The 57,671-nt window shown below is 28.4% G+C and carries 45 protein-coding genes and 1 pseudogene (1 of these 46 cut by a window edge); 38 read left to right on the top strand and 8 right to left on the bottom strand.

Features of this window, described 5'->3' with window-relative positions; all coding sequences use genetic code 11:
* Positions 1-180: 180 nt before the first annotated feature.
* Positions 181-375 (bottom strand): annotated as a pseudogene (locus BR69_RS22420) (IS3 family transposase); the annotation flags it as partial.
* A 968-nt stretch (positions 376-1,343) separates the two neighbouring features.
* Between BR69_RS22420 and BR69_RS0101225 the strand changes: the two are divergent.
* The 11 genes from BR69_RS0101225 to BR69_RS0101180 all read left to right on the top strand — a co-directional run bounded on the left by BR69_RS0101225 (position 1,344) and on the right by BR69_RS0101180 (position 15,270).
* Positions 1,344-1,529, top strand: coding sequence for a Panacea domain-containing protein (locus tag BR69_RS0101225; RefSeq protein ID WP_027631545.1), 186 nt, complete (start codon positions 1,344-1,346; stop codon positions 1,527-1,529).
* Between the two features lie 121 nt (positions 1,530-1,650).
* Positions 1,651-1,857, top strand: a complete 207-nt coding sequence (locus BR69_RS0101220; protein WP_027631544.1) for a hypothetical protein — start codon at positions 1,651-1,653, stop codon at positions 1,855-1,857.
* A gap of 976 nt (positions 1,858-2,833) precedes the next feature.
* The gene (locus BR69_RS0101215) at positions 2,834-4,801 is read left to right on the top strand and encodes a sigma-54-dependent Fis family transcriptional regulator (protein ID WP_027631543.1); all 1,968 of its coding nucleotides are present in this window, start codon (positions 2,834-2,836) and stop codon (positions 4,799-4,801) included.
* Positions 4,802-5,043: 242 nt separating this feature from the next.
* On the top strand, positions 5,044-6,117 hold the full coding sequence (locus BR69_RS0101210; RefSeq protein WP_027631542.1) for a 2,3-butanediol dehydrogenase: 1,074 nt from the start codon (positions 5,044-5,046) through the stop codon (positions 6,115-6,117).
* A 20-nt stretch (positions 6,118-6,137) separates the two neighbouring features.
* A complete protein-coding gene (locus BR69_RS0101205) occupies positions 6,138-7,025 on the top strand; it encodes a sulfide/dihydroorotate dehydrogenase-like FAD/NAD-binding protein (protein ID WP_027631541.1) in 888 nt (295 codons plus the stop codon).
* A gap of 2 nt (positions 7,026-7,027) precedes the next feature.
* Positions 7,028-8,428: an NADPH-dependent glutamate synthase gene (gene gltA / locus BR69_RS0101200; RefSeq protein ID WP_027631540.1), complete on the top strand. Its 1,401-nt coding sequence runs from the start codon at positions 7,028-7,030 to the stop codon at positions 8,426-8,428.
* A gap of 200 nt (positions 8,429-8,628) precedes the next feature.
* Positions 8,629-9,525, top strand: coding sequence for a Cof-type HAD-IIB family hydrolase (locus BR69_RS0101195; protein ID WP_027631539.1), 897 nt, complete (start codon positions 8,629-8,631; stop codon positions 9,523-9,525).
* Positions 9,526-9,725: 200 nt separating this feature from the next.
* Positions 9,726-10,418 carry an RNA polymerase sigma-I factor gene (gene sigI, locus BR69_RS0101190; RefSeq protein WP_027631538.1) on the top strand — a complete coding sequence of 231 codons (693 nt, stop codon included), beginning with the start codon at positions 9,726-9,728 and terminating at the stop codon, positions 10,416-10,418.
* A gap of 1 nt (position 10,419) precedes the next feature.
* A complete protein-coding gene (locus BR69_RS0101185; RefSeq protein WP_027631537.1) occupies positions 10,420-11,466 on the top strand; it encodes an anti-sigma-I factor RsgI family protein in 1,047 nt (348 codons plus the stop codon).
* Positions 11,467-12,029: 563 nt separating this feature from the next.
* The gene (locus BR69_RS22415) at positions 12,030-12,155 is read left to right on the top strand and encodes a DUF3791 domain-containing protein (protein ID WP_084315193.1); all 126 of its coding nucleotides are present in this window, start codon (positions 12,030-12,032) and stop codon (positions 12,153-12,155) included.
* Positions 12,156-12,372: 217 nt separating this feature from the next.
* A complete protein-coding gene (locus BR69_RS0101180) occupies positions 12,373-15,270 on the top strand; it encodes a DEAD/DEAH box helicase (RefSeq protein WP_027631536.1) in 2,898 nt (965 codons plus the stop codon).
* Positions 15,271-15,282: 12 nt separating this feature from the next.
* On the opposite strand, the gene BR69_RS0101175 is transcribed toward BR69_RS0101180, so the two are convergent.
* Complete coding sequence (locus BR69_RS0101175; RefSeq protein ID WP_027631535.1) at positions 15,283-15,693, bottom strand: (deoxy)nucleoside triphosphate pyrophosphohydrolase; 411 nt, start codon at positions 15,691-15,693, stop codon at positions 15,283-15,285.
* Positions 15,694-16,491: 798 nt separating this feature from the next.
* On the opposite strand from BR69_RS0101175, the gene BR69_RS0101165 reads away from it, so the two are divergent.
* The 3 genes from BR69_RS0101165 (at position 16,492) to BR69_RS0101155 (ending at position 19,779) form a co-directional block, all read left to right on the top strand.
* Positions 16,492-18,447, top strand: a complete 1,956-nt coding sequence (locus BR69_RS0101165) for a S9 family peptidase (RefSeq protein ID WP_027631534.1) — start codon at positions 16,492-16,494, stop codon at positions 18,445-18,447.
* A 236-nt stretch (positions 18,448-18,683) separates the two neighbouring features.
* Positions 18,684-19,121 carry an amidohydrolase family protein gene (locus BR69_RS19660; protein WP_084315165.1) on the top strand — a complete coding sequence of 146 codons (438 nt, stop codon included), beginning with the start codon at positions 18,684-18,686 and terminating at the stop codon, positions 19,119-19,121.
* 79 nt (positions 19,122-19,200) lie between these two features.
* Positions 19,201-19,779 (top strand): GNAT family N-acetyltransferase, encoded by a 579-nt coding sequence (locus BR69_RS0101155; RefSeq protein ID WP_027631533.1) that lies wholly within the window; start codon positions 19,201-19,203, stop codon positions 19,777-19,779.
* 339 nt (positions 19,780-20,118) lie between these two features.
* Here the strand turns inward: BR69_RS0101155 and pruA are convergent, their stop codons facing one another.
* On the bottom strand, positions 20,119-21,807 hold the full coding sequence (pruA, locus tag BR69_RS19655) for an L-glutamate gamma-semialdehyde dehydrogenase (RefSeq protein WP_084315163.1): 1,689 nt from the start codon (positions 21,805-21,807) through the stop codon (positions 20,119-20,121).
* A 1,267-nt stretch (positions 21,808-23,074) separates the two neighbouring features.
* Here pruA and BR69_RS0101145 point away from each other — a divergent pair.
* From BR69_RS0101145 to BR69_RS0101090, 12 genes are all read left to right on the top strand, one after another.
* The gene (locus BR69_RS0101145) at positions 23,075-25,612 is read left to right on the top strand and encodes a GH39 family glycosyl hydrolase (protein ID WP_027631532.1); all 2,538 of its coding nucleotides are present in this window, start codon (positions 23,075-23,077) and stop codon (positions 25,610-25,612) included.
* A gap of 583 nt (positions 25,613-26,195) precedes the next feature.
* Positions 26,196-27,554 carry an MFS transporter gene (locus tag BR69_RS0101140; protein WP_027631531.1) on the top strand — a complete coding sequence of 453 codons (1,359 nt, stop codon included), beginning with the start codon at positions 26,196-26,198 and terminating at the stop codon, positions 27,552-27,554.
* Positions 27,555-27,556: 2 nt separating this feature from the next.
* Entirely contained in the window at positions 27,557-29,320 is a 1,764-nt protein-coding gene (locus BR69_RS0101135; RefSeq protein ID WP_027631530.1) for a glycoside hydrolase family 3 protein, read from the top strand.
* A complete protein-coding gene (gene pgmB / locus BR69_RS0101130) occupies positions 29,311-29,958 on the top strand; it encodes a beta-phosphoglucomutase (protein ID WP_034849020.1) in 648 nt (215 codons plus the stop codon). Before BR69_RS0101135 ends, pgmB begins: the two co-directional genes overlap by 10 nt.
* 188 nt (positions 29,959-30,146) lie before the next feature.
* Entirely contained in the window at positions 30,147-31,331 is a 1,185-nt protein-coding gene (locus BR69_RS0101125; protein WP_027631528.1) for an NAD(P)-dependent malic enzyme, read from the top strand.
* Positions 31,332-31,343: 12 nt separating this feature from the next.
* Complete coding sequence (locus tag BR69_RS0101120; protein WP_027631527.1) at positions 31,344-32,315, top strand: 2-keto-3-deoxygluconate permease; 972 nt, start codon at positions 31,344-31,346, stop codon at positions 32,313-32,315.
* A gap of 178 nt (positions 32,316-32,493) precedes the next feature.
* Positions 32,494-34,080, top strand: coding sequence for an ATP-binding protein (locus BR69_RS19650; protein WP_051623438.1), 1,587 nt, complete (start codon positions 32,494-32,496; stop codon positions 34,078-34,080).
* A gap of 79 nt (positions 34,081-34,159) precedes the next feature.
* Complete coding sequence (locus BR69_RS0101110) at positions 34,160-34,834, top strand: response regulator (RefSeq protein WP_027631526.1); 675 nt, start codon at positions 34,160-34,162, stop codon at positions 34,832-34,834.
* 314 nt (positions 34,835-35,148) lie between these two features.
* On the top strand, positions 35,149-35,904 hold the full coding sequence (locus BR69_RS0101105; RefSeq protein ID WP_027631525.1) for an ABC transporter ATP-binding protein: 756 nt from the start codon (positions 35,149-35,151) through the stop codon (positions 35,902-35,904).
* Complete coding sequence (locus BR69_RS0101100; protein WP_027631524.1) at positions 35,904-37,991, top strand: ABC transporter permease; 2,088 nt, start codon at positions 35,904-35,906, stop codon at positions 37,989-37,991. Before BR69_RS0101105 ends, BR69_RS0101100 begins: the two co-directional genes overlap by 1 nt.
* Positions 37,992-38,238: 247 nt before the next feature.
* Entirely contained in the window at positions 38,239-38,445 is a 207-nt protein-coding gene (locus BR69_RS0101095) for a hypothetical protein (RefSeq protein ID WP_027631523.1), read from the top strand.
* A gap of 88 nt (positions 38,446-38,533) precedes the next feature.
* On the top strand, positions 38,534-39,025 hold the full coding sequence (locus BR69_RS0101090; protein WP_027631522.1) for a cysteine hydrolase family protein: 492 nt from the start codon (positions 38,534-38,536) through the stop codon (positions 39,023-39,025).
* A 121-nt stretch (positions 39,026-39,146) separates the two neighbouring features.
* Here BR69_RS0101090 and BR69_RS0101085 read toward each other — a convergent pair whose 3' ends face one another.
* The 3 genes from BR69_RS0101085 to BR69_RS0101075 form a co-directional block, all read right to left on the bottom strand.
* Positions 39,147-40,013 (bottom strand): PRD domain-containing protein, encoded by an 867-nt coding sequence (locus BR69_RS0101085; RefSeq protein WP_027631521.1) that lies wholly within the window; start codon positions 40,011-40,013, stop codon positions 39,147-39,149.
* A gap of 88 nt (positions 40,014-40,101) precedes the next feature.
* Positions 40,102-41,508 (bottom strand): glycoside hydrolase family 1 protein, encoded by a 1,407-nt coding sequence (locus BR69_RS0101080; RefSeq protein ID WP_027631520.1) that lies wholly within the window; start codon positions 41,506-41,508, stop codon positions 40,102-40,104.
* Positions 41,509-41,546: 38 nt separating this feature from the next.
* Complete coding sequence (locus tag BR69_RS0101075) at positions 41,547-43,424, bottom strand: beta-glucoside-specific PTS transporter subunit IIABC (protein WP_027631519.1); 1,878 nt, start codon at positions 43,422-43,424, stop codon at positions 41,547-41,549.
* 279 nt (positions 43,425-43,703) lie between these two features.
* Between BR69_RS0101075 and BR69_RS0101070 the strand changes: the two genes are divergently transcribed.
* The 3 genes from BR69_RS0101070 (at position 43,704) to BR69_RS20985 (ending at position 46,506) form a co-directional block, all read left to right on the top strand.
* Positions 43,704-44,891: an MFS transporter gene (locus tag BR69_RS0101070; protein ID WP_027631518.1), complete on the top strand. Its 1,188-nt coding sequence runs from the start codon at positions 43,704-43,706 to the stop codon at positions 44,889-44,891.
* A 70-nt stretch (positions 44,892-44,961) separates the two neighbouring features.
* Entirely contained in the window at positions 44,962-45,666 is a 705-nt protein-coding gene (locus BR69_RS0101065) for a FadR/GntR family transcriptional regulator (RefSeq protein ID WP_027631517.1), read from the top strand.
* 303 nt (positions 45,667-45,969) lie between these two features.
* The gene (locus BR69_RS20985; RefSeq protein ID WP_051623437.1) at positions 45,970-46,506 is read left to right on the top strand and encodes a GNAT family N-acetyltransferase; all 537 of its coding nucleotides are present in this window, start codon (positions 45,970-45,972) and stop codon (positions 46,504-46,506) included.
* A 159-nt stretch (positions 46,507-46,665) separates the two neighbouring features.
* On the opposite strand, the gene BR69_RS0101055 is transcribed toward BR69_RS20985, so the two are convergent.
* Positions 46,666-47,652 (bottom strand): GNAT family N-acetyltransferase, encoded by a 987-nt coding sequence (locus BR69_RS0101055; RefSeq protein ID WP_027631516.1) that lies wholly within the window; start codon positions 47,650-47,652, stop codon positions 46,666-46,668.
* A gap of 638 nt (positions 47,653-48,290) precedes the next feature.
* Between BR69_RS0101055 and BR69_RS0101045 the strand changes: the two genes are divergently transcribed.
* The 8 genes from BR69_RS0101045 (at position 48,291) to BR69_RS0101010 (ending at position 56,306) form a co-directional block, all read left to right on the top strand.
* Positions 48,291-49,178: a helix-turn-helix domain-containing protein gene (locus BR69_RS0101045; protein ID WP_051623436.1), complete on the top strand. Its 888-nt coding sequence runs from the start codon at positions 48,291-48,293 to the stop codon at positions 49,176-49,178.
* Positions 49,179-49,311: 133 nt separating this feature from the next.
* The gene (locus BR69_RS0101040; protein ID WP_027631514.1) at positions 49,312-50,730 is read left to right on the top strand and encodes a 6-phospho-beta-glucosidase; all 1,419 of its coding nucleotides are present in this window, start codon (positions 49,312-49,314) and stop codon (positions 50,728-50,730) included.
* Positions 50,731-50,755: 25 nt separating this feature from the next.
* On the top strand, positions 50,756-51,652 hold the full coding sequence (locus BR69_RS0101035) for an ROK family protein (RefSeq protein WP_027631513.1): 897 nt from the start codon (positions 50,756-50,758) through the stop codon (positions 51,650-51,652).
* A gap of 284 nt (positions 51,653-51,936) precedes the next feature.
* The gene (locus BR69_RS0101030; RefSeq protein ID WP_027631512.1) at positions 51,937-53,043 is read left to right on the top strand and encodes an alpha/beta hydrolase; all 1,107 of its coding nucleotides are present in this window, start codon (positions 51,937-51,939) and stop codon (positions 53,041-53,043) included.
* 12 nt (positions 53,044-53,055) lie between these two features.
* On the top strand, positions 53,056-53,865 hold the full coding sequence (locus tag BR69_RS19640; protein ID WP_051623435.1) for a phosphatase PAP2 family protein: 810 nt from the start codon (positions 53,056-53,058) through the stop codon (positions 53,863-53,865).
* 423 nt (positions 53,866-54,288) lie between these two features.
* The gene (locus BR69_RS0101020) at positions 54,289-54,504 is read left to right on the top strand and encodes a hypothetical protein (protein ID WP_027631511.1); all 216 of its coding nucleotides are present in this window, start codon (positions 54,289-54,291) and stop codon (positions 54,502-54,504) included.
* A 182-nt stretch (positions 54,505-54,686) separates the two neighbouring features.
* The gene (locus BR69_RS0101015) at positions 54,687-55,433 is read left to right on the top strand and encodes a nitroreductase family protein (protein WP_027631510.1); all 747 of its coding nucleotides are present in this window, start codon (positions 54,687-54,689) and stop codon (positions 55,431-55,433) included.
* A gap of 651 nt (positions 55,434-56,084) precedes the next feature.
* Positions 56,085-56,306 (top strand): cation transporter, encoded by a 222-nt coding sequence (locus tag BR69_RS0101010; RefSeq protein WP_027631509.1) that lies wholly within the window; start codon positions 56,085-56,087, stop codon positions 56,304-56,306.
* A gap of 436 nt (positions 56,307-56,742) precedes the next feature.
* On the opposite strand, the gene BR69_RS0101005 is transcribed toward BR69_RS0101010, so the two are convergent.
* Positions 56,743-56,991, bottom strand: coding sequence for a hypothetical protein (locus BR69_RS0101005; RefSeq protein ID WP_027631508.1), 249 nt, complete (start codon positions 56,989-56,991; stop codon positions 56,743-56,745).
* Between the two features lie 303 nt (positions 56,992-57,294).
* Between BR69_RS0101005 and BR69_RS0101000 the strand changes: the two genes are divergently transcribed.
* Positions 57,295-57,671: the beginning of an ABC transporter ATP-binding protein gene (locus tag BR69_RS0101000; protein ID WP_027631507.1), read on the top strand. It continues 562 nt past the right edge of the window; the window shows 377 of its 939 coding nt (coding positions 1-377); its start codon is at positions 57,295-57,297; its stop codon lies off the right edge, out of view.

Here is a 57,671-nt window from a genome sequence, read left to right as displayed (position 1 = left end):
AATAAAGTTATAAGTTTGATTCTAATAAAAGTATATATCATTACAATCATATTGTAAAATTTACTAATAATTAGATAGCGGTTTATATCAACTTATTTTTGAAAATTAAAAAAATGTATTAAATTTTATAATATGAATTGGTCTTATGTCAATATCTTGGACACAAAAAGTCAAACTTTTTTATGATGCACTTCTAGCTAGTAATTCAAATTGATCTGGATCCATGTAATTAATAGAAGAGTGTAGTCTTTTTATGTTATACCAACCTTCAATATATTTAAATATAGCTATATTAGCTTCTTCAAAGGTACGGTATGTATTTATATAGATTTCCTCCTTGTTTAGTAAATAATGAAAACATTCTATGCAGTCATTGTCATATGGAGAACTTTTTAACTAAATGATTGTATAATGTTAAACTCTTTACATAGATCTTTTAGATCATTACTAGTGTATTGAGATCCTAAGGCTGTATGGAATATTAGAGCTTTATTTTTATTAGGATTTTGGCTGTAATAGCATTTTTCAAAGCTTTAAATAAGTAAATTATTAGTTATTCTTTTACCGAAAGCGTAGCTAATTATTTTTTAGAATGTAATTCAAGAACTGAAGCTAAATATCACTAACCATCTCTAATAGTATGAATATGTGCAATATAACTACCCGTTTTTAGTTAATAGAAGTAGTTCTAAAATATCTTTTGAAAAAGTTTTCTAAACCTTCCGCTACTTTTTTATTTGAATTAGGCTTGTATTTTTTTACAGTTATTGCATAAAGGCCAAGTTCAGTCATTTTTCTTTGAAATCTCTTTAAAAATATATTAAAGGCTTATGTACCAAGTATATGATGAATTCTAGGAGTTCAATATAAACCTTTATTACCTTTATATATTATCATAATAGTTGCTTTTATTGCTATCTATAAATTCTATTAATACATTTAATTTCTTGTTGCAAATATGTCTATAGCTTTTTTAAATATTTCATTTTCATCTTTATTTCTTGACATTTCTTTTTTAAAAGATTTAACTTCTCTTAAAGTCATAACTTCATTTTCATCTATATTAATTTATTTTGCATCTTTGATCCAGACGTTAATTCCATATTCGCCACTTAGTTCTGTTGAGCTTATTCCTTATATTTATATTCTTGATCGTATCTTCTGCTCTTTTCCATAATGGACACATCCTTTCTTAAATAAAATATTATTTTATTTAGTTTGACTTAATGTGTTCAATATTTTATTATAAATACCAATATATTATTGGTATTTATAACTGTAGATTGGAGGTAGAGTTATGGCGAAAATACTATATATAGAAAGTATTGAAAAGGGGGGAGTGTATGATTGATATTTTTGATGTAAGTAATTATTTTCTATCAGTACTACCTATGACACATAAGAAGCTTCAAAAGATGTGTTATTATGCTTATGCTTGGTATTATATACAATTTGATAATGGAAGATTTGAGACATGGATTCATGACCAAGTAAATATAGAACATTATTTTTATATGTGGATGATATGACATTTTCATATACCAATCCTATATCGAAAAAATGATTTGCGAAGTTGAAATTGAGCTGAAGAAATATCACTTAAAATTAAAAAGGACAAAAACAAAGATATATAATAGAAGAGATTTTAAATTGATAACAGGAGTAGTATGTGATAGAAATGGAAAACTAAAAGTTCCTAATAAGTTAAGAGAGGAAATTATTGAAGGATTTAATGATATAAAAAATTTAAAAAATGAAGAATTACAACAGAAGAAGAGTTCTTTATTGGGGGAAATATATAGTGCAGGGCAAATTAAACCATATATATTTTCAGCAATGATAAGAAGAATAAAATAATAGATATGGTAAATAGACTATATGATAATTCGATGTTGGAAATATACAGATGATAATTTAATTCTGTTTACTTGATGAATTTTTAAGTCAATGTTTTGTATCAACAATGAAATCCACAACAGTAATGTAGTGGATTATTTAGATTTGTAATCAAAATAAGATAATATTCAAGGATAGTAGTATAGAGGTTCCAACGAAATTCATTCCATTCTTTCTTTAGAAATAGAAACTTTATAATTTGCATAGGATATAATATCATCTATAGCAATGCTCCTAGGTAGAATTAATATAATCATGCTTAGAGTGTATATCGTACAGCATTGGTTTCTGTAACTATTGACTAAGTATAATCTACAAAAAACTTAAACTTTTTCACCACTGATAAATAAATTATCTATATCTTTCATATCATCAGTTATAGGTGATACTGATAAATATTTTATAAGGGTAATAGGTTGTCATAAGTTTTGCATGTTTAGTATCTAAAAGTACTATATTTTATCAGAATTTTTTTAAGGCATATTAACATACCTTAGATTTTTAATATATATTACTTATGCTTATCTAAAAAATGGTAAAGGTTGTTATCTCATTATTATTAGTAGTACAAAGCTCTAGTTTTTCGTTATAAATCACCTTTATCTTATTAAAAAGTGTATGTTTCTTATATAATTTTTTCAACATGTTTGGAAAACATAATAAACAGATTTGAACTTCCTTACAGATTAAGTAAGTTATAAAACTCTCTTTTCTTATTATAATGTCATATATTCCAAAAACTCCAATTTAATATTGATTATATATTAACAAAGAAGTTATTATTAAATTAAGAACAATTAAAATTTTTTGTACTAATTAAATAATAACATGAAAGCATAGAGAATTTCTTTATAAGAAATAGTGATGCTTTGATATTTATATAATTAAAAAATAGTGTAAAAACTCTATATTAAATTATAGGTAATAGGGAGAAGATATGGGAGATTACATAAAATTTATCACTGAAGCATGGGAAGAATTTATTTCTACAGGAAAAGTTAATCCAGAGGTTAGAGGGGAAATTAGAGATTCATGGTTAAGATGTAGGGCATATGGTGTTGATCCCTATAATGGAAAAGGAAGGGTTAAACATCCTAATATAGATGAATTAATAAAAAGTAATAGTGACCTTATTTCAGTAGCTACACCGATTATGGAAAGTATATATAGTACAGTTATAGGTTCAGGCTTTGCCTTATTTCTATCTGATAAGGATGGATATTTATTAGAAGTAATAGGGGATAAGGATATAATGAAAAGAGTTAATGAGTTAAATTTCTTAAAAGGAGAACTATGGACTGAAAATATAGTTGGAACTAATGCCATAGGAACAGCATTATATCTTAATAAACCAGTTCAAACTATAGGGGCAGAACATTATGGAATAAATCAGCATTCATGGACTTGCTCTGCAGCACCTATATATGATGAAGAGGAAAATCTAATAGGCTGTATAAACATGTCTGGAAATTCAAGTAATGCTCATTCTCATACAATGGGGATAGTAACAGCAGCAGCTCAATCCATTCAAAAACAAATGGCGTTAACAATTTCATATAAACTATTAAATATAACCTTTGACTCTATATCTGAAGGCATGATTGTTATTAATGAAGATATGAAGATTAAGAGGATAAATGGAAAAGCATTATATATATTAAATATTTCCTTAGAGGACGCCATGACCATGGATGTTTATGAATTTTTAAATGGCTATAACTTCTGCAACATGTTAAAAGAGGAAAATAAATCTTTAAGTAATATTGAGTGGGACTTCTATGTTAAAAATAAAACAATTAAGTGTGTTATAAATGTAGTGCCTTTAAATATAAGTGATAAAAACAGTGGTATGGTAATAACTCTTACTGAGGTTAAAAAGGTTCATAAGCTAGTAAATAAATTTGTAGGTTACAAAGCAAATTATAAATTTCATGATATTATCACAACAAATAAAGAAATGGAGAGGCTTATTAAACTTTCTAAAAAAGCTGCAATAAGTGACTGTAATATATTAATTCAGGGAGAGAGTGGAACAGGTAAAGAGTTAATTTCACAATCAATACATAATTATAGTGAACGTCACAATGGACCTTTTATTGCTGTAAACTGTGCATCTATTCCAAGGGAATTAGTAGAAAGTGAATTATTTGGGTATGAAAAAGGTGCTTTTACAGGTGCTTCAAAAGAAGGACATCCAGGAAAATTTGAATTAGCAGATGGAGGGACAATATTTTTAGATGAAATAGGAGAACTACCATTAGATATTCAAAGTAAGCTTCTTAGGGTTTTAGATAATGGAAAAACCATAAGAGTTGGAGGAGTATGTGAAAAGCAATTAGATGTTAGGGTCATTGGGGCAACTAATAGAATTTTAAAAAATGAAATAACTAAACAAAACTTTAGAGAGGATTTATATTACAGATTAAGTGTAATAAATATAAAAACCATTCCTTTAAGAGAGAGAATTGATGATATAGATATATTAGTAAAATATTTTGTAGATAGATTAAATATTAAAAATAGAAATAAAATAGGAAAAATCCATAGTTCTTATATAAATGAGTTAAAAAAATATAATTGGCCTGGAAACATAAGAGAACTTAGAAATGTAGTTGAAAGAGATTATTATTTAAGTGATGATGAACTTATAAGCCTAAACAATATAAGTAATTTAGAGGATATAAATCATTTAGATAATGAAATACTTTGTGAAAATATATGCGAAAAAAATCATAAAGAAAAAGATCCTACAATAATTCCATTAGACTTATTAGAGAAAAATACAATAGAAGATGCTTTAGAAAAATGTAATGGTAATATTCAAAAGGCATCAAAACTATTAAACATAGGTAGAGCTACCTTGTATAGAAAAGTTAAAAAATATAATATAAGTGTTTCAAAATGAGAATATAAATCCTAAGTGTCTCAAAGTGATACAAATAAATGTATCACTTTGAGACATTTATCTTTTATACATAGCTTTTTATAAAAATTATTTTCAACTTTTATCCTAAGATTATATACATATACATAAGGTGTTAGGCTTAAGGATTTCAAATTTTTAAGGTTATCTAAATATTTTGGCGTGAATATTGCTTATAAATATTGTGAATAGATTAACAAAAAGATTTAAGGGGGAAATTTACTATGAAAGCAGCACTATGGTATGGAAAAAATCATGTTAGGGTGGAGGAAATTAACGAACCAAAGGTTACAAAAGGAAATATAAAAATTAAAGTAAAATGGTGTGGTATCTGTGGATCAGATTTACATGAATATTTAGGAGGTCCTATATTTATTCCAGTGGGACAACCTCATCCTTTAAGTGGAACCACTGCACCTGTAGTTTTAGGTCATGAGTTTTCAGGAGAAGTTGTTGAAGTTGGTGAAGGTGTAACTAAATTTGAAATAGGTGATAGGGTAATAGTTGAACCTATAGTTTCTTGTGGTAAATGTCCTGCATGTTTAGAAGGAAAGTATAACCTATGTTCATCACTAGGTTTCCATGGACTTTGTGGAAGTGGTGGAGGACTTGCTGAATATACAGTTTTTCCAGAAGAATTTGTACATAAAATTCCAGAAGGCATGTCTTATGAGAAAGCAGCTTTAGTTGAACCAATGGCAGTAGCATTACATTCAATTAGAATAGGTAATTTTAAAATAGGAGATACTGCTTTAGTATTAGGATCAGGTCCAATAGGCTTGGCAACTATAGAGTGTTTAAAGTCAGCAGGGGCAAAATTAGTAATAGTATTACAAAGAAAATCTATAAGACAAGAATATGCTAAAAGAGCAGGTGCTGATGTTGTCTTAGATCCTAATGAAGTTGATATAGTTGAAGAAGTTAAAAAACTTACTAATGGGGTAGGGGTTGATGTAGCATTTGAAACTACAGGAGCTCAAATAGGTTTTGATATAGGTATAAATAGCTTAAAGTTTGAAGGAACTATGGTTATAACAAGTATATGGGAAAATACAGTATCCTTTAATCCAAATACTTTAGTATTTACTGAAAAGAAGATTGTTGGAACATTAGCTTATAGACATGAATTCCCAGCAACTATAGGAGCAATTAATGATGGAAGAATAAAGGCAGAAGGATATATAACAAAGAAAATATATTTAGATAATATAGTAGAGGAAGGTTTTGGAGCATTAACAGGTCCGGAAAAGAAAAACCACGTTAAAATATTAGTAACACCAGATAAAGGTCTTTTATAATCAGCTTAGGGGGAACATAAATGTATAAAATAGTTAGTAAAAAAGAGCTTACAAATAACATATTTTTAATGGACATAGAAGCTAAAAGAGTAGCAAAATCAGCAAAACCAGGTCAATTTATTATCATTAAGAATGATGAAAAAGGTGAAAGAGTTCCATTAACTATAGCAAATTATAATAAAGAAAAAGGAACAGTTAGTATTGTATTTCAAACTGTTGGAAAAAGTACAAAGCAGCTAGAAAAATATGAAGTTGGTGATTATGTAGCAGACTTTGTAGGGCCATTAGGACAACCTAGCGAATTCATTCATGAAGATTTAGAAGTATTAAAAAAGAAAAAGATAATTTTCATTGCAGGTGGAGTTGGGACTGCACCTGTTTATCCCCAAGTTAAATGGTTTCATGAAAATGGAATAGAGGTTGATGTTATAGTTGGAGCTAGAAGTAAAGATTTAATAATTTTTGAAGAAGAAATGGAAGAGGTAGTTGGAAATCTTTATATAGCAACGGATGATGGAAGTTATGGATTTAATGGCAGGGTTACAGATTGTCTTCAAAGTCTAGTTGATAAAGGAAATGAATATGACCATGCAATTATTATAGGACCTATGATAATGATGAAATTTGCAGCACAATTAACAAAGAAACTAGAGATACCTACTACAGTAAGCTTAAATCCCTTAATGGTAGATGGTACAGGAATGTGTGGAGCTTGCAGAGTAACTGTTGGAGGAGAAGTTAAATTTGCTTGTGTTGATGGACCAGAGTTTGATGGGCATTTAATAAATTATGATGAGGCAATTAGAAGACAAGCTATGTATAAAACTGATGAAGGCAAAGCAAAATTAGCATTAGAAGAAGGTAGTACTCATAGTCATGGGGGCTGTGGTTGTAGAGGTGATAAGTAAAAATGGATATGAAGGATAGAATGATAAAAGTACCTGTTAGAGAACAGAATCCAAAGGTTAGAGCAACGAATTTTGAAGAGGTTTGTTTAGGATATAATGAAGAAGAAGCAGTTAAAGAAGCTAGAAGATGCTTAAATTGTAAAAATCCAAAATGTGTAGAAGGATGCCCTGTATCAATAAATATTCCAGGATTTATTTCACATGTTAAGGAAGGAGACTTTGAAGATGCTGCAAAGGAAATTTCAAAATATAGTTCACTTCCAGCAGTGTGTGGGAGAGTTTGTCCTCAAGAAAAGCAATGTGAAGGAAAATGTGTTCTAGGAATAAAAGGTGAATCTGTATCTATTGGTAAGTTAGAGAGATTTACAGCAGATTGGGCATCTACAAATAATGTTGATTTAAGTGAAACTGCACCTAAAAATGGTATTAAAGTTGCTGTAATAGGTTCAGGACCAGCAGGATTAACTTGTGCTGGGGACTTAGCTAAAAAGGGATATGATGTTACTATCTTTGAAGCACTTCATAAAGCAGGGGGAGTTTTAGAATATGGAATTCCAGAATTCAGACTTCCAAAAGAAAAAGTTGTTAAGAGCGAAGTAGAAAACATTAAAAAGCTTGGTGTTAAGATTGAAACTAATGTTATTATAGGAAGAACTATAACAGTAGATGAATTGTTTGAAGAAGAAGGATTTAAAGCTGTATTTATAGGATCAGGAGCAGGCCTTCCAAGGTTTATGGGAATTGAGGGAGAGAATGCAAATGGAGTATTATCTGCAAATGAATTCTTAACAAGGGTTAATTTAATGAAGGCTGCAGTAGAAGGATATAATACTCCTGTTAGAGTTGGCAGAAAGGTAGCTGTAGTTGGTGGAGGAAATGTGGCCATGGATGCAGCAAGGACTGCCTTAAGACTAGGTGCTGAAAGTCACATTGTTTATAGAAGAGGAGAATCTGAAATTCCAGCCAGAATTGAAGAAGTACATCATGCTAAGGAAGAAGGGGTAAAATTTGATGTATTAACTAATCCTAAAAAAATCTTAGTAGATGAAAAGGGATGGGTTAAAGGAATGGAGTGTATAAGAATGGAACTTGGAGAACCGGATGAATCTGGAAGAAGAAGTCCAGTTGAAGTTCCGGGATCAGAATTTGTTATGGATGTAGATACTGTAATAATGTCCCTTGGAACATCTCCAAATCCATTAATTTCTTCAACAACTAAAGGCTTGGAAGTTAATAAGAGAAGATGTATTGTAGCAGAAGAAGAAACAGGTAGTACAACCAAAGAAGGAGTTTATGCAGGAGGAGATGCAGTTACAGGAGCAGCAACAGTAATTCTAGCTATGGGAGCAGGTAAAAAAGCAGCAGTATCCATGGATAAATATTTACAATCAAATTTGTTATAAGAGAAAGTTAACATATACAAAACCTCATAAAATAAAAACACGGCAGTAGTCGTGTTTTTATTTTATATTTATAATTAAGATATACATTTCCAGTGGATTAAGAAAGTTTAGATATATTCCTTAGAGATTTTATATAATATCCATAGATATATGATATTATATAATAAACGACAAAATAGATTTTTAACGGAGGATTTCTAATGATAAAACTTATAGCATCAGATATGGATGGAACTTTATTAAATAATGATCATGACATAGATAAGGAAACTGTTGATGCAATTAGAAAGGCAGAAGAGGCTGGTATAATATTTGCAATATCTACAGGCAGAGAATATGATAGTGTTAAGGGAATATTAGAGAAGCATAATATAAAGGCTCAGTGTGTTCTTTCAAATGGAGCAGAATATAGAGATGAGGATGGAAATATCTTAGAGGTTGTAAATATAAAGAAAGAAAATGCAAAAAAGATATTAGAAATATTAGATAAAAACAAACTTTCAGCTCGTATATTTACAGATAGAGGAGTCTTTACTATATCTACAAGAGAAGAGGCATTTCAAGAAGTTATATTTAGAATTATGACATTCAATCCATCCTTAACAGAGGATGAGGCAAGAAAAGTAGCTAAGGATCAAGCATTTTTTACAGACTTGCAGTATATTGAAGATATAGATAAATTCTTTGAAAGTGGAGTAGAAGTGAGAAAGTTTGTAGCTTTTCATAAAGATATAGAATTTATAGATAAAATGAAAAAGGTTATTGGGGAAATTGAAGGATTAGCAATCTCATCATCATTTAGAGATAATATAGAAATAACTGATATAAATGCTCAAAAAGGAATTATTTTAGAAAAAGTAGCTAAGAATATGTCAATAGCAACAGAAGATGTTATGATTCTTGGAGACAGTTTTAATGACTACTCAATGTTTGAAATATTTGAGGAAACTGTTGCAATGAAGAATGCTATACCAGAAGTCAAGGCTATAGCTAAGTACATAACAGATAGCAATGATAAATTAGGAGTTGCTAAGGCTATCTATAATGTGATTAATGATGAAATGTATAAAATGATTAAGGTTAAAGAAAGTTGTTAATAGCATAAATAAGTGAAAATAAACTCATTGATAATTCTTCAATTGTATTATCAATGAGTTTATTTTGTTGTTTAGATTATTTTTTAGTATAAGCAAAAGAATAAGTTGAACTTTTCCTTTCAAGCTTTAATATGAAAAATTTTCTAAGTACCTCAAAAATGATATTTATGGATACGAATTATATTATGAAGAGGTGAGTTATGTTAGAGAATATCAATGAACAGGTTATGGTAATTAAAAATGATAATGAGCAGATAAATGTTTTCATTAATGATTATAAACAATTTATTATAGCTTATTGTAATAAATCACTAAATAGATATATAGATATAAAAAATGATGATGAATATAGTATAGCTCTTATGGCTTTTTATGAGTCTATAAAAGGCTATGACATAAGCAAAGGAAGTTTCTTTTCCTATGCTCAGAGAGTTATAAAATTTAGATTAATAGATCATTATAGAAAAAATAAATCACTATTAAATGAGAAGTTTATAGAAGAAGATGAAGATAATAAGGACAAGTTTTTCTTAAATAAAGCCATAGAAAATTATGAAAATCAGGATATTTCATATTTAAGAAAAATTGAAATAGAAAACTTAATTGGTGAATTGTCCAAATATAACATAACTTTTAAGGAGTTAATAAAGGCTTCTCCTAAATGGAAGTCCACCAGAAAACGATATAATGAAATAATTAATTACATAATAAAAAATGGGGATATTATTGAGGAAATATCTTTAAATAATAAGATTCCAATAGCAAAAATTGAGGAAAATACTAATATACCCCGGAAAACAATAGAGAGATCACGAAAGTATATAATATCAGTGCTGATAATACTCTTAGGTGATTACCAATATATAAGAGAATATATAAATTTGGAGGTTTGATATGAAAAGAGCCTTAGTTGTAGAAGTAAATGACAACCATATGATTGTTATTGATAATAAAGGTAGATTTAAAAAGGTTAAAAATAAAATGAATCTAAAAATTGGTGATGAATATGAAAGAAATGAGGGATTAATTATGAAAAAAGGTATAGCATTCGCAGTATCACTTGTTTTATTATTTGGAATAGGTGGTTTTGGATATTCTTATGCAGCTCCAAAAGATTATTTAACACTTGATATAAATCCTAGTGTAAAACTAACAACTAATAGATATAACAAAGTAATAAAAGTAGAAGCGTTAAATTCTGATGGAGAGATTATAAGCAAAGAATTAAAAATAAAGAATAAGAATGTTCATGAAGCTATAAAATTATTAGTAGAATCTTCAGTGGACAATGGTTACATAGTTAATGATGATAAAAATGCAGTTATGATTACTTCAACAAGTGATGAGCTATTAGATGAAGCAGAAATAGGTGCAGAAGAAGGTTTAAAGGAAGAAGAAATAAAAAATACTGAGGTAATAAAAGAAAATGTTAATAAAGAAAGATTTGAAGAAGCTGAAAGATTAGGAATATCCCCTGGAAAAGTAAATTTAATTCAGAAGCTTCAAAAAGTGCAACCAGAAGCAACTTTAGATGAATATGCAAACTCTTCAGTTAAGGATATTATGAAAGCAATAAAGGAGCAAAGGGTTAAAGAAAAAGAAGAAAATAAAACAGAAAATAGTAAAACAGAAACTAAGGAAAAGGAAAAACAAACTACAAATTCTAATGGCAAAGGAAGTAGTAATCAAGAAAATAAAAATAATAATGGGAACTCTGTAAATAAAAATAATAACGAGAGCTCCACAAACAAAAACAATAATTCAAATTCAAATAATAATAAAGAAAAAACAAATAATGGAGAAAAAGCAAAAGAGAATATTAAAGAATCAAATGATAATAAATCTAATAATTCCAATAAAGATAAGTCTAATAAAATAGAAAATAACAATAAATCAGAGAATGGTAAAGAGAATAGTAATAAATCCAAAAATAATAATTAATATAAAGAGAATTTATATTAAAAGTGATATATTAAGAACATTAAAGAAGATTATATGAAAGTTTTTCTGTAAATAGTTTTTTATGATAATTATTTTGTAGGGGTGGAGGTTATGAGATAGCCTCCACCTTAATTTTAATATAGTAAATAACAAAGAGAATGTGGATATACCCTATAAAAGGGTATATTTTTTAGGTTCTACACTATTAGTTATCCAATCATCTGAAGATATTCAAGAAGAATTAACTATTTTATAATTGATGAATATGGTATAACAAAATAAATATAAATTTTTTATATTTTTAAGGAGGATATATGAAAAGATTAAAGCTGATACCTGTATTAAATAGTAGTCAGCTTTTTTAAATTCAAATTAATATGGTACGTAGTTAATGGCATTAATAAAACTTGGAAAAATAAATAAGATTTATGAAGGGACAGTAGATAGATTTGTGTAAAGTCAAATCTATCTACTGTTTTTTTGTATAAATAATTGGTGATTTTAGAATAATATACCATAAGAGCTTTGGAGGAATGTGAAACTCTACTAAATAAAATCAATATATTTTCAGGCGCTGTATTTATTATATTACATCTTTCTATGATACACTTCATTCAAATGGTCAAGAGTATATTATAGAAGATATTGATACTTATATTAAGTCTAGAGAGAAATCAATTGTACAATAAGTAATTAAATTATTTTAAATGAAAAAACAACCTGCAATTAATTGATTGCAGATTGTTTTTTATAAGTAAATAAAAAAAATTTTCATCAGATAAAGGATTTATTTAAATAAAAATGATTAGGATATAATATTAATCTACATATATACTGATAGCTCAAGATTCGTATTTGATATATAATTAAAAATGACATTAATTATACAGAATAGAGGAGATTTACATGAAGGGGATATTAGAGGATATAAATGAGAGGGGTATTTCTGAAAGCTTTGACTTAGAAATAAGTCCTAAGTCAGTAATTGAAGATAAGTATGTTATTAAAAATAAGCTTATAATAAATTCTAAGCAAGGAAATCTCTTGAAGGAATTAAAGCAGAGTTTAAGTGAGTGTAAAAGTTTTTATTTTAGTGTAGCTTTTGTTAATTTTAGTGGGTTACAATTGCTTCTAGATTCTTTTAAAGAAATTGAGGATAGAGAGGTAAAGGGGAAAATAATTACTTCAACCTATTTAAATTTTACAGAACCTAAGGCATTAGATAGATTAAGGAAATTTAAAAATATAGATTTAAAGGTATTTATTGCAGATAAGGAAAGAGGATTTCATACTAAGGCATATATTTTTGAAAATGAAGAGAATTATAAAATTATTATAGGATCATCAAATATTACTCAAAGAGCTTTAAAAAGTAATGTTGAGTGGAATGTTATGGTTATATCTAAGAAGGAAACAGAGTTTGTACAAGAAGTATTAGAAGAATATCAAAATTTATGGGATACAACGGGTTTTGTAGATGAGGAATTCTTAGAGAAATATGAAAGCTTCATAAATAGTATAAGAGAGAAAGAAAATAAGAGTAGAGTAGAATTTAATGATTATAAAATAATAAAACCTAATATAATGCAAAAGGAGGCATTAGAGAATTTAGATAGATTAAGAAGAACAGGTGAAGATAAAGCTTTAGTAATCGCAGCAACAGGAACAGGTAAAACATATATGTCTGCTTTTGATGTAATGAAGTTTAATCCTAAAAGGTTACTGTTTTTAGTACATAGAGAAGATATTCTTCGTGATTCTGAAAAAACTTATAGAAGTTTATGTAAAAACAAAAATATTACAATGGGCTTTTATACAGGAAACGCAAAGGAGTTAAAAGCAGATTATCTTTTTGCTACAGTTCAAACCATGGAAAGAAATTTAGAAAATTTTAAGAAAGATAGGTTTGAATATATTGTAATAGATGAAGCTCATCATAGTACTAGTCCAACATATGAAAAGATTTTAAAATACTTTAATCCTAAGTTTCTATTAGGAATGACAGCTACTCCAGAAAGATGTGATGCTGGTAATATATTTGATGTGTTTGATAATAATATTGCATTAGAAGTAAGGCTAAATGATGCGTTAGAAAATGAATTAATAGTACCATTTCATTACTTTGGAATAACAGATATAGATGCAGTGAATTATGAAGGTATAAACTTAGATAATATATCTGAAGTATCTAAAAAACTTATGATTAATTCTAGAGTGAATTTTATAAAAGAAAAAATGGATTTCTATGGTTTTGATGGAATTAAACAAAAAGCAGTAGGTTTTTGTATAAATAAAGAACATGCATATTATATGGCAGAAGAGTTTAAAAAAATAGGTATTGATAGTATAGCACTAACAGGTGAAGATTTTATTGATAAGAGACAAGCCTTTATGAAAAGACTAGAGAATGATAATGACTCACTAAAAGTTATATTTACGGTAGATATATTTAATGAAGGAGTTGATATACCTTCAATAAACCAAGTTTTAATGTTAAGACCAACAAACTCACCAATTGTGTTTATACAACAGTTAGGAAGAGGTTTAAGAAAGCATAAAAGCAAAAGCTTTTTAACAGTGCTTGACTTTATAGGAAATCATAACAAAGCATTTTTAATTGCATTAGCATTAAAGGGTGGACGATATTATGATAAAGATAGTTTAAAGATAGCAGTTGCAACTGATTTTAGTGATATACCAGGATGTTCTAATATACAAATGGATAGAATATCACAAGAAAGAATTTTAGATCAATTAAATACAGAGAACTTTAATAGTTTAAAATATCTTAAAGAGGAATATAATGAATTCAAAAGTCTATTGGGAGGAAAAATTCCATATAATCTGATGGATTATGTTAAATATGATGGGGCACCAAATCCACTTAAGTTTATTAATTACTCTAAGACCTACCAAGGTTTCTTGAAAAAAGTTGAGGCTGGATATTATGTAGAAGAAGAGGATAATGATGAAATCAATAAAACTCTTAAAGAATTATCAAATAAATTGCCAGTAAAAAGGCCACATGAATTCGCTATAATAAAGCATTTACTTAATGTAAATGAAATAGATATTAACATAGCTAAAAGGGTAATTTTAAAATATTTAGATACTGTTGATGAGAGGACTATTATTCATGCATTTAAAAATTTAAGTCAAGAGTTTTATGATACTAGAGAAAAAGATAAGAACATTAAATTATTTCAGTATACTAATGGTAAGCTAATTAGATTAATATCATTTGAAAAAATACTAGCCGATAAAGAATCTAAAAATATATTTTTAGATTTATTAAATTATGGTCTTATAACATATGAAAAAAGATATGGAAGCAAGAACTTTGGAGTACCATTTTTAAAATTATATGAACAATATCAAATGATAGATGTAGCCTTATTATCAAATTATGAAAAGATTCATAGTTCATTTAGAGGGAGTGGACTTCATAGTAATGGAAAAGAGTATTTTCTATTTGTTGATTTACATAAGGGTGAAGATATTAAGGAAAGTATAAATTATAAAGATAAATTTATAAATAGAAGTATGTTTCAATGGCAAACACCTAATAATACAACACAAATTTCTGATAGAGGAAAAAATATAATTTTCAATAAAGAAAATCAAGTTAACCTACATTTATTTGTCAGAAAATATAAAGAAATTGATAATAAAGTTCAGCCATATATCTATATGGGAAAAGGTGATACTATAAGATTTGAAGGTGAAAAACCAATAACAGTTATTTTAAAATTACAAAACAAAGTTTTAGAAAGTTTATATACGGAGTTTATAAAAAAGGTTTAAAAGCGAGGGGGATTACCTCGCTTTTATTTCTATATTTTTAACTAATTGTTTTACAACTGGAACATCAGCAGGAGCCCAAGTTAAGCTTTCTAAGTATTCAATAGGCATCCATAATAATTTTGCATGCTCATTAGCTGTAGGTTCACCATTAACAAGTTCACATCTAACTGTTATTAAGTTAACTATTATATTTTCATATTCATGAGTATTGTCATTGAATAAAGATATAAATTCAATATCACAATTTAACTCTTCTTTAATTTCTCTAATTATAGCATTAGCTATACTTTCACCAGTCTCAATTTTTCCACCAGGAAATTCCCAAACTTTGGATATAGACATATCCTTTGAACGTAAAGCACAAAGAATTTCTGATTTATCATTTTCTATAATTGCCCCAACAACTTTTACTATTTTTTTCATGAAATCACCTCTAAAGTTTATATTAACATAATAGGTTTAATAAATTCAAATGAAAGGCAATTAAAGATTAGTTTAGAAATAGTGAAATGTTTTTTTATTTACTTAGGAATGTAGAATTAAATCATAAAACCTAAAATAGAGAAAAATACTTAAAGTCGGAAAGTTTAGCCCTGTAGACTTCTATCAACATAACAGTACCTCCCTTTCTTACAGATTGTGTTGACATTTTTATAGCTGATTTTGATCCACCTTGAAGTTCTAAGAGGCTTTATATCTTTTCTATATTAGACATTTTACCATCCATGCCCACACAATCTACAGCATCAGCTCCTCCACTAGTAAGTTCTTTTAGATATTATTCAGTATTGTCGTGATGTTCAAGATTTATTGTTTCCACTTGGTTATATTTTTTAGCATACTCTAGCTTATAATCTATACAGTCTACAGCAATTATTCTCTTTTATCCTTTATATATAGCCCACTTTTGAGTTGAAAATTTTACAGGTCCACGGATTAATACTACAAAAGTATCTCCGGGTTTAACCTCAGCCATATCTATATCTCAAAGAGAAGTAAGTAAGATAGCAGTTAAAAATAATACTTATTCATCAGTCAAGTTCTCGGGAATAACCTTTAGTCCTACATTACAATAAGGAACTCTTAGAAATTGTGCTTGACCATCATTTAAAATAGTTCAATAAATCCAAATTATACTATATAATTAAAGAAAGTGCTTAAATTACCAAATATTACTTGCTATAGCACAAATTCTATTATAGAGAAAGGATTGAAGAATTTATGAATAAGACAAGCTATACCTCAATTGATGAGTTGGTACAAATGCCATGGCTTCAATCAATAAGCATTGGTAAAGAAGGAAAAGTTATTGCATATGTTAAAAGGACTTCTGATTTATCTGAAAATGTATACAGAAATCATGTATGGGTTTATGAAGTAGAGGATCAAAAGCATTATCCAATCACAACGGGAAAATTTGAAAGTAGTAGCCCCGTATGGGCTCCAAATAAAAATTATTTAGCCTATATTGTAGAGGTAGGGGAAAAAGAAAAGGCTCGAAAGCAAATCGTTTTGAAAACCTTTGACGAGTTCAATGGAATCCAGATTACAAATTCCAAGGAAGGTGTAAATAAATTTATCTGGTCACCTGATGGAAAGGGAATATATTATACTACTAGGGAAGCTGACTCAGAGGATTTAAAAAAACGTAAAGAAACTTATGGAGAATTTGAATATGTTGATAAAGAATATAAGAATGATTATTTATGCTATGTAGGGATAGAAGAGGCAATTGAATCATTTAAAGAGCTTAGTAATAAGAAGAAAGATGACAAGGAAGAATCTAAGGATATTAAAGATTATATAACAAACCCTAAGGACTTTAGTGTGAGAGGTTTTAACCTATCACCTGATGGGAAAAAAGCTGCCCTTATATGTACTCCCACAGGAGATATAAGAGATGAAGAAACAAATATATATATATTAGATATTCTCGCTAAAAACTTAAAAAAGCTCAATATTATTGGAGTGGTTACTTCAAAGGTTGTATTCTCTCCAGATGGAAATAAGATTGCGTTTGCTAAAACTCCAAGAGAACCAGGATATTATGAATGGAATGTTTATGAAGAGATTGTTCTAGAGATATACGATGTTGAAAAAGAAGAAACTATAATGAGATTATCTGAGTTTGATAGGGGTGTTATGCCTATTAAATGGACAAGTAGAGGAATACTTGCAAACTGGCAGGATAGAGCCAGCTATAAAATAGGAATGGTTTCTGAAAAGGGTGAAGTTTCTCCAATCTATAGTAATGATGAATGTTATATAGATGATGCAGATAGTACTCCTGATGGTAAAAATATAGCCTATATTAAATCAGAAAAAAATAAGGCAGCTGAGGTTTACATAAACTCAGAAAGAATAACCAATGAAAGCAGAGTATATGAGAATAAACTGCTAAGTAAAAAAGAACTTATAACATGGGGCACTAAGGATGGTCTTCAGATAGAAGGAGTTTTATCCAAGCCATATGATTATGATTCTAATAAAAAGTATCCACTTTTGGTAGTTATACATGGTGGACCAACATGGGCATCATTCCCTATTCATAATATGAATAAAGTATATCCAATTGATCAGTTTGTAGAGAGAGGTTTTGTGGTTCTTGAGCCTAACTATAGAGGAAGTTCAGGTTATGGGGACAAGTTCTTGACCAGTAATTTTAGAATGCTTGGAGTAGGAGATTATGAAGATGTTATTTCAGGGGTAGATTTCCTAGTAGAAAAGGGAGTAATAGATAATGAAAGAGTTGGAGTCATGGGGTGGAGCCAAGGGGGATATATTTCAGCCTTTTGTACAACCTTTAGTAATAGATTCAAAGCAGTTTCTGTAGGAGCAGGAATAAGCAACTGGACTACCTATTATGTAAATACTGATATAACAACATTCACCAGGTCATACCTAGGAGCAACGCCATGGGATGATCCAGAAATATATGCAAAAACTTCTCCTATGACATATATAAAAACTGCTTGCACACCAACTCTTATACAACATGGTGAAAATGATAAGAGGGTTCCTGTTCCAAATGCATATGAGCTTTACAGAGGACTACAAGACTTAAAAGTAGAAAGTGAACTTGTAATATTTAAGGGAATGGGACATGGGCCTCATAAACCAGGACTTCATAAAGCAATAATGGAACAAAATCTACAGTGGTTTGTAGACCATGTCTAATAAGGATTTTTGTAAATGATTCATCTTCCTTTTCTAATGAGTATCAGAAAATTAATAAACTATATGCCTTGCAGTTGTGGTATTTAGTTGTTAAAGTTATGTATAAATATTAGGATATGAATGTATATTTTGTATGATGTTGAGGTGTATTGTTTTATGAAAGATTTTACTAAAGCCTTAAATAATAATTCAATAATTGAAATGCAATGCATTCCTAAAAGCGACCTGCACAGCCAATAAAAAATTTTAAGAATATATTCAGATTGGCAAAATCCAAGGGTTTACTTTTAAGGGCTCATGTTGGTGAATTTGGAACTGCCGATGATATTATGGAAGCTGTTGAAGAATTGGAACTCCAAGAAGTTCATCATGGTATTGCAGCAGCAAATTCCAAACAAATCATGAAATGGGTAGCGGATAATAAAATTCAATTAAATATTTGTCCTACAAGCAATATAATGCTTGGACTTGTGGAAAACTATGCTTCTCATCCTATTAGAAAACTATATGATGCTGGAATTCCTGTCACTATAAATACAGATGATTTGCTGATCTTCAATCAAACAATATCTCAAGAGTATTTAAATCTATTTAATGCAAATCTATTTAACGAAAATGAATTGAATTCCATTCGTGAAACAGGACTGAGGGCATTGAAAAACTCTGAAGTATAAGCACAATCTAAACTTGAGTGAGCTCACACCCTTTCACTAATATGTAAATAGTAATTTTATAGGAGGATAAATAATTCTTATGAGAAGAGATATAACAATAAGGATAGAAAATGAGAAAGATTTCGAAGAAATAAATAAACTAGTGATTCGTTCATTTTCCAAAGGAACAGATTACTCAGATGGGACAGACATCGTGGCATTAATTAAAGAAATACGTGATGGTCAATACTATATTCCAGATTTATCACTAGTGGCCGAAATTAATGGAAAAATAGTTGGACATTTTATGTTTTCACATTTTCCACTATCAACAACTGCAAAAAAGGCAGATTATGATATAAATATCAAAAAGACTGAAACAGTAATGCTTGCACCAGTATCTGTTCATGCAGATTATTTTAGACAAGGTGTGGGTTCTACTATGATTAAATTAGGAATTGAAAAAGTAAAAGAGAAGGACTATAAAGGAATTCAAGTTGAAGGTAACCCAGCATTTTATAATAAACTTGGTTTTATAATGTCATCAAAGTACAATATTTATCCAACAAGTGGATGGCCTATGCAAGCTCCTGAATGTATGATGTATCAAGAAACATATTCTGGTTCTCTTGAAGGAATTTCAGGATATATAGTTTATGATATGTATGAAAACGCTTAGTTTATCTTTAAGTAACGTACAAATTCCAATTTAGTTAAGAGGTTATGCAGAAGTTAATATGAATAAGATTCCTAAGATAATATATAAAAAGTATCATAGAAATTTGAATTTGAAATAAAAATAATTTAATGTATATGAGGGATTATAAATTCTTTACTTATAAAAGGAAAAAAGTTTATTTCTGAATTCTGGAAGTAGGATGAAAATATCTTTTGGTCTGCAAATAACAATAGAATAGGATAATGTTATAAAAACATAGAAATAATTTAAAAGAGTGACTATGCATGGGATATAAATCAATATGCATAATCACTCTTTTATTAATTATTTTTATGTGTATTATAGACTCATAAAATCAAGGCCAAGATCAGATTTACCTGATGATTTAGCTTTTTCAGCTTGATGATTTGACATATATGGATATTCGAAACTAGTAGGTGGGTATAGATTTTCCTTTATAGTTCTAGGGGATACCCATCTAAGTAGATTAAGGTGACTTCCAGCCTTATCATTAGTTCCAGATGCTCTAGCGCCACCAAATGGTTGTTGACCAACAACTGCTCCAGTTGGCTTATCATTGATATAGAAGTTACCTGCAGAGTTTCTTAGTTTATAAAGCATGTGCTCTATATTATAACGATTATTAGAGAAGATAGCTCCTGTAAGTCCATAAACAGATGTTGTATCACAAAGATCTAAGGTTTCATCAAGGGCCTCGTCCTCATAAACGTATATTGTAATTACAGGGCCAAACAGTTCTTCAGTCATAGTTTCATAGTCAGGTTTTAGAGCTTGAATTATGGTAGGTTGTACAAAGTATCCAACCTTATCTGTTCCAGAGCCACCTGCTATAACTTCTGCATCACTAGAACTATGAGCTCTATTTATATATTTCATATTTTTGGTATAGGAACTTTCATCAATAACAGCTCCCACAAAGGTGTCAAATTCGCTTACATTACCCATTTTTATTTTAGAAACAGCATCAATTAGCTTTTCACGTAAAGAAGGCCAAATTGAGTTAGGTATATAGGCTCTTGAAGCAGCAGAACATTTTTGCCCTTGATACTCAAAAGCACCACGTATAATTCCAGTAGATAATTCATCAATATTAGCAGTATTATCAGCAAATATAAAGTCCTTACCTCCAGTTTCTCCTACTAATCTTGGGTATGTTTTATAAGTTGAAATATTATCTGAAACTTTTTTCCATAGATTTTGGAATACATTTGTTGAACCAGTAAAGTGTATTCCAGCTAAATCTTTTGATTCTACACATACTTCTGATATGAGAGATCCACTTGAAGGTACAAAGTTTATAACTCCATCAGGAATTCCAGCTTCCATAAGTATTTTCATAAATATATAATTTGAATAAACAGCAGTACTAGCAGGTTTCCATACAACAGTATTACCCATCATAGCAGGCGCTGTACATAGGTTTCCACCTATAGCTGTAAAGTTAAAAGGAGATATTGCTAAAACAAACCCTTCAAGAGGTCTATATTCTAATCTGTTCCAAGCATCAACAGTTGAATCAGGTTGGACATTATAAATTTCTCCCATAAAGTGAGTGTTAAATCTAAGGAAATCAATAAGTTCGCAGGAGGAGTCTATTTCAGCTTGATAAGCAGTTTTACTTTGACCTAACATGGTAGCAGCATTTAACAGTGCTCTATATTTACCACTTATTAAGTTAGCAGCTTTATTAAATATAGCAGCTCTTTGATACCAAGAGGTTGCTTCCCATCTTTCCTTTGCCTTTAAAGAAGCATCTATAGCCATTTTAAGTTCTTTTTCTGTAGCCTTGTGATAACGAGCTAGCACATGACCTTTTTCATGGGGGATAATACATTCTTCAGTGATATTTGTGAAAATTTCCTTTCCATCTATAATTAAAGGAATATCTTTTTGAGAATGGTATAGCTTATCTAATGCGATTTTTAATTCTACTCTTTCAGGTGTACCGATAACATAACTCTTTATAGTCTCGTTTGCAGGTGGATTTATTTTGTACTTCGTATTCATATAATATAACCTCCATTTAATAAAAAATAAGTTTTTAGACATTTGGCTACAATAGGTAACTAGGTTTTGATGTAATAACTTTATAAATATGAAATAAAAATTAAAAGTCATAATGATTATATAGAGATATAAGGACAATTAGACCTTTGATTCATTAAATCATATGAAAAAAGTTAACATGTTAGAATAAAATATTCTGGACAAAGATTAAGAAAAACGCTATTTATAAAAGATTTTATGTTGGACTTTTATAAATTAAAAGTCATAATATGATAAAATGAAATTTTCATATTATCATAGGTGTTTATATATCATTCAGTGGTTTAATGAATTCTTATATTTTTGTACTCTTTAAGAAAACCTTTTCCTATAGCATAGAATTCATAAAATATGCTGAAGTTTGAACTGTAAGATCATTAGAGTAATGAATAGCTACAATATATTCTAGTGAAAAAGTAAATAGCTATTTACTTTAATTTTACATAGAATGTTAGAAAATACCCTTATTGATTTTATAAAATTAATTAAACCTAATATACATAAAGCTTGTACATCATTTTAAATTTTTATTGGATCTCTAAATTTTCTATTCACAATGCTTTACAATATGATAAGGTTTTCTTTTTGCATACTTAGGTTTCTTTATGAAAGATTACTGACCATTTCAAAATTGTATTCTTTTTTCAAATTTAGATGTACGTTTCTTTAGTTTTTTTAATTTATCATGTACAGTATGGGAAATTTTATCCTCACTAAAAGTTTTAGTCCAACCACTGATGGTAGCTTTAGAAATGTTATGTTACTTTGCAAGACCTGTTAAAGTCCTACCTTTGTCTAAATGTAATTTAGCTATTTTTTTCTTGAAAACTTTGCCATATCTTTTCTTTTTCCTATATAACACTAACTTTTTAATTTTATTATGCAAGATTATTCGGAATAGTGTTACAATTTTAGTATATCATGTCACATATTAAGAATCAATGAGATAATAATCAGAAGAAATTTAACTTTCTAAATTAAAAAAATCCAAGAAATAATTTCTGGTATGAAGATGTAGAGGATGACAAAGAGTGTAATTAAGAATAGTGGATAATATATTTACAGAGGAGTATGAAAAAAGCTAAAAAATATTATAGAAATAGTTAATGAGATTGACTATTTTTGTGTGAATATAAGCATTCTTAGTAAGTTGATAATATTATTGATATTTGTTAGTATTAACTAACATAATATTTAAAAGTTATTTAAATAAGTTGAGGGAATAACAATGCAATATAAATATGAGAATATATATCATAATTCAAACACACAAATTAAAATATTTACCCAAACACTAGAAGCATTTCCTTATCATTGGCATGATGAAGTAGAAATATTATTTATTTTAAAGGGGAGTGTTGAGATTTTTGTAGGTAAAGAGATTACAGTATTAAATGAAGGGGATCTTTATTTAATAAATAGCAATGTAATTCATTATGTAAAATCAACAGATTATTTAGAAAAAGCCCAATTATTGATTTTTCAATTTAATAAAACCTATCTAAATAAATTTGATATAGATTTGAAAGATATAGAGTTTAGTTTGGATTCAAGTAAGGATGATTCTAAAAATAAAAAGGTTTATAATAAAATACGAGCTACACTTGCAATGATGATGAATGTAGTTATAAATAATGAAGAACCAAATGAACTTTTAATAAAAAGATATTTATTAGACCTTATTATAATTCTTTTAAATAAATTTAATGTTAATGATAAAAGTAAATATACTGTAGTAAAACAAAGTGAGAATAGATTACATGACATAGTTAAATATATTAATGATAACTATAATGACGATAGTCTTACTGTACCTAAAATAGCAGGGGAATTCTTTTTAAACTCCCAGTACATTTCAAGATATTTTAAGGAAAACATGGGGATATCCGTTAAGACATTTCTAGATACTTTAAGATTAAACAAGTCCTTAAATGATTTAATAATTACCAAGGATAGGATTATAGATGTTGCACATAGACATGGGTTTGCTGATGAAAAGTCATACTATAGAGTTTTTAAGAGTATATTAGGCATTACCCCTAATCAGTATAGAGAAGTTAACAGCATAAAAGAAGTTAAAGATAAGAAGATTAATTATTTAAATATTAATAGTAAGGAGACCTTAGCAAAGGTATTTGAATATTTAAGATTTAATGAAAGTGATTTTGAAGTAAAGAAAAGCCACTATACTGATTTTGAAATAGAAACTAATGAAGTTATAGGAGAACTTAAAAATAGTTGGAATAAGTTAATTACCTTTGGTCATGCCACCTACGGGTTAAGATATGATTTATTAAATCAACTTAAAATGATTCAACAGGATAATAACTTCAAATATGTAAGATTCCATGGAATATTTTCTGATGAAATGCTTGTGTATAATGAAAATATAAAGGGAGATGTATATTATAATTTTAATCATATAGATAGTTTATTAGATTCAGTGCTGAATTTAGGAATAACACCATTTATAGAGTTAGGGTTTATGCCTAAAAAGTTAGTTAGTTCAGATAATCAAGTATTTATGTGGTCATGTTATACAAGTGCCCCTAATAATATGGAAAAATGGCTAAATATGATTGATGCTTTTGTAAGGCATATTATTAATAGATATGGGGTAGAGGAAATAGAAAAATGGTACTTTGAATTTTGGAATGAGCCAAATTTAGAAAGTGTATTTTGGGATAGAAGTAGAGAAGAATTCTTTACCTTTTTTAAATTAACCTATGAGAAAATAAAATCCATCAATAAAAACCTTAAGGTTGGTGGTTTTGGTAATTTAAAATTAGGAGATTTTAATAGCTGGATTAATGACTTTAAAGATTATTCAAAAGAGCATGGATGTTATTTAGATTTCTTTTCATTTCATGCATATCACTTAAAAAGTATTTATGATAATATCCATGAAGATCAAAGGTTTAATAAAGGAATTGAGTATATTAAATCAAATAAAAGTTTAGGAATGAGTGATTATGATTTTAGTGATATAGTGGAATTTGGGGATGAAGACTATATAAATAGAACTATAAAAGAAATGGTAGATATAGGTTCTAAGTTAAATATGAACTATGAGGAATATTGGCTTACAGAATGGAATTCTAGTATGAACTCCAGAGATTTAGTTCATGATACTTGTTTTATGGCAGCTCTTATAGTTAAAACATGTATTGAAAACTCTAATTTAGTTAATGGAATGGGATTTTGGACTTTTACAGATTTATTTGAAGAGTTTAACTTAGAACAACCATTGTTTCATGGCGGATTTGGACTTATAACCTACAATGGAATAAAAAAGGCAAGTTACCATGCTTATGAGTTTTTAAATAAGCTAGGAAAAGACATTGTTTATAAAGATAAGGGGTTAATAATTACAAAGAAAAATGAGGATTATCAATTATTGTTTTATAACTATTGTCACTATAATGATTTATACAGATCACTTGATTATTCTCAAATATCACAAACAAATAGATATCATGTATTTAAGGATGCAGGTGAAAGAGATTATAAGTTAAAGCTTTATATAGAAAGTGGAAAATATCAATTTGAGAGATATAGAGTAAATAGAGATGAAGGTTCTTCCTTTGATGCTTGGGTTAAAATGGGAGCACCAGATGACTTATCTAAGGATGGATATAGATATTTGGAAAAGGCAGCGGAATGTGGTTATAAAACATGGGTGGAAGATGTTAATGATTACATAAGTATAGAAACGGAAGTTCTACCCCATGAAATACAACTAATTATTGTGAAAAAAATATATTAATAACAAAAAGAGGGATTTGATAATTAATCAAGTCCCTTTTTCTATGCAATCCATTATTTATGAAAATGTATACAAGGTCATTTATTGGAAGTTATTTAGTTTAAAGTTGGAGGGTTAAGTTAATTATTCAATCTTATAATCTAGGTATAGGGTTTTAATATAAATAATTAACTTATTCATTAAAATATCCTTAATTTATAAGGTTTTAGTCAGATGGATAAATTAAATTTTAAACTTAAATTCCTATGTAATAGCTAATAGATAAGAAGGATAGTCATAAATAATTTCAGTGAAAAATTTTATTAATTCTTATTTAGTAAATAAAGTTAGGAGGAATACAAATCAGATTAAATAAGAAATTTTTATTTGTAGCACTAAGTGTTTTAACTATTTTACTAGGGGATTAGCATTAGGGGGAAATAGGCTATTCAATATCAAAAGCAATTATAAAAATAAATTTTATTTGGGAAAATTTTTTAATATGTTTGGAGCGGTTCCATTAAATCAAGAATATATGTAAGTAGAAAAGTATTAAATTAAAACTTAAGAATAATAAATATTAAGAAAAGAATGGGTGGTAGTTATGATAGTAGAAGTTGAAAAATCAGCAAATAGTGGAAAGCTTAAGATGAAGGAAAAACTTAGTTATGCTGCTGGTGACTTAGCATCAAATATTGTTTTTCAAGGATTATCTTTATTAATTTTATTCTATTGGACTGAAAAAGCTGGAATATCAGCAGCTGCAGCAGGAGTGATTTTATTAATATCAAGAACTTTTGATGGGTTCACAGATGTTATTTTTGGTATTATAGTAGACAAAACTAAATCAAAACATGGTAAAGCAAGACCATATTTATTGTGGCTTTCATTACCTTTAGCTTTATCTTTAACTATTACATTCTGGTCACCGAATACTTCAAGTAATATGGTAAATATTATGTATGCCTTTATAACATATAATCTTACAATGATCATATATACAGGAATAAATATTCCTTACGGAGTACTAAGTGCTAAAATGACTAATGACCAACAAGAACGTGGAGTATTAAGTATATTAAGAGGCGCTGGAGCTATGATTGCTATATTATTAGTATCAGTAGTTGCACCAGTTCTAAGTGAGAATATAGGATACACCTTAACTTTTCTTGTACTAGGATTAGTAGGAGCTATGTTTTTCTTTATAACCTTTAAAGGAACTAAAGAAAGAGTGGGAGCAGATGAAAATAGTGATAACGTTCCCTTAAAAGTAGGAGTAAAATCTTTATTTAAAAATAGGCCTTGGATATTATTACTAATTGCTGGATGTGTATCTTTTATATCATTTACTTGTAGAATGGCTACTACAGCATATTTTGCTCAATATAACTTAGGAGATCCTAAATATGTAGGTATATTATCCATTATATCCTTACCAGGAATGATAGTTGGTATGTTAGCATCAGTACCTTTATACAAGAAGTTCGGAAAGGTAAAGAGCTGTATATATACAAGCGTATTATTAGCAATTATTACAATACCATTTTATTTCTTTATTAGGATAGATAAATCGTTACCATTGATTGTGGCTTACCTTATAGTAAGTGGAGCGATAATGGGAGTTTCTCAAAGTGGATTCTTTGCTATGGTTGCAGACAGTATAGAATATGGTGAATGGAAAACAGGAGTACGTGTAGAGGGATTAACTTATTCAGCTGCAAGTGTTGGTACAAAAGTTGGTGGTGGTATAGGTGCTGCCATAGTTGGAGGATTATTAGGTTTAGCAGGGTATAAGGCTGGCTTAGATGTGCAGTCAACTGATGTAAATATAATGATAGAATGGCTGTATTTATGGATTCCTTCAATTGGATGTTTAATATTTGCAATTATTATGATGTTCAATGATGTAGATAAAAAATATCCACAAATCATGGAGGATTTAGCAAAGAGAAAGGAAAGATAAAAATGAGTATAGATTTAACTAAAAAACCATTTTATTTAAATAAAGAACAAATAAAATGGGTAAAAGATACAAAGAATAAAATGACAATAGAAGAGAAAATAGGACAACTATTTTTTACAATGGCTGGAGATGACAAGAAGGAAACTCTTGAATTGATTTCTAAAATAAAGCCAGGTGGTGTGATGCTTAGACCAATGAAGGCAAAAGCTGTAGTTAATGCACATAAAAAACTACAAGAAGAAGCTAAGATTCCTCTATTTTTAGCTGCTAATTTAGAAGCTGGAGCTAATGGATTAGCAGAAGAGGGAACAGAAGTTGGTAATGAGATGATAGTAGCTGCAACAAATGATGTTGAAAATGCTTTTAGGTTAGGTGAAGTTTGTATAAAAGAAGCAAAAGCACTAGGTGGGAATATGGCTTTTGCACCAATTTTAGATATAAACTTTAACTGGGAAAACCCTATTGCAAATATAAGATGCTTCGGAGATAAAGTGGACTTAGTTTCAAAGATGGGACAGGCATATACTAATGGGGTTCAAAAGCATGGTGGATCTGTAACTCTTAAGCACTTTCCAGGGGATGGAGTAGATGGACGTGATCAGCACGTTATTAAAACTGTAAATAGCTTATCTTATGAAGATTGGACGAGTACTTTTGGAAAAGTATACAGAGAAAATATTGATAATGGAGCAACTGGTGTTATGGTAGGGCATATTGCTTTCCCTTCATACTATGATAAGAATAATATAGAAGATGAGGATAGACTAACTCCAGGAAGCTTATCTAAACACTTATTAACTGGTTTATTAAGAAAAGATCTTCAGTTTAATGGTCTTGTTATGACAGATTCAACATTAATGACTGGATTTGGGGCACATGGTAGAAGGGAAGATTTAGTACCTATGTGTATAGCTAATGGCATTGATATGTTATTATTCCCTAAGAATTTTGCAGAAGATTATAAGTTTATGATGAATGGATACAAAAAGGGAATTATAACAGAGGAAAGATTAAATGATGCTCTTGATCGTATTTTAGGACTCAAGGCATATCAAAATCTTCATAGCTGTAATAATCTAGTTCCAGGAGAACTTGATAAGGTTGGAGATGCTGACCATAAAGCATGGGCTAAGAAGATAGCTGATGAAGGTATAACTTTAGTTAAGGATACCCAAAACTTATTACCTTTAAATAATAAGAAAATAAAGAGAATAGGAATAATTCCCTTAGGCTGTGATGATGATATATTTAGTTTATTATCAAACTCAAAATCTCTTCCATTCTATGTGAGAATGGCTCTTAAATTTAAAAAGCCAGCTCCTAAGAAGTATCAGAAGTTTATAGATAAAATGAGTAAAGAAGGCTTTATTTTTGAAGAGATAGATCACTCAGATCTTTTCGCAGGAATGAAACAAATATCTCAAAGTATAGAAGAGTTTAGAAAACAATATGATATGTTTATATATTTCATAAATAAACCAACAAAGTCCAATCAGACAAACTTAAGAGTTGAATACAAATCATTTGGAGGCTTTGATTCACCATGGTTTGTAAATGAAGTTCCAACTATGATGATATCCATAGCTAACCCATATCATCAATATGATTTAGACAATGTAGAAACAGTTGTTAATACTTATGCATCAACAGATGAGGTACTAGATTCATTAGTAGATAAATTACTTGGTAGAAGCGAATTTAAAGGACAAAGTCCTGTAAAATTAGAATTTGAACCATTCACAGGAGATATTTCAAAATGGAAATAAAAGCAGTATTATTTGATTTAGATGGAGTAATAGCAGATACAGCAAAGTTTCACTTTATAGCATGGAAGACTATAGCTAAAGAAGTTGGGGTTGAAATAGATGAAAAGTTTAATGAGAAGCTTAAAGGTGTAGATAGGGTACTATCCTTTGAGAGAATATTAGCCCATGGCAATATTACATCATTAACAGAAGAAGAAAAAGAATACTATAGAACTAAAAAAAATAATTTATATAAAGAGTTATTAAAGAAACTTACACCAGATGATGTTTTACCAGGGATTGTAGATTTGTTTAATGAGTTAATAGATAATAATATAAAAATATCAATAGCATCTATTTCTCAAAATGCACCATATATTTTAGAAAAGTTAAATCTATTAGAAAAGATAGATGCTATAGCAGATCCAAAAGCAGTAAAAAATTCAAAACCAGCACCAGATATATTTCTAAAAGCTGCTGAAATGGTAGGGGTAGATGCATGTAATTGTGTTGCTATTGAAGATGCTGAAGCTGGAATAGAGGCAATAAATAGGGCAGAGATTTTTTCAATAGGGGTAGGAGATCTATTTGGAGCAGATTTATTAGTAGATTCTACAGGAGAATTAAATCTAGATATAATTAGAAAAGCTTTAAAATAATAATAATAATTTTAAAATGGGCTGTCTCACAATAAAAGGTGAGATAGCCCATTTTTATTGTTAAAAAAATATCAAAATATTCTTTATGACCAAAATTTATTTTAAACTTTCATAATATTTTAATGTATTAAATTTGTTGATATGCTTTAACTACGGTAAACGATTAACAAAGAGGAAGGATGATATAAATGAATTACTTTGAAGAAAGCTTAAAATTACATGAAGAAAAAGTTGGAAAGATTGAGGTGGTAAGCAAGGTAAAAGTTAAAACAAAAGAAGATTTGAGTTTAGCTTATACTCCAGGAGTTGCAGAGCCTTGTAGAAAAATCCATGAAGATGAAGAAAACGTGTACAAGTATACTTCAAAGGGGAATTTAGTTGCTGTAGTAACAGATGGTTCAGCAGTTCTTGGATTAGGAGACATAGGACCAAAAGCTGGACTTCCTGTAATGGAGGGTAAGTCAATATTATTTAAAGAGTTTGCAGGGGTGGATGCCTTCCCAATTTGTTTAGCAACAAAGGATGTAGAGGAAATAATAAGAACTGTTAAGCTTATAGCTCCTGGATTTGGAGGAATAAATTTAGAGGATATTGGAGCACCAAGATGTTTTGAGATTGAAGAAAGATTAAAAAAAGAATTAGATATACCTGTATTTCATGATGATCAACATGGAACAGCTATAGTGGTTCTAGCTGGACTTATAAATGCTTTAAAAGTGGTAGAAAAGAAAATGGAAAATCTTAAGGTAGTAGTAAATGGTGCTGGAGCAGCGGGAACTGCAATAACAAAATTATTATTATTTTCTGGAGTTAAAAATTTAATTGTTTGTGATAAGTCAGGTATTCTTTATAGAGAAATTGAAAATGTTGATGAAGCTAAAAAGGATTTAGCTAAGATTACTAATCCAGATAATATTAAAGGAACACTAGCAAAAGCATTAGTAGGTGCTGATGTGTTTATAGGGGTATCTGCTCCAGGAATCGTATCACAGGATATGGTAAGAGCTATGAATAAGGATTCAATAATTTTTGCAATGGCAAACCCAACTCCAGAAATTATGCCAGATGAAGCAAAAGCAGCTGGTGCAAGAGTAATAGGAACAGGGCGTTCAGATTTTCCAAACCAAGTTAATAACGTATTAGCTTTTCCAGGAATATTTAGAGGCGCTTTAGATGTTAGAGCAAAAGAAATAAATGAGGAAATGAAAATAGCAGCAGCTTATGCTATAGCTTCTATGATAAAAGATGAAGACTTAAATGAGAATAACGTAATTCCATATGCTTTAGATAGAAATGTTGCAGTTAAGGTAGCAGAAGCTATTAAAAAAGTAGCAATAGAAAGCGGTGCAGCAGAGATACAAATAGAAAAATAGGAGGACATATATATGCAAATTCCAATTAAGAAAACCCTCGATAAGATTCCAGGTGGTATGATGGTTGTTCCACTTTTCTTAGGGGTACTAGTTAATACATTTTTCCCACAGGTTTTAAACATTGGTGGTTTTACAACGGCATTATTCAGCGCAAAAGCATCACATACTATTTTAGCTTGCTTTATGTTTTTAATTGGTTCACAAATTAATTTTAAATTAGCACCAAAGGCAATCAAAAAAGGTGCAATATTAATATCAGGAAAATTTATAGTAGGTGCTGGTATTGGTATATTAGTAGGAAAAATTTTTGGACCTGCTGGAGTATTAGGTTTATCACCAATAGCCATTCTTTCAGCATTAACAAATTGTAATGGGGGATTATATGCATCTCTTGCTTCACAGTATGGAGATGAAACTGATGTAGGAGCTTATGCATTATTGTCTTTAAAAGATGGTCCATTTTTTACATTGGTTGCGTTAGGTGCTTCAGGACTTGTTCAAATTCCTATTATGTCACTTGTAGCAGTAATGATTCCAATAGTAATAGGAATGATTTTAGGAAATTTAGATCCAGATATGAGAAAATTTCTTGGAAGCAGTAAAATGTTATTAATTCCATTCTTCTCTTTTCCTTTAGGTGCAGGAATGGATCTTGAAACTATTATAAAAGCTGGAGGTCCTGGTATATTATTAGGAGTAATAGCTACCTTTACTGGAGTAGGAGCTTATATATTATTAAAGTTATTTAAAGAAGAGCCTATAATTGGTCTTGCAACAGGATCAACTGCAGGTAATGCTGTAGCTACACCAGCTGCTGTTGCAGCAATAGACCCAACAGTAGCAACAATAGCAACAGTAGCTACTGCCCAGGTTGCTGCAGCATGTGTAATATCTGCTATTCTTTGTCCGTTTCTTGTTTCTTATGCATTTAAATTTCTTAGAAACAATAAAATGAAAAAATTAAATAGTCAAGCTAGTGCATAGATAGATTTTAAATTAAACACGGAAAAATGGAAGACAATAATGAAAGAAGCGATATATAATAGGATTTGAGTATATATTCCTATATTAATCCTTCTATCTGCATTCAGAGTCTTCTATGATTCCGTGTTTTTTAATTATAATATTTAGATTTGTGCATATTAAAGTTGAGGTGATTAATATGAAAAAAACAATGAAGCTACAAACAAAGCTCACTATCTTAATTATTATAGTAGTGATTACTTCTATATCTATAATTCTTTTCTTTGTTGCCTCATGGATGAATAAAAATATTGAAAGCAAAGCTAGAACTAATATTATGAATGTGGCTGAGATGGTAGCACATTCTAGTGAAGTAATAGATGCACTTAAGATAAAGGACCCTAAGAGAGAAATTGGACCTTATGTTCATATGCAGCTTAAAACTTTAGACCAGATTCAATATATAATAGTAGCTGATATTGATGGAATTAGATATTCCCATCCTAATCCAGAGATGATAGGGGAAAAATTTGTAGGAGGGGATGAATTTAAGGTAGTTAAAAAAGGTGATACATATATTTCTGAGGCCCTTGGAACATTAGGAAAATCTTTAAGAGCTTTTGTTCCAATATATGATAGGGAAAATAAAAATGAAATAGGCTTTGTTTCTGTAGGTACACTTATAGAAAGCATTGGAGAAGCTAAGCATACTGCAATATTATATATAACATTAATTTCCTTTAGTGGTTTGACAGTAGGAATAGTAGGAGCATTTATACTATCTAATAATATAAAGAATACTTTACTAGGCCTTGAACCAGAAGAAATAACAAAGCTTTACAATGAAAAAATGGGAATTTTGGGTGCAATTTATGAAGGGTTAATAGCCGTTGATAGTAAAGGGAAAATTACTCTTATAAATGATTCAGCACTAAATATATTACATTGTGAAAATAGTATGGATAAGAGTGATATTATAGGTAAGAGCATAGAGGATGTTTTTCCAACCACAAGGCTTACTACAGTACTAGAAACAGGAAAAGGTGAATTTGAAAAAGAACAGAGGATAAATAACACTATAATAATGACCAATAGACTTCCTATAACTGATAGAGGTAAGATTGTAGGAGCTATTGCTACCTTTAGAGATAAGACAGAGGTTACAAGACTAGCAGAGGAACTTACTGGTGCAAAAAAGATGGCGTGGTCCTTAAGAGCTCAAAATCATGAATTTATGAATAGGCTCCACACTATTGGAGGGTTAATACAGCTTGAGGAATACGAGGAGGCACTGCAGTTTATATCCAATGTGGCTAATAGTAGAAATGAAATAAGTAGTATTTTAACTAAAAAAATAAAGGATCCATCTTTATCAGCAATATTACTTTCTAAGTATAATAAGGCTGAAGAAAGCAGAGTTAAGTTTAAGATAGATGAGGAATCTAATCTTACAAAGCTTCCTGATTATATGACATCTGAGGAGATTATATCAATAGTAGGTAATTTAATTGAAAATTCTTTAGATGCAGTTAGTAATGATGGAAGTGGAGAGATTTATATAAAAATAGTACAACATAAAGAGAATATTGAAATAAAAGTTAAAGATAATGGTCCTGGAATTAAAGAAGAATACAGAAATAAGGTTTATGAGCAAGGTTTTACTACTAAAGAAGGTCAAAGAGGACATGGCATGTATATTGTAAAGAAAATAATTGAAGAGGCTAAGGGAAGTATTGAATTAAAGGGAGATAAAGGAGTTCTTTGGGAAATAACTATACCTATATAAATTTTGGAAGAATAGTTAAATAAGCATTAGAAAGAAGTTCTTTAGGATATAACTATACTTATGATAAGGGGTGAATAGATTGATTGATGTAATGATTGTTGAAGATGATCCTATGGTAAGAGAGATAAATTCAAAATTTTTAAAAAAGGTGGAAGGCTTTAATTTGTATAAAGCAGTGGGTAATCTTACTGACGCTAAGAAATTTATTATGGCAAGGAAGCCAGACTTAATATTGTTAGATGTTTTTCTTCCTAAGGAAAATGGAATTGATTTTTTAAAGTGGCTAAGAAGTGAGGAGATTGATGTAGATGTAATTTTAATTACTGCAGATAAAACTTCAAGTAGAGTACAAGAGGCTTTTAGATATGGAGCTACAGATTATTTAATAAAACCTTTTAGTTTTGAGAGATTTAAAGAGGCCCTTATTCAATTTAAGGAAAGACACCATGAATTTAAAAAAGGAAGTGAAATCGAACAAACTGAATTAGATAAGTTAATTTTAAATTCAGTTGTAGGTAAGGAAGAGGAAGGTCTTGTAAAAGGTCTTAATAAATATACTTATAAATCTATATGGGAAGAAATCGAGGAAAGAGATAAAGAGTATTTTACATCTGAAGAGTTATCAGAAAAAATAAAGATAGCTAGAGTTACGGTTAGAAGATATTTAGAATATATGGAGAAGGAAGGGAAATTAGAAAAATTAGTGGAGTATGGAAAGGTAGGAAGACCACAGCATAAATTTAGAATATTATAAAATAAAAATTACTATAGTTCAAATATAGGAACTTTTTTGGTTATATTTTATAGAATCAGAGAGAAGCTTTGAAACAGTGATTAAAATAGAGTTTTATAATGAAAGTGTTATATAGAAATCAATAACCTTTCAAAAATGTAAGGTTATGTAAGGAGAATCCATTATAGAAAAATGGATTCTCCTTTATAATTATATTATAAGATATGTGTAATCTTAAAACACACAATATCTTTAAAACCATAAAGAAAACATTACTAGATCTATGGTTTATACATTACTTTCTTTAGGGGTTTAATATAAAGGGGGATAGAAATATGGAGATATTAAATGTAAATAATTTAACTAAGGTTTATAATTCATATAAAGGAGCTAAGGAAGTTAGAGCTTTAGAGGGGATAAGCTTAAAAATTAATAAGGGTGAGTTTGTTGGGATAATGGGTCCTAGTGGAAGCGGGAAAACTACCTTACTAAATATTCTTTCTGGAGTTGATAAGAGTACTTCAGGAGAGATTATTATAAATAATAAAGATATTAGTAAAATGAAAAAAGATGATTTAGCTTTATTTAGAAGAAAAAACATAGGATATATATTTCAAGATTTTAATCTTTTAGATAGCTTAACTCTTGAAGAAAATATATCTTTGCCACTTATTTTAGATAAGAAAAATCCTAAGGAAATAGAAAGCAAAGTTAGTGAGCTTATGAATTTCTTTAATATTGGAGAGTTAAAGAAAAAATATCCATATCATATTTCAGGAGGACAAAAACAAAGAGTAGCAGCTGCAAGGGCATTAATAAATGATCCAGCTATAATATTTGCGGATGAACCAACTGGAAATTTAGATTCTAAATCAGCTAATAATATAATGATAACCATAAGTAAAATGAATAATGAAATAAAAAGCACTGTTTTTATGGTAACCCATGATCCTTTTGCGGCATCTTTTTGTAGAAGAATTATATTTATTAAAGATGGAAAAATCAAAATAGAAATTGTATCGAGTGGGGACAGAAAAAAGTTTTTTGATAAAATACTTGAAGTTCAAGGCGTTATAGGAGGGGAGTTATAATGAAGTTTTCCTCTATAGTGCGAAAGAATTTCACTCATAATTTTAATAAGTATATATCCTTTTATTTTGTTAATTCACTAATTATAGCAATGTTATTTATGTATGGAAGTTTAATATTTAACTCTATAATAATTCAAAGTATAGGGAAAGTATCAAGTTTATATGGATCTGTTAAAACATCATTAATAGGGATAATATTATTTTCAATAGTTTTTATAACTTATACAAATATATCATTTCTTAAAAATAGAGGGAAAGAGTTTGGAATGTACCTAACCTTAGGGATGACAACAAGGGATTTAATTAAACTTATATTTGTAGAAAACCTAGGAATAATGATAGCATCATTGTTAACTGGAATTGTAACTGGAGCTTTATTTGGAAGATTATTTTATATGGGGTTAAACAAAATATTAATAGAAACTAATATTTTATATGAGTTAAACTATAAAAGCTTTTTATTAAGTATAGGAGTTTTTGTATTAATATTTTTAGGTAATTTTATATTTAATATATTTTATATAAGAAAAGTATCTATAATTGATGCTATAAAGGCTAATAAAAAAAAGGAAATAGGAAAAGCAAACCTATTAATAGGAATAATATCATTAATAATATTAATAATATTATTATATTGTTTGCCTAAGGTTTTAAGAGGAGAAATGTTTAGAGGTAAGTCTTATATGATTGGTATTTTTGTAGCATCATTTTTAATATGTCCTTATATGTTAATTGGGTCATTTATTTATCTAATTAAAAGGTTATTAAGTAAATTTCCAAAATTATATAATAGAAATTTATTAGTTTTATCAAATTTATCTCATAGATTTTTAGGTTATAAAAGTCTTATATATATGCTTTCATTATTAGTAACTGGAGCTATGTTTTTTGTTGGATTTAGCTATTCAGATTACTTCTCAATTAGAGAAGACGTAAATTTATATAATCCTTATGATATTATGTTTGTTGAGACTGATGAATATAATAGAGTAGAAAAGGAACATATTCAAAATATTATAAAGAAAAATAATGGGGAAATAGAAAAGTATAGTGTATTAGAGTATATAAAAGTTAATATTTTTACAGTAGAGGGAGAACAATTAGCCTTCTTTGGTGATAAGAATGTTATAAGTGAGACAAATTACAATAAACATATGGAAACAAGTATAGATATAAAATTAGACGAAGCTCTTGATATAAATATAAGTAATAAAGAAATTGAGGGAGAATATTCAGCAGCTACTTTAGTAACTATGGATGAAAAACAGTTAGAGGAAATTAATGAAATTGCATCACAAGAAAATGATTATTTATTGAGCAAAAAAGATTATGAAAAGATTGTTGGAGAAAATGATAAATTATATTTAAGTAAAGATAAGATAAAGAAAGAAAAGGGTGTACCTTTTATAAATACTAAAAATATATCAAATTATAGTTTAGGAACAGCCTTTGTTGTGGATGATAAGAGTTATGAGGTTTTAAAGGCTGGTATAAGGAGTTCTTCAATAAAGAAAGTGCACCTAATGAATATAAAAAATGGGGATAAAGCTTTTGAAAATTTAGTGAATTATTTAAGAGAAGAAAGTGGTTTAGATAATTCTTATTGGAATGAAGCAAATATTCTAGGGGGAATAGCAACTGACAAAAATAAGGATAAAGAATCATATAGGCCTATATATAAAGAAGAGCTTATAAAAGCGCAGTTAGATAAAAAGGGTATAAGATTGTTTACTATGATATTTATGGGATTGCTATTTATTATTGCTAACGGAATATGTTTATATTATAAGGTATTATCGGATATAGATGAAGAAGAAGAAAGAATTATATCATTAAATAGAATTGGAACCTTAGGGAAGGAAGTTAAATCTATAATAAGTAAGGAACTAGCAATAATCTTCTTTTTACCAATATTAATTGGTGGAGGATTAGGAGTATATCTATTGTATGCCGTTGTTTCTTGTTATTCTGAAATAACAGGATTAATTATGAAGAAATCTATAGTAATACTTTTAATTGGAGCTATAATTCAAGGTGTATTTTATTTAATCAGTAGAAAGAAATATACCAAAGAAGTAGTTGGATAGATAATAGAGCTGTATACAATATAGAATAAAAATTTATTTAAAATAATGACCCTATAAGTGTATATTATAATTATAATAAAAGCTCTTAACTATATTTATAAATATAATTAAGAGCTTTTAAAATATGTTTATATAAAAATATATAAGTTTTCAGTAGCAATAGTTCAAAAAATAGGAGGGACTTAATAAGGTAAAATATTTTAGGTTTTCTTGAAGCATACTAAGATTACAAAGGAGAATGATATACATGAGAATAAAGATAGTATGTGAAAGAGATAATGAGACAAAAGAAGTACAACTACCTATGAATGAGGAAACCTTATTAAAGATGCAGGGGAGTGTACTTGATAGGGAGACATTAGGACATATAACAGGAGCAGATGTAAAATATTATGATGAGGAAGGAAATGAAATAGAAAATATATTTCTTCTAAATAAGCAGTTACAAAAGTAAAACCTAATAGTATATACTTTATTTAAATGGTTTTTTATGGTTAAGATGGTATAATTATTATAAAAAGTGGGTTAAGAGGGGGATAATAATGAAAGTAGCTTTTTTGATAATAGATATGCAAAAGGGATGCCGTGAATATTGTAAATGTCAAAGGGAATTTGATGATGCAGTAGAGTATATAAATGAGGTATCAAGTTTTTTTAGAAAAAAGGGTCTACCTGTTGTTAGGGTATTAGATATAGAAGTGGGGGCAGGACCTGGTTCTGAAAAATTTGAGTTTGTTGATTCTATTGTTACTAGTCCAGAGGATATTATTATTCATAAGGAATATAATAATGCATTCTTTAAAACTGATCTTAATGATAAACTTCAAAAACTTGGAGTTGAGTTTGTTATAATAAGTGGATTTGCGGCAGAATATTGTGTATTATTTTCTTATAATGGAGCAAAGGAAATGGGGTATGAGGTATCATTACTCCAAAATGGTATTGCTGGGTTTGAGTATGAGGAAGTTAAAAAAATGCAACTTATAAGACCAGTAATTAGTGTTGAGGCATTGGAGTATTTATTAAATAGTTAAAAAATAAATATCTAGAATTAAATAGGAAAATTATATATAAAAAAGCTTAGTGGAAATAACACTAAGCTTTTCTTAGAGTATTTTAAGTTTTAGGGCTATTTATTGATAAAGAAATTAACAACTAATCTTCACTAGACTCTGTGCTACTTTCTTTTAAGTCACTTAATATTTTACGAATATGTATCATTAAGTATAACTCTTCTTGAACAGGTAACTCTCTACCATATTCATTACTTATATAAGTTCTAATTTTTTTCACACATTGGTATTCTTCTTCACAGTTAATGCGAACTTGTTCATAAATAAAGTCAACTTGCTCTTTATTAGATTGATTAGAAAGAAATCTTTGAGCAAAGGCCTTTAAATGTATTACAAAACGTGTATAATAGAAAGATTCTTTATTATAAATAATTGCAAAGTGATAGTGGACAATCTGTAGTATGTCATTTACTATTTTAGAAACCTTTTTATTTTTATCACTATATGGGTTATCCTGTTGTGCATTAATAAAGTGACCTGCAATATTTCCTATCTCCTCTTCAGGGAGCCTCAAGTTTAAATTTTCTTCAATTACTTTAAGAGCATATACACCTATATCATATTCATTTGGGTTAAAGTCTTTAATCTCAGATAAATAATGATTTTCTATTATAATATCAGATCTAAAACGCTTCACAGCAAATGCAATATGATCAGTTAGTGCTAAGTATATATGATTCATAAGTTTTAGATTATATTTTGTTATAGCATAATCAATAATTTTTTGTGCAATACTAAAATATACCTCATCTATTTCGGAGGCAAGCTGTAGGATATTTTTCTTAATTACTTCATCATGAAGAACAAACATTTTTTCTATTTCTTCTTTTTTTAATTTATAACCTGCATGATGATTATGGCCTAATCCTTTACCCATTAAAATTATTTCATTGCCCATATTATCTTTTGCAAGTACTAAAGAATTATTTAATACTTTTGTAATATACATACTTAATACTCCATTATACTTATTTTATTTATAGTAATTAAGGTTCAGTAGGAGAGTTAACTCCTTCTGAGCCTTAATTTAATGTGATTTATTTAAGGTCACCATTAGTTTCTATGACTTTTTGATACCAATGAAAGCTATCTTTCTTTATTCTTTTCATATCTAAGGTATCATCATCAGTCCTATTTACATATACAAAACCATAACGTTTCTTAAAGCCTTGTGCAGAACTTAAAAGGTCCATAAATGACCATGGACAGTAACCTAACATTTCAACACCATCTTCTATTGCTAAGGAACAAGCTTCTATATGATCTCTTAAATAATCAATACGATATTGGTCATGAATTTTTCCATCTTCTACTACATCAGCAGTTCCTAGTCCATTCTCTGTAATTATAATAGGAAGATGATATCTTTGCCAATATTCATTTAATGCAACACGTAAACCAGAGGCATCAATTGCTGCACCATATTCTGTAGCTTTTAACTTAGGATTCATAGACATCTTAAATAGTCCATACATACTAAAATCTACAGCACCTTCTCTAGTACCAAAAGGATGATTATCATCTATAGGTAAAGCTTCAGCACAATTTGTTCTATAATAGTTTATTGCTATAAAGTCCATTTTTGCCTTCTTTAATATTTCCTTATCACTTTCTTCCATTCTAGGCATTATGTCTCTCTCTTTAAGATATTTTATATAATATCCTGGATATTCTCCATAAAAATGCATATCTAACATATAATAAACTTTAAAATTATCATTCATACGGGCAGCATAAACATCTTCTGGACTACAGGTAAGAGGATATGTAACAGAGGATGATACTGCAGCACCAATTTTACTTCCCTCTATGATTTCATGACATGCATTAACTGCTAAGGCATGTGCAAGACACATATTATAATCCATTTGAGCACGCATTCTATCAATTTCTAGTGGATCTTTCTCATCATAAATATTAATTCTTTCTTCAACCCTAACAATTAGATTCTGCTCATTATGAGGTTGCCAATACTTAACTCTATCTCCAAATTCATTGAAACATATTTTAGAAAAACGTTCATATGCAAATACAGTTTCTCTGCCTTCCCATCCATTATATTTTTCTACTAAAGCAAAGGGTAAATCAAAGTGGTATAAAGTTATAAAAGGTTCAATATTATTTTCTACTAATTTATTAATTACTTTATTATAAAAATCTATTCCTTTTTGATTAATTTCACCTTCTCCATCTGGGATTATTCTTGCCCAAGATATAGAAAAACGATAAGTTTTCATACCTAATTCTTTCATTAAATCAATGTCTTTTTCGAAGTTATGATAAAAGTCAGAAGCTACTTTTGTGTCAGCCTGAAAATGAGATTTTTTAAATGAGTTAAAATCAGCAACAGTCATCTTTTTACCATCTTTATCCCAAGCTCCTTCAATTTGAAAGGCTGAAGAGGATGCACCCCATAAGAAATTTTGTGGAAATTTTGTATTCATATATATTCCTCCTTGGTATAAGAAAATAGTTATTTAAATTATTTAGTTAAAGAAATAATTATATCTTCAGTTGATACTTGTTGATTTTCATAAGGTTTTATTTCAGAAAACTCCCCAGTATTACTAACTACTATAGGAGTAGTAATATCATAGCCTGCTGCCTTAATTTTATCCATATCAAAAGATATTAATGAACTTCCTTTCTTAACTGTATCTCCTTGGTTTACAAATTTTTCGAAATATTTTCCCTCTAGTTCTACTGTATTAAGTCCAATATGAACTAATAATTCAGCACCGTTATTTAACCTTAAACCAATAGCATGTAATGTTGGAAATAGTGAAACTACTGTACAATCAGCTGGTGCTTTAATAATTCCCTTTGATGGAATTACAGCAACTCCATCCCCTATAACCTTTGATGAAAATACATCATCCTTTACTTTAGTTAATGGGATGACATTTCCTTCAATAGGTGATGTTATATCTAAATCATCTGATACAGGTAAACTTTCAAGGGAAGTATTAGATGAAACCTCATCATTATCATCATTTTTTATATCATCAAAACCTACAATATAAGTCAATATAGCAGAGCCGAAAAAGGCAATTGAACATCCAGCAAGGTAGCTTAAAAAGGCTACAGTTCCAGCTTCAGCATATACAGGTATTGTTAATATTCCTTGGTTTGCAAAGGCATTACCATAAGCTCCTCCAAGTCCCATAATTCCACCACCAATAGCACCACATATAACAGCACATATCATTGGCTTCTTAAGTCTAAGGTTTACACCATAAATTGCAGGTTCTGTAATACCAAATAAAGCAGTAACAGAAGAAGACATAGATATTGTTTTTAATTGCTTATTCTTTGTTTTAAAGAAAACTCCTAAGGCAGATCCAGCTTGAGAGAAGTTAGCTGCTCCTGCAAAGGCTAAAAGATTTTGTCTTCCAGTTGTTGCAACGTCATTAATACCTATAGGGAGTAAGGCTCTATGCGCACCAAATATAACTAATACACACCATAAACCTCCAATAAAGGCACCACATAATATTGGGCTTAATCCATAAATGTATTTATAAGAAAAGTTAATACCATTTCCTAAGTATATTCCTATAGGACCAAATAATAATATTGTAGCTGGTAACATTATAAGTAAAGCAAGGGTTGGAACCATAATAATTTTTAATACTTCTGGTATATATTTTTGAAGGAATTTTTCAACATATGAAAGTACCCATACAGCAATAATAATTGGAATAACTGAAGAAGTATAGGTTGCTTTTGTTACAGGAAGTCCAAGAAAACTAACTGCAGCCTCACCAGTCATTAAGGCTGTAAAAGCAGGGTAGCATAGTGTTCCACCAATAATCATTGATATTATTTCGCTAGTTTTAAATACCTTAGCAGCTGTATAACCTAAGATTATAGGCATAAAGAAGAATACGGCATCAGCTAGGGCATTTAGAATTATATAACTTTGAGATTCCTTTATGTTTATTCCATATTTATTCATATAGAACATTGCTAGAACTGATAAAATACCTTTGATCATACCAGAACCTGCAATAGCAGGGATAGTAGGAGTAAATATTCCAGATACTGCAGCTAAAATTGTATTACCAATGCTTTGCTTTTCTGTAGTTTCTGTATTAGAAGATGAAACTCCTGATTCTGGTACAAGTTTAATGATTTCATCATAAACCTTCGTAACCTTATTTCCGATTACTACTTGAAATTGTCCCATGCTTTGAACAACCGTTATAACTCCTTCGATTGAAGAGATTTTATCTTTATTTGCTTTAGATGAATCATTTAACTTAAACCTAAGTCTAGTCATGCAGTGAGATAATTCTTTTACATTATCTTTTCCACCTAAATTAGTTAAGATGTCTTGTGATATTTTTTTATAATCCATAATAAATCCTCCTATGTTTATGGAATTTTAAGCTTTTGTTTAAATGGCCATTTAACAAAAAAGATCAAACCAAGGACATAGATTATTTTATAAATAACCTACGAGATTGATTCGATCTTGCCTGCATTACCAGTAACACGTCTACTGTTTATATTCAATTTACACTTTTAAAGTATCATAAAAGTTTTTAAAAGTCAAATACAAAATAAAAAGATTGCTATAAAATTATAAATGGTATATTATTTGGATTATAAACATACCATTTGGAGGGGATCAATTATGAAAAAAACAGATAGTCAAAAAAAACTCTTACTTATAATCGTTATTTTATTTTGGTTTGCACAATATGTTTATATACCTTTTCAAAATCCATATTTAGTTATGTGCAACGTTTCATCAAATATGATAGGGATGATTATAGGATCTTATGGAATTTCACAATGCTTATTAAGGTTGCCAGTAGGGATTTTTGCAGATTCTATAGGAAAACATAAAGACTTTATATTATTAGGAGCTATTTTTGCAGGGGTTGCTTCTTTTATACGTGTAATTATGACACCAGAGAAAGGATTCTTTATTGCAAATATTTTATCTGGAATTTCATCATCTATGTGGATTTCTTATATGGTTCATTATACAGAATATTTTTCAAAGGATCAGCAGCAAAAAGCTACAAGTAGCATTATATTAGTTAATAATTTAGGAATGCTATTTGGATTTATAATGAGTACATTATTCTATGATAGATTAGGCATGAAATTCTTATGCTATATGAGTATAATAGCAGGTTTTATAGGGGCAATCTTAGCATTAAAAATTAAAAATCATAAAAGAGAAAAGTCTGCTGAAAAAATTTCCTTTAGGAAATACATATCTATTTGTAAAAATAAAAGACTTATATTTTTTTCTGTGTTAGCATTGATTCAACAAGGGATTCAAATGTCTACAACCATGTCATTTACAACTCAAATATTACAAACCTTAGGGGCAACTTCTCTAGTTGTTGGCTTATCATCTATACTTTATATGGTATCAGCAGTATTATCAGCAGGTTTTGCTTCTTCAAGATTTTGCATTAAAAAAGGCCCAAGATTCTGGGTTCCATTAGTTTTTTCATTAATTTTTATATATTGTGCACTAGTTCCAACAGTAGAAAATATTTATATGATTTTCTTATTACAGCTTCTTCCAGGAATGTCTACAGGAATTCTTCTTTCATACTTAACTAGTGAAGCAATGCTTGAAGTACCACAATATCAAAAATCAACTGCAATGGGATTTTTTCAAGGAGTTTATGCTATAGGAATGTCAATTTTTCCTATAATAGTGGGTAAGATAGGGGAGTTTATCTCTATTAGAAGTGGCTATTTTCTATTAGCTATTGTTGCTGTAATTGGAGCAATAGTATCTAAAATCTATTATAAAACCAGTTTTAAAAGAACAATAAAAAAACATTATTATATATAGGAGTTGAATTAATATTATGTTGTAGGCTAATATAGTATTGAGAAATACAAAAATAGGAGCTTTATATAACATGTGTAATTCAAATGCAACTGAACAAGTTATTAAATATATTAAAGAAAATATTTTAAGCGGTGAATTTAAAATTAATAGTAAGTTACCAAGCGAAAGAAACATTGCAGAGAAATTTAACATAAGCCGTATACCTGTACGAAAGGCTATAGATAAGCTTTGCGAAGAGGGAGTTCTTAAAAAAGTACCTTATTCAAGCACAATTATTCAGGGGTTTCAAAAGCTGAGTTTATTTGAAGAAAATGAGATTTTTGGAAGTAGAGATATACAAGACTTTTATGTAGAGGCTTTAAGAACTAGGCAAATGATTGAAAGTGAGGCTACAAAATTAGCTGCTATTAATGCTACAGAAGATGAGAGAAGATCTATAAAGAAAGCTTATTTAAACTCTATAGAGGAATTGGATAAGGTATCTAGGGGTTTATTAAAAGAATGTAATGATGCAGATTTACATTTTCACCAAGAAATTATTAAGGCGTCCCACTGTGAATTATTTATTAAGTATTATAAATTAATTCCTAAAACAATATTTTCAAATCAATATTTTGGGTTTAAGTATAGAACGTCACTTAAAGATATGATAGGTCAACATGATAAAATAATGGAGTCAATAGAGAAAAAAGATGAGAAGTTAGCTTATTATGCTATGTATGATCATTTAGAAGAGGTTATCCAATTATTTCAAAGATATAAATTCCATGAATAAAATACTTAATCTTTAATTAGATTTATTGAGTTTATTAAAAAATATAGTTCTAAAAAATAAAATTTAAATAGAGAGCTTATTTAAATCCCCGATATTTTATCGTGGATTTTTTCTTTATAATTTTAAGAAATAGATAAAATATAAATGGAAATAGTTATATAACATATAAGTTATGCTCTTTTATAATAATTCTTTTAGAAAAAGTATACTCTAATAAATGTATATTAAAGCTATATATGGTATAATAAGTTAAAATAATGATTGTGTTTTATGAAAATACTTAAGTTGGCTAGGAGGGGGAATATGGAAATAATTACTGAAAGGTTGCTTTTAAGAGAATTTACAAATAGTGATTATGCCTTCTTTGAAGAAATGGGGACAAATAAACATTGCCTTAAATATGAATCAGATACAGTACCTACAAAGGATTGGATTGATAAAAAGTTTAGTGAAACTCTTCAAGATATGGCTACAAATCCAAGGATTAAATATAGAATGATGATATCAAATTTACTTACAAATGAATCTATAGGAAGAATTGCATTATGGAAAATAAATGATTCAATCAATGAATGGGAGATTGGATGGGATGTGCATCCTAAATATTGGGGGAGTGGATATGCTCCTGAAGCAGCAGAAGCAATGATTGGATTTGCATTTAATAATTTAAAAGTACATAGAATCCAAGCTATTTGTAATGACCAAAACAATAGTTCTGAAAAGGTTATGATAAAAATAGGAATGAAAAAAGAAGGAACTTTAAGAGGAGTTAGGTTATTAAATAATTTTTGGTATGGAAGTCATATTTATTCTTTACTGGACAATGAATTCAATAAATAGTTATAAACTTTATTCTTAATAAACCTATATAATGTACTAAAAATTATAAACAAATTAGTTACAAGAATAAAATTAACCTATATCTTAAAGTACTATGTATAATAAGATATAGGTTTTATTTTATTAAAGACAATAGTAACTATATATTTAAAAAAATTATTATTTGTATAAAATGTGTATAGTTTCTAAGTAACCAAATTTATAGCCAACCCATTCACTAACATTAATAGCATGTTTATTCTCAGTATGGTGGCATACGAAAACCTTTTCGAAATCAACATTTTCAAATAATCTTTTATACATAGATGCATACATCCATTTTCCAAAGTTTCTTCCTCTATATTCTCTCTTAACACCAATCATAAATTGATATGGAAAGCGATGGTCTTTATTACTTACACGTACATTTGATTTAGCAACCATTTCATTTTGGGAGTTAAAAATCATGTAGCAATTATGGGTAATATCTTTTTCTTTATTAGACATATTAATTTGTCGCTGTTTTTCAGGGGTTATAGTATAAGATACATAGCCATCTTCCTTTTCATCTGTCATATCCTTCATAGTTTCCATAAATAAATTGCAGTATTCATCAATAAGTTCATCTGAAATAAAATCAGTATATTTAATAGAAAAATCCTTATTGTTTCTTTCATATTCTTCTATAGATTTATTAAGTAAATCTATATCTATGTCATCTTTCTTTAAAGTATAGTAGTTGGCTCTTGAGTTTACTTTACTAGTATACTTTTTTATTAGTTCTTCTAATTCATTATTAAGTGTAATTACTGCAAGTTCGCCATATTCGTATAGTTTTTCCTGGATAAGTTGATTTATAGTATCAAGAATAGATTCATTAAGTATTAAATCACATAAATGTATACTTAATTTGTATTGCTCCCTTCCACTCCAATCAGCAGATTTAATGATATTTAAGATTCCAAATATTAAAGAATCTTTTTTTAGTACAAACAATTCATTATAAGGTTCATTAAAGGTTGATAAAAATAAATCTTTGTATTCAGATGGATTTCTAAATTGATCTAAAAGGCTGTATTTTTCTACTATATTTTTATTGGTTAAATATAGATTTTCAATTTCACCATTTGTTAAAGTGTTAGGAATAAGCTTATGAATTTTGTACATTGGCATAATCCTCCTTCTTTTATTAAGGTTTTAATCAATATATATTATACCTTTTTTTATGATATTAATATATATATTGGAAATGAAATTTATTTAATTTATAGAAATCTTAAATTTAAATTATGCTTAAGAAGAATAATTTAACCTACTTCATTAGTTAAATTTTAAGGCATTCAAAATTTGTGTTTTTAAATTATAAAGTCATAAAATCAATAAGCTAAAAGTTAGTGACTTAAAGGCCTTAATTTAACTAGTAAAAGAAGGGAAAATAAATTTTAGAAACTGTAATTAAGTATATAAGAAAGTATGAGAAATAAAGGTAGGTATATAGATTAAATATAGATTAAAAAAGCTACATGAAAAATTTCAAGCTAATATAAGATTTTAGTATAAGATTGATTATAAGATTATAGACACAGAGGGTTATAGATTATAAAATATTATTAAGAAGAGAATGGATCTTAAATTATTATTTATGAAAAGCTTAAGAAAAATTCTTTCTTTTAAGGAGATATTTTAATCGTATATGTAAAAAAGAAGAGGATTTAACTTAGTTTAATGTGATAAAAAATAGATTATATAAGTAGGGAATATAATAATAAAATGTAGTACTATTTATTGGTAAAATGGAGGTTATTATGAGAAATATTATCTATGAAAAGGTAAATTTAAGCAAAAATATACCTGCATTAGTAGAGTATTTTGGTAAAGAAAACTTTGATATGAAAAAATATTTTTATATACCCCCTCATTGGCATAGGAGTATAGAACTAACATTTATTACAGAAGGAGAATTAGTAGGGGTTATTAATGGTAAAAGGATTAGAGTACAGGGTGGAGATTTTATTTTTGTGAATAGTGGAGATGTTCATGAAATTGAGAAATATCAAGGGAAGGTGTGCCAAGGGGTTATTTTAATTTTATCCTATGATTTTATAAAAAGTGTATATAGTAATATTGATAATATTAGGTTAGATATTAAAGAATTAGGATGTAAAAAACATAGACTATGTGAAATATTTTTAGAGATGAAGAAATTTTCTTTAAATCCTAAAGAATTAGATTATATAAAAATAAATTCATATATTTATGAAGTTTTACATATCTTATTATCTAATTGTATAATTTCTATGGATAAGGATTATACAGAAAATTATTTTAAGTATAGAGAAAAGCAAAAAGAAATATTAACTTATATTAGTGAAAATTATAAAAAAGATCTAACCTTAGATCACATAGCTAAACATTTTTATATGAGTAGTGGGTATTTTTCAAGAAAGTTTCATCAATGGTTTGGTGTTAATTATAAACTATATTTAAGCCAATTTAGACTTCATAAAGCTTATGAGGATATAGTAAATACTGAAGGAAGTATTCAAGATATTGCTACTTATCATGGGTTTTTAAATGTAAAGTCTTTTATAAATTTATTTAAAGAAAAGTATAGAATGACTCCTCTTAAATATCGTAAGTATTTAAAAGAATCAAGAAATGACACTAAAATGGACAAAAAAGAACAACAATAATTTAATAAAAAATGATAATCTTTGAATAAGGAAGATAACGTGCATATTTAGCTTAAAATAAATTGCACGTTTAATTTTTATAATTATATGAAAACGCTTTTAAACACTACATAAATTAAAAGGAGGACTATATATGACTAAGTTTTCAGAAGAATTTCTATGGGGTGGGGCAGTTGCTGCTAACCAATGTGAAGGTGCTTATAACATAGATGGAAAAGGTCTAAGTACAGCAGATATAATGACAGCAGGCTCAAGGACAGAAAGAAGAAGAATTACAGAAGGCATACTAGATGGGGAAAATTATCCTAGTCATGAAGCTATTGATTTTTATCATAGATATAAAGAAGATATTAAGATGTTTGGAGAAATGGGGTTCAAATGTTTTAGATTATCAATTAACTGGACAAGAATATTTCCAAATGGTGATGATGAAAATCCAAATGAGGCAGGATTAAAGTTTTATGATGATGTTTTTGATCAGTGTCATAAATACGGTATAGAACCAGTTGTTACTATTTCACATTATGAGACACCATATAACTTAGTTAAAAAGTATGGTTCATGGAGAAGTAGGAAGTGTATAGATTTTTATGTAAAGTACTGTGAAAGAATATTTAAAAGATATAAAAATAAGGTTAAATATTGGATGACCTTTAATGAAATTAATTGTATTTCATTAATGCCGTTTCTTCCAGCGGGGATTATTGTTAAAGAGGGAGAAAATGAGGCTCAGATTTCTTATCAGGCGGCACACCATCAATTCATAGCTAGTGCAAAAGCTGTAAAGATAGGTCATGAAATTAATCCGGAATTTAAAATAGGAATGATGATGATTTATCCATTGTCTTATCCAGAAACATGTAATCCATTAGATAGTTTAGCAGCTATGAAAATGATGGACAATCACTATTTATTTTCTGATGTACAGGTAAAAGGATACTATACAAGTAAGGCTAAAAAATTACTAAAAGCTAAAAATGTTGTTTTAAAGATGGAAGAGGGAGACGAAGAAATTCTGAGACAAGGTACTGTAGATTATATTGGATTCTCTTATTATATGAGTATGGTTTCTTCAGGAGATCAAATAGATAAAGAGGTCACTGCAGGAAATATGTTAAATGGAATAAAGAATCCATATTTAGCTACAAGTGATTGGGGATGGCAGATTGATCCTATAGGCCTTAGATTATCATTAAATAATTTATATGATCGATATCAAAAACCAGTTTTTGTTGTGGAAAATGGTTTAGGTGCTTATGACAAAGTAGAAGAAGATGGGAGCATTCAGGATGATTACCGTATAGATTATTTACGTAAACATATTGAACAAATGAAGCTTGCAGTGAATGAAGATGGAGTAGAGTTAATGGGATACACTCCATGGGGATGTATTGATTTAGTTAGTGCAAGTACAGGAGAAATGGAAAAACGTTATGGTTTTATATATGTAGACAAAGATAATGAAGGAAAGGGTACTTTAAATAGAAGTAAAAAAGATTCCTTCTATTGGTACAAAAAGGTTATTGAAACAAATGGAGAGGTTTTAGAATAATAAAGCTAATAAGGGTGTGGTAAATATGAGGAAATTAGTTTTAGATATTGGAGGAACTTTAATAAAATATGCTGTTATGGACAATAAAGCTGAAATTTTTCAAAGAGGGGAGAAGAGTACCCCTCTAGATAAGATTGAAAGCTTAATGACCACAATTAAAGAAATATATGAAGAGGTTAAGAGTGAAGTAAATGGTATTGCAATAAGTATGCCAGGTAATATTGATTCATCAACTGGCTATATTTATTCCCCAGGATCATTACTATACAATGAAAATATTAATATCATTGATAAAATTCATAAATACATTAACTTGCCAGTCTCTGTTGAAAATGATGGTAAAAGTGCTGCCTTAGCCGAGGTGTGGAAAGGAAATTTAAGTAATTGCTTAGATGGAATCGTTATGATTTTGGGAACTGGTATTGGTGGGGGAATAATTAAAGATGGTAAGCTCCATAAAGGAAACCACTTTTTTGCTGGAGAATTTTCTTATATTATGCAAGACATTAATAGCCTAGATTTTAATAGTTTATTTGCTCTTAAAGGAAGTACATCTGCTCTTGTAAGAGAGGCTGCTAATGTTAAGAAGGTTTTTCCTCAATCTATAAATGGATATGATGTATTCAAGTGGATTGGAGATAATGATTTAGAAGTATTAAAGGTTTTTGAAAAATTCACAATGAACTTAGCTATGCAAATATACAATTTACAATGTATTTTAGACCCAGAAAAAGTTTTAATTGGGGGAGGTATTTCTAAACAACCAATTTTAATAGAAAAGATTAAGACAGATTTAGAAAAGATATATGAAACACTTCCTTTTAAGATTCCTCATGCTGTAGTAGATACATGTAAATATTTTAATGATTCTAATTTAATTGGAGCATTATATAATTATTATTTACAATTTCCAGAAGAGTAGTTGATTTATAAACCTTTATTTATGTGATCAAAATTCATGTAGTAGCAATTAAGGGTTAGATATTATTAAAAATAACTATAGTAATAGAAGATAGGGGTTAAATAGTTTTATATTTTACTTATGAAATAAATTAGTGTTAGGTAATTTAACATATATATTGCATTAAGTAATTTACATTTCACTAATTGATGACTTAATAAGTTTCAACTGAATCTAATGTAGTTTTAATATTAGAAATTATATAGACTTATAAAAATATAAAAATAAGAGGGAGTAATGATTTAATGGGTAGAAAGTATTCACAAGAGCTATTAGATAAAATCATAGAAAGACAAGAAGTAGTTAAAATTAAAGGCGCCAAAGTTTTAGTGAAAAGTATACCAGATAGTGATGAAAAAGGGGCAATGGATCCACGCCTTTACAATAATATGAAAAGACAAATAATATTAATGAGATTTCTGCCAAAAAGATTATTTAAATTTGATACTTCCCCAAAATCAATTAGTAAATTAAGAGGGATGTTTAATAAAGTTAAAAGTAATCCAATAGTTGAAAAGGAAATTAATATTATTCATGAAACTGTGGAAGCAAATGATGGGTACAAGATACCAATACGCATTTATAAATCTAAGACTATAAAAGAAAATGCTCCAATCCTTTATTTTATACATGGAGGGGGATTCTTTGCTGGTTCTCCTGATGTTGTAGAGGAGTTAGTAAAGCTAATTGTTGAGAAAACAGATATTTTAGCTGTATCAGTTGATTATCGCTTATGCCCTGAAAATCCATATCCAACAGGTCATGAAGATTGTTATTCAGTATTAAAATGGATTTATAATAATGGAGAAAGTTTTGGAGGTAATAAAAGTAATATCTTTGTTGCAGGAGATAGCGCTGGTGGAAATTTAACTCAATACTGCACTACAAAAGATATGGAAGATGGATTAGGAATGGTAAAAGGCCAGTTATTACTTTATCCTACTATAAATATGGCTAATGTTGAAGATGAGTTCTTTAAATGGAGTAGAGATGAATTTGAAATTTCTCCAAAGTATAAAAGAGGTGTAGAGATGACCCTAGGAATTTTTGAAGGACTATCAGATGGGCTAGGAGATGTTTTAGGTACTAAAGATATTAAGAATGAATATTTAAGTCCATATATTAGAGAGCCAAAAGGACTTCCACCAACATTTATCACAGTTGGAGAGCATGATTTCCTAAAGGTAGAATGTTTAGCCTATGCTGCAAAACTTAACAAGGTAGGTGTTAAAACAGAGACAATACTATATAAAGGATTAGGACATGCTTATGGGGATGATATAGGAGTTTATCCACAAAGTGAGGATTGTGCAATTGAAATGGGTAAATTTATATTAAAATACAGTAGCTAAAAGGGGTAGTATATGAAAAAAACATATAAAAAAGTTTCTTTATTTATTGTAACCTTATTAGTGATATTTACATTTACAGATTTACAAATATCCAATGCACTTTATAACCCAACAAGTAAATTTAGCTACTTATTTGAGGCAATTGGGGAGTTTCCAGCTGCAATTATTGCAACATTTTGTACTGTAAGTTTAATGATAACTAGAAATAAAGAGAAATCAATAAAATACAATTTAAGAACAATTGGATATATTATTATATTGGGTCTATGCTCATTCATAGGAGCATTATTACCAGTAAAATATTTTAATGGACCTAAAGTATTAATTCCTATATTAAGTATTTTATATATTTACCTTTCTTATATTATAGCTAAAAAAGAATTTATTACTAATAAAAAGGAACTTAGGAATGCTGCAATTGTAGGACTATTGACATTTGTAGTTGTAGTAATTACCTTTAATTTAATTAAATTTGGATGGGGAAGAGAGCGTTATAGACACATGATTTCAAGTGGATCCTTTCAGGGATTTTCAATGTGGTTTGTTCCACAGAGTTTGGCTAGTGGAAATGAGTTTATGTCATTCCCTTCAGGACATAGTGCAAATTCAGCTATTATGATTTGGATTACATTAATACCAACCTTTGTAAGCAAATTGAAAAATAAGAAAAATTACTTTTTAGCATTTGCAGTATTATGGATAGTTATGGTTACCACTAGTAGAGTTATTATAGGAGCTCATTTTGCATCAGATGTTACTATTGGGGCAACTATAACCTTATTAACATTTACATTATTAAAAAATAGATATATAAGTAATTAGTTGTTTTAGAATAAAAATACATTTCAATAATTAAACTATTGAAGTTCTTTTGAAAGATATTAAAAACTTTATAAAATAATAAATTTTTTAAATTATACCTTTCTTATATAATGAGATTAAAACGCCTATATTCAACGAATGTAGGTGTTTTAATTTTAAATATGAATATAGGGTTTTCAATGCAAAACTTATCTTATGCACTACTTAAGATCTAAGGTTTTAAAGGACTTAAGTGCATGTATAAGTTAAGATTCAAGCTAAAAGCCCTATAGAATTTTAAGATAAGTCTTTAACTGATTTATAGTTAAAAAGTTAAACTAACTTAAGAGATTTAATAAATAATGTGTGCACGTCATTTCAATATAATGGTTTAAATCTTAATTTTTGTATATAATATAGTAGAATAGTGGAGGTGATTATATTATGAAAAAATTAAATAATTATATAAAATTTGGGTTAATTTTTTATGTTACTTTCTTGATAGGGAATGTATTTAATTTGCTGCCAGAATTTACAAAAGGATTATGTGTAGGACTAGGTTCTATATTAGTTTTTATTGGAATATATTCTGAAAAACATGATATATCTAAGTTAAGAAGCTATAAAAAAGTGTTATTAAGACGAGTATTATCAAAATAATGTAATGTAAGTTTTAATATTATAGTAAGTTATGATAAAAGATCCCCCATAATATATAAATATATTATGGGGGATCTTCATTCTACAATAATATTATACCATAAAATGGATAAAATTATAAGGCTGTTATTAGATAGAGTATATTAGTATAATCTGGTTATTGTGATAAAGGGGGAAATTTTATGAGTAATGAAGTAATTGAATCCTTAAAAAAACATAGGTCAATAAGAAGCTTTAAAGAGAAAAAGATTGAAAAAGATATTTTAGATGAAATAATAGGAGTTGGACTAAGGGCAGCTAATGGAGGAAATTTACAAGGATATTCATTAATTATAATAGATGACTTAGATAGGTTAGAGAAACTGGGAGTATATAATACTCCACTTGCAATAGTGGCATTAGCTGATGCTTATAGAACTAAAAGATGGTTTAATATTTTTGGTGAGGACAAGGTAGCTGTAAATACGGCTCATGGATTTTTCATAAATAACTGGGATGCATTAATATGCCTTCATAATATTGCAATAGCAGCAGAAAGTTTAGGACTTGGCACATATTACAATGGTGATGTTACTTCTATGGATTTAAAAAATGTTATAAATAATCCAGAGTATACTTTTCCTTCTGGAATGCTTTGTTTAGGATATCCTAAAGATGAGGGAAAAATTTTAGATAGATTACCATTAGAGGCTATTGTACATTATAATTCATATAAAATACCTACAGAAAAAGATATAAAAAAATGGTATGGAGAAAAAGAAAGATTATTTCAAACTAGAAATAGTAAGGAAAGACTTAAGGAACTTAAAGATAAGGGAATTTTTAATATAGCTCAAGCGTATTCTAAAAGTAAGTTTAAAAAAGAGGAGCTAGATAGAATAAGCGAAGGAATAAAAAGAAACATTAAGGAATCAGGATATGATATATAGTACCTTATAAAATATAAATTTATTTTTAATTTCATTTCTATTACAAATGAGAAATATAAAGAATATTTTAAATGAAGAAGAGAGTGGGTAACTTATACATCTATTGAAGTTGCAGAGTAGTATATAAAAATAAAGAATTATAAAAAATATAAGGCTGTTACAGGAAAATAACTTGTCTAAGGTTGATAGTGTAGAAAAAATTAATTCAACCTATATATAGGCTATAACTGTAGCAGTTTTTTTATTTAATAAATTACAAAACTGCTATTGACAGTTGAGTAGTAGCTCAACTATAATATAAAATATAAATTGAACATATATTCAACTGTATGCAAAAATATTATATTAATATTAAATAATACTAGATATAAAGACTTAAGTAAGTATGCTTTAAACCATATATTATAATTCTTTTAACTTTTAAAATGAAACCATAAAAACTAAAATTTTATAGATTCAAGTTAAAAGTATATGTATTTCTAAATCATGAATATTATTTAATAATCCACGATTCCCGATATATTAAAAGCGTACATATATTTAAAAACTTGAACTAATAAAATTTAGTAAAGAGGAATTAATATACTTTTTAAGCAGTTTATATCTAGTAAAAATTTTTAATAAAAGAATAAAATTTAGGAGGAATTGATTATGAAAAAGAAGTTTAGATTAGAAGGTCTAGATTGTGCAAACTGTGCAGCAAAGATAGAGAATGCAATTAACAAACTACCAGTAGTAAATGAAGCAACAGTAGACTTTATGACAACAAAATTAATCTTAGAAGCAGATGATGATAAAATGGAAGAAGCAATTAATGCATCTAAGGAAGTAATTAAGAAGATGGAACCAGGTGTTAATGTAAAAAAGATATAAGAAAATATATAATCTAAAGAAGAAATAGCTTGTTATAATATTTAAATATATACTTTTGAATTAAGTATATGATTTTAGACAAAATATTATATTTATGAATTATATATGCAATTAAAAGAAAGTAAAATAAATATTAGTAATAATAAATTAGGGAAAATATAAATAAAATTTAGTTATCCGGTTTTATATTTAAATTTTATAAAGCAATATATTATTAGGATTTAAAGCTTTATAATATACTCTACAATACAAAAAACATACACCAAAAATTACCCTTATATGGACAAGTTATATTAATTTCAGTTGAACTTCAAATATAGTGTTAATTATAAAAAAATTAAGCATAATTTTATGCGTTATAAAAAAATGAGGGGAAGAATTATATCCCCTCTAATTTTTTTATAGTTAATATGAAGAATTGGAATTAGTTTATTATTTAAGTAAGTAATATTAAAGAATTTAGTACTTTATCATTTCCTTCTCGATTAAGTTCTTTATTTATTAAGGTGGTTATTTTTTTACTTGGAGGAATGATTTTTTTGCTCACTGAGAAGTCTTTTTGTAAAAGTCTATTAAAAATATAAAACACAATAGCTAATGAAACTATTGAGATATAGAAAATTTTAAGTGTATTGAAATTTTTAATATCACTGTTATTAAGTTTATTACTATTTTTCTTTACCATCCATTTCACCTCATACTGAATTTGGGATTTATAATTTTTATTGGTAGTTAAGATAATAGTAATAAAAATATTTATGTAAGTTTATTTCTAAATGTAATGGAGTTGTAAAATTATTTTATTATTTTTATATGATATATTATAAAAATAATAAAATAATGGCATATCTATTATTCTAGACAAAAGTGCTGGGGGTTTAATGAGTTTTAGTTTATATGAGGAGTAGTAAGATAAAAGAATCAACCTTTTGGTTGATTTATTTTTTTTGTTTAAATTATAGAATTATTACAAAGGAGATGATTCTATATGGACAGTATTATTAAAGTAAATAATTTAGAAAAAAGCTATAAAGGAAATAAGATTATTAAAGGAATATCTTTTGAAGTTAATAAGGGAGAGATTTTCTGTTTTTTAGGTCCTAATGGGGCAGGAAAAAGTACTACTATTAATATTCTTACAGGGGCATTAGGATATGAAGGGGGAGAAATATTTTATAAGGATAGAAAATTAGAAAAGGGAGATAAGGTGTTTAAAAAGTATCTTGGAATAGTACCTCAAGATATATCATTGTATGAAGATATTTCAGCAGAAAAAAATATTAAGTTCTTTGCTTCCCTTTATGGGTTAAGAGGAAAGGAACTCCAAGAAAGGACTAGGGAAGCCCTTGAATTTGCAGGTCTTAC

It is taken from the genome of Clostridium hydrogeniformans DSM 21757, from assembly GCF_000686705.1.
Classification (GTDB): domain Bacteria; phylum Bacillota; class Clostridia; order Clostridiales; family Clostridiaceae; genus Clostridium_Z; species Clostridium_Z hydrogeniformans.
The sequence above is the reverse complement of the archived record's forward strand: the minus strand, read 5'-3'. Positions and strand labels throughout refer to the sequence as shown.

Excerpts from the sequence above, each read along its gene's own strand:
- BR69_RS0101225 (WP_027631545.1), top strand. The coding sequence starts at position 1,344 with ATGATTGATATTTTTGATGTAAGTAATTATTTTCTATCAGTACTACCT.
- BR69_RS0101215 (WP_027631543.1), top strand. The coding sequence starts at position 2,834 with ATGGGAGATTACATAAAATTTATCACTGAAGCATGGGAAGAATTTATT.
- BR69_RS0101210 (WP_027631542.1), top strand. The coding sequence starts at position 5,044 with ATGAAAGCAGCACTATGGTATGGAAAAAATCATGTTAGGGTGGAGGAA.
- BR69_RS0101205 (WP_027631541.1), top strand. The coding sequence starts at position 6,138 with ATGTATAAAATAGTTAGTAAAAAAGAGCTTACAAATAACATATTTTTA.
- gltA (WP_027631540.1), top strand. The coding sequence starts at position 7,028 with ATGGATATGAAGGATAGAATGATAAAAGTACCTGTTAGAGAACAGAAT.
- BR69_RS0101195 (WP_027631539.1), top strand. The coding sequence starts at position 8,629 with ATGATAAAACTTATAGCATCAGATATGGATGGAACTTTATTAAATAAT.
- sigI (WP_027631538.1), top strand. The coding sequence starts at position 9,726 with ATGTTAGAGAATATCAATGAACAGGTTATGGTAATTAAAAATGATAAT.
- BR69_RS0101185 (WP_027631537.1), top strand. The coding sequence starts at position 10,420 with ATGAAAAGAGCCTTAGTTGTAGAAGTAAATGACAACCATATGATTGTT.
- BR69_RS0101180 (WP_027631536.1), top strand. The coding sequence starts at position 12,373 with ATGAAGGGGATATTAGAGGATATAAATGAGAGGGGTATTTCTGAAAGC.
- BR69_RS0101175 (WP_027631535.1), bottom strand. The coding sequence starts at position 15,693 with ATGAAAAAAATAGTAAAAGTTGTTGGGGCAATTATAGAAAATGATAAA.
- BR69_RS0101165 (WP_027631534.1), top strand. The coding sequence starts at position 16,492 with ATGAATAAGACAAGCTATACCTCAATTGATGAGTTGGTACAAATGCCA.
- BR69_RS0101155 (WP_027631533.1), top strand. The coding sequence starts at position 19,201 with ATGAGAAGAGATATAACAATAAGGATAGAAAATGAGAAAGATTTCGAA.
- pruA (WP_084315163.1), bottom strand. The coding sequence starts at position 21,807 with ATGAATACGAAGTACAAAATAAATCCACCTGCAAACGAGACTATAAAG.
- BR69_RS0101145 (WP_027631532.1), top strand. The coding sequence starts at position 23,075 with ATGCAATATAAATATGAGAATATATATCATAATTCAAACACACAAATT.
- BR69_RS0101140 (WP_027631531.1), top strand. The coding sequence starts at position 26,196 with ATGATAGTAGAAGTTGAAAAATCAGCAAATAGTGGAAAGCTTAAGATG.
- BR69_RS0101135 (WP_027631530.1), top strand. The coding sequence starts at position 27,557 with ATGAGTATAGATTTAACTAAAAAACCATTTTATTTAAATAAAGAACAA.
- pgmB (WP_034849020.1), top strand. The coding sequence starts at position 29,311 with ATGGAAATAAAAGCAGTATTATTTGATTTAGATGGAGTAATAGCAGAT.
- BR69_RS0101125 (WP_027631528.1), top strand. The coding sequence starts at position 30,147 with ATGAATTACTTTGAAGAAAGCTTAAAATTACATGAAGAAAAAGTTGGA.
- BR69_RS0101120 (WP_027631527.1), top strand. The coding sequence starts at position 31,344 with ATGCAAATTCCAATTAAGAAAACCCTCGATAAGATTCCAGGTGGTATG.
- BR69_RS19650 (WP_051623438.1), top strand. The coding sequence starts at position 32,494 with ATGAAAAAAACAATGAAGCTACAAACAAAGCTCACTATCTTAATTATT.
- BR69_RS0101105 (WP_027631525.1), top strand. The coding sequence starts at position 35,149 with ATGGAGATATTAAATGTAAATAATTTAACTAAGGTTTATAATTCATAT.
- BR69_RS0101100 (WP_027631524.1), top strand. The coding sequence starts at position 35,904 with ATGAAGTTTTCCTCTATAGTGCGAAAGAATTTCACTCATAATTTTAAT.
- BR69_RS0101095 (WP_027631523.1), top strand. The coding sequence starts at position 38,239 with ATGAGAATAAAGATAGTATGTGAAAGAGATAATGAGACAAAAGAAGTA.
- BR69_RS0101090 (WP_027631522.1), top strand. The coding sequence starts at position 38,534 with ATGAAAGTAGCTTTTTTGATAATAGATATGCAAAAGGGATGCCGTGAA.
- BR69_RS0101085 (WP_027631521.1), bottom strand. The coding sequence starts at position 40,013 with ATGTATATTACAAAAGTATTAAATAATTCTTTAGTACTTGCAAAAGAT.
- BR69_RS0101080 (WP_027631520.1), bottom strand. The coding sequence starts at position 41,508 with ATGAATACAAAATTTCCACAAAATTTCTTATGGGGTGCATCCTCTTCA.
- BR69_RS0101075 (WP_027631519.1), bottom strand. The coding sequence starts at position 43,424 with ATGGATTATAAAAAAATATCACAAGACATCTTAACTAATTTAGGTGGA.
- BR69_RS0101070 (WP_027631518.1), top strand. The coding sequence starts at position 43,704 with ATGAAAAAAACAGATAGTCAAAAAAAACTCTTACTTATAATCGTTATT.
- BR69_RS0101065 (WP_027631517.1), top strand. The coding sequence starts at position 44,962 with ATGTGTAATTCAAATGCAACTGAACAAGTTATTAAATATATTAAAGAA.
- BR69_RS20985 (WP_051623437.1), top strand. The coding sequence starts at position 45,970 with ATGGAAATAATTACTGAAAGGTTGCTTTTAAGAGAATTTACAAATAGT.
- BR69_RS0101055 (WP_027631516.1), bottom strand. The coding sequence starts at position 47,652 with ATGTACAAAATTCATAAGCTTATTCCTAACACTTTAACAAATGGTGAA.
- BR69_RS0101045 (WP_051623436.1), top strand. The coding sequence starts at position 48,291 with ATGAGAAATATTATCTATGAAAAGGTAAATTTAAGCAAAAATATACCT.
- BR69_RS0101040 (WP_027631514.1), top strand. The coding sequence starts at position 49,312 with ATGACTAAGTTTTCAGAAGAATTTCTATGGGGTGGGGCAGTTGCTGCT.
- BR69_RS0101035 (WP_027631513.1), top strand. The coding sequence starts at position 50,756 with ATGAGGAAATTAGTTTTAGATATTGGAGGAACTTTAATAAAATATGCT.
- BR69_RS0101030 (WP_027631512.1), top strand. The coding sequence starts at position 51,937 with ATGGGTAGAAAGTATTCACAAGAGCTATTAGATAAAATCATAGAAAGA.
- BR69_RS19640 (WP_051623435.1), top strand. The coding sequence starts at position 53,056 with ATGAAAAAAACATATAAAAAAGTTTCTTTATTTATTGTAACCTTATTA.
- BR69_RS0101020 (WP_027631511.1), top strand. The coding sequence starts at position 54,289 with ATGAAAAAATTAAATAATTATATAAAATTTGGGTTAATTTTTTATGTT.
- BR69_RS0101015 (WP_027631510.1), top strand. The coding sequence starts at position 54,687 with ATGAGTAATGAAGTAATTGAATCCTTAAAAAAACATAGGTCAATAAGA.
- BR69_RS0101010 (WP_027631509.1), top strand. The coding sequence starts at position 56,085 with ATGAAAAAGAAGTTTAGATTAGAAGGTCTAGATTGTGCAAACTGTGCA.
- BR69_RS0101005 (WP_027631508.1), bottom strand. The coding sequence starts at position 56,991 with ATGGTAAAGAAAAATAGTAATAAACTTAATAACAGTGATATTAAAAAT.